The organism is Mycobacterium asiaticum (genome assembly GCF_001673635.1).
Lineage (GTDB): Bacteria > Actinomycetota > Actinomycetes > Mycobacteriales > Mycobacteriaceae > Mycobacterium > Mycobacterium asiaticum_C.
Genome location: NZ_LZMH01000074.1, coordinates 57,486 through 107,329, shown reverse-complemented (window position 1 = coordinate 107,329; position 49,844 = coordinate 57,486). Strand labels below are relative to the sequence as shown.

General features: G+C 68.1%; 47 protein-coding genes and 1 tRNA gene (1 of these 48 only partly in view). 17 read left to right on the top strand and 31 right to left on the bottom strand.

What is annotated here, in order from left to right; translation table 11 throughout:
• Positions 1 to 105 (bottom strand): PE domain-containing protein (locus tag A5645_RS27350; RefSeq protein WP_155768130.1); only part of this gene is annotated, 105 nt, incomplete at its 3' end.
• Between the two features lie 187 nt (positions 106 to 292).
• A complete protein-coding gene (locus A5645_RS22835) occupies positions 293 to 2,392 on the bottom strand; it encodes a serine/threonine-protein kinase (RefSeq protein ID WP_065131126.1) in 2,100 nt (699 codons plus the stop codon).
• Positions 2,393 to 2,657: 265 nt separating this feature from the next.
• Here A5645_RS22835 and A5645_RS22830 point away from each other — a divergent pair, with 265 nt between their 5' ends.
• Positions 2,658 to 5,240 (top strand): FHA domain-containing protein, encoded by a 2,583-nt coding sequence (locus tag A5645_RS22830; protein ID WP_081288510.1) that lies wholly within the window; start codon positions 2,658 to 2,660, stop codon positions 5,238 to 5,240.
• Positions 5,241 to 5,315: 75 nt separating this feature from the next.
• A complete protein-coding gene (locus tag A5645_RS22825; protein WP_065131124.1) occupies positions 5,316 to 5,756 on the top strand; it encodes a ribonuclease FAU-1 family protein in 441 nt (146 codons plus the stop codon).
• On the opposite strand, the gene A5645_RS22820 is transcribed toward A5645_RS22825, so the two are convergent.
• The gene (locus tag A5645_RS22820) at positions 5,737 to 6,207 is read right to left on the bottom strand and encodes an Rv1443c family protein (protein ID WP_065131123.1); all 471 of its coding nucleotides are present in this window, start codon (positions 6,205 to 6,207) and stop codon (positions 5,737 to 5,739) included. The two genes, A5645_RS22825 and A5645_RS22820, sit on opposite strands and share 20 nt — an antisense overlap.
• 62 nt (positions 6,208 to 6,269) lie before the next feature.
• Between A5645_RS22820 and A5645_RS22815 the strand changes: the two genes are divergently transcribed.
• Complete coding sequence (locus A5645_RS22815; RefSeq protein WP_172830593.1) at positions 6,270 to 6,944, top strand: TetR/AcrR family transcriptional regulator; 675 nt, start codon at positions 6,270 to 6,272, stop codon at positions 6,942 to 6,944.
• On the opposite strand, the gene A5645_RS22810 is transcribed toward A5645_RS22815, so the two are convergent.
• The 5 genes from A5645_RS22810 to polA form a co-directional block, all read right to left on the bottom strand.
• The gene (locus A5645_RS22810) at positions 6,889 to 7,839 is read right to left on the bottom strand and encodes a DUF2889 domain-containing protein (protein WP_065131121.1); all 951 of its coding nucleotides are present in this window, start codon (positions 7,837 to 7,839) and stop codon (positions 6,889 to 6,891) included. The genes A5645_RS22815 and A5645_RS22810 overlap by 56 nt on opposite strands.
• A 7-nt stretch (positions 7,840 to 7,846) precedes the next feature.
• Positions 7,847 to 9,061: a dephospho-CoA kinase gene (gene coaE, locus A5645_RS22805; RefSeq protein ID WP_065131120.1), complete on the bottom strand. Its 1,215-nt coding sequence runs from the start codon at positions 9,059 to 9,061 to the stop codon at positions 7,847 to 7,849.
• 9 nt (positions 9,062 to 9,070) lie between these two features.
• A complete protein-coding gene (gene rpsA, locus A5645_RS22800; RefSeq protein WP_036355980.1) occupies positions 9,071 to 10,516 on the bottom strand; it encodes a 30S ribosomal protein S1 in 1,446 nt (481 codons plus the stop codon).
• A 271-nt stretch (positions 10,517 to 10,787) separates the two neighbouring features.
• On the bottom strand, positions 10,788 to 11,789 hold the full coding sequence (locus A5645_RS22795) for a lysophospholipid acyltransferase family protein (RefSeq protein ID WP_065131119.1): 1,002 nt from the start codon (positions 11,787 to 11,789) through the stop codon (positions 10,788 to 10,790).
• Between the two features lie 66 nt (positions 11,790 to 11,855).
• Complete coding sequence (gene polA / locus A5645_RS22790; RefSeq protein WP_065131118.1) at positions 11,856 to 14,519, bottom strand: DNA polymerase I; 2,664 nt, start codon at positions 14,517 to 14,519, stop codon at positions 11,856 to 11,858.
• A gap of 141 nt (positions 14,520 to 14,660) precedes the next feature.
• Between polA and A5645_RS22785 the strand changes: the two genes are divergently transcribed.
• The gene (locus tag A5645_RS22785; RefSeq protein WP_065035996.1) at positions 14,661 to 15,107 is read left to right on the top strand and encodes a Zn-ribbon domain-containing OB-fold protein; all 447 of its coding nucleotides are present in this window, start codon (positions 14,661 to 14,663) and stop codon (positions 15,105 to 15,107) included.
• Positions 15,104 to 16,306 carry a lipid-transfer protein gene (locus A5645_RS22780; RefSeq protein WP_065035995.1) on the top strand — a complete coding sequence of 401 codons (1,203 nt, stop codon included), beginning with the start codon at positions 15,104 to 15,106 and terminating at the stop codon, positions 16,304 to 16,306. Before A5645_RS22785 ends, A5645_RS22780 begins: the two co-directional genes overlap by 4 nt.
• A gap of 81 nt (positions 16,307 to 16,387) precedes the next feature.
• On the opposite strand, the gene A5645_RS22775 is transcribed toward A5645_RS22780, so the two are convergent.
• A complete protein-coding gene (locus tag A5645_RS22775) occupies positions 16,388 to 16,999 on the bottom strand; it encodes an ANTAR domain-containing response regulator (protein WP_065035994.1) in 612 nt (203 codons plus the stop codon).
• 70 nt (positions 17,000 to 17,069) lie between these two features.
• On the opposite strand from A5645_RS22775, the gene A5645_RS22770 reads away from it, so the two are divergent.
• The 8 genes from A5645_RS22770 to cydC all read left to right on the top strand — a co-directional run bounded on the left by A5645_RS22770 (position 17,070) and on the right by cydC (position 25,555).
• Positions 17,070 to 17,146, top strand: a tRNA-Leu gene (locus tag A5645_RS22770).
• Between the two features lie 295 nt (positions 17,147 to 17,441).
• Positions 17,442 to 17,567 (top strand): ANTAR domain-containing protein, encoded by a 126-nt coding sequence (locus A5645_RS27345; protein WP_216638335.1) that lies wholly within the window; start codon positions 17,442 to 17,444, stop codon positions 17,565 to 17,567.
• Between the two features lie 94 nt (positions 17,568 to 17,661).
• Positions 17,662 to 18,993: an adenylate/guanylate cyclase domain-containing protein gene (locus A5645_RS22765; RefSeq protein WP_065131117.1), complete on the top strand. Its 1,332-nt coding sequence runs from the start codon at positions 17,662 to 17,664 to the stop codon at positions 18,991 to 18,993.
• Between the two features lie 30 nt (positions 18,994 to 19,023).
• Positions 19,024 to 19,623 (top strand): HdeD family acid-resistance protein, encoded by a 600-nt coding sequence (locus tag A5645_RS22760; protein ID WP_155768128.1) that lies wholly within the window; start codon positions 19,024 to 19,026, stop codon positions 19,621 to 19,623.
• A gap of 71 nt (positions 19,624 to 19,694) precedes the next feature.
• A complete protein-coding gene (locus A5645_RS22755; RefSeq protein WP_065131134.1) occupies positions 19,695 to 21,161 on the top strand; it encodes a cytochrome ubiquinol oxidase subunit I in 1,467 nt (488 codons plus the stop codon).
• 47 nt (positions 21,162 to 21,208) lie between these two features.
• Positions 21,209 to 22,249, top strand: coding sequence for a cytochrome d ubiquinol oxidase subunit II (cydB, locus tag A5645_RS22750; RefSeq protein ID WP_065131116.1), 1,041 nt, complete (start codon positions 21,209 to 21,211; stop codon positions 22,247 to 22,249).
• Between the two features lie 74 nt (positions 22,250 to 22,323).
• A complete protein-coding gene (gene cydD, locus A5645_RS22745; RefSeq protein ID WP_065131133.1) occupies positions 22,324 to 23,913 on the top strand; it encodes a thiol reductant ABC exporter subunit CydD in 1,590 nt (529 codons plus the stop codon).
• Entirely contained in the window at positions 23,900 to 25,555 is a 1,656-nt protein-coding gene (gene cydC / locus A5645_RS22740; protein WP_065131115.1) for a thiol reductant ABC exporter subunit CydC, read from the top strand. The genes cydD and cydC overlap by 14 nt, the downstream gene beginning before the upstream one ends.
• Here the strand turns inward: cydC and A5645_RS22735 are convergent.
• From A5645_RS22735 to A5645_RS22685, 11 genes are all read right to left on the bottom strand, one after another.
• Entirely contained in the window at positions 25,530 to 26,912 is a 1,383-nt protein-coding gene (locus tag A5645_RS22735) for a bifunctional lysylphosphatidylglycerol flippase/synthetase MprF (protein ID WP_436405517.1), read from the bottom strand. The genes cydC and A5645_RS22735 overlap by 26 nt on opposite strands.
• A gap of 116 nt (positions 26,913 to 27,028) precedes the next feature.
• A complete protein-coding gene (locus A5645_RS22730; RefSeq protein WP_065131113.1) occupies positions 27,029 to 27,892 on the bottom strand; it encodes an acyl-CoA thioesterase II in 864 nt (287 codons plus the stop codon).
• Positions 27,893 to 29,311 (bottom strand): pyruvate kinase, encoded by a 1,419-nt coding sequence (pyk, locus tag A5645_RS22725; RefSeq protein ID WP_065035988.1) that lies wholly within the window; start codon positions 29,309 to 29,311, stop codon positions 27,893 to 27,895.
• 74 nt (positions 29,312 to 29,385) lie between these two features.
• Positions 29,386 to 29,811 carry a DUF2752 domain-containing protein gene (locus A5645_RS22720; RefSeq protein WP_065131112.1) on the bottom strand — a complete coding sequence of 142 codons (426 nt, stop codon included), beginning with the start codon at positions 29,809 to 29,811 and terminating at the stop codon, positions 29,386 to 29,388.
• Positions 29,801 to 30,199 carry an NINE protein gene (locus A5645_RS28235; protein WP_081288504.1) on the bottom strand — a complete coding sequence of 133 codons (399 nt, stop codon included), beginning with the start codon at positions 30,197 to 30,199 and terminating at the stop codon, positions 29,801 to 29,803. The genes A5645_RS22720 and A5645_RS28235 overlap by 11 nt, the downstream gene beginning before the upstream one ends.
• 82 nt (positions 30,200 to 30,281) lie before the next feature.
• Entirely contained in the window at positions 30,282 to 32,231 is a 1,950-nt protein-coding gene (locus A5645_RS22710) for a prolipoprotein diacylglyceryl transferase (protein ID WP_065131111.1), read from the bottom strand.
• Positions 32,228 to 33,040, bottom strand: coding sequence for a tryptophan synthase subunit alpha (gene trpA, locus A5645_RS22705; protein ID WP_155768126.1), 813 nt, complete (start codon positions 33,038 to 33,040; stop codon positions 32,228 to 32,230). Before trpA ends, A5645_RS22710 begins: the two co-directional genes overlap by 4 nt.
• Positions 33,037 to 34,287 (bottom strand): tryptophan synthase subunit beta, encoded by a 1,251-nt coding sequence (gene trpB / locus A5645_RS22700; RefSeq protein ID WP_065131110.1) that lies wholly within the window; start codon positions 34,285 to 34,287, stop codon positions 33,037 to 33,039. Before trpB ends, trpA begins: the two co-directional genes overlap by 4 nt.
• A 35-nt stretch (positions 34,288 to 34,322) precedes the next feature.
• The gene (gene trpC, locus A5645_RS22695) at positions 34,323 to 35,141 is read right to left on the bottom strand and encodes an indole-3-glycerol phosphate synthase TrpC (RefSeq protein ID WP_065035982.1); all 819 of its coding nucleotides are present in this window, start codon (positions 35,139 to 35,141) and stop codon (positions 34,323 to 34,325) included.
• 120 nt (positions 35,142 to 35,261) lie between these two features.
• Complete coding sequence (locus tag A5645_RS22690) at positions 35,262 to 35,915, bottom strand: TIGR02234 family membrane protein (protein ID WP_065131131.1); 654 nt, start codon at positions 35,913 to 35,915, stop codon at positions 35,262 to 35,264.
• Complete coding sequence (locus A5645_RS22685; protein WP_065036011.1) at positions 35,902 to 37,476, bottom strand: anthranilate synthase component I; 1,575 nt, start codon at positions 37,474 to 37,476, stop codon at positions 35,902 to 35,904. Before A5645_RS22685 ends, A5645_RS22690 begins: the two co-directional genes overlap by 14 nt.
• 50 nt (positions 37,477 to 37,526) lie before the next feature.
• Here A5645_RS22685 and A5645_RS22680 point away from each other — a divergent pair, with 50 nt between their 5' ends.
• Positions 37,527 to 37,982 (top strand): peroxiredoxin, encoded by a 456-nt coding sequence (locus A5645_RS22680; protein ID WP_065035981.1) that lies wholly within the window; start codon positions 37,527 to 37,529, stop codon positions 37,980 to 37,982.
• Positions 37,983 to 38,015: 33 nt separating this feature from the next.
• The gene (locus A5645_RS22675) at positions 38,016 to 39,518 is read left to right on the top strand and encodes a serine/threonine-protein kinase (protein WP_065035980.1); all 1,503 of its coding nucleotides are present in this window, start codon (positions 38,016 to 38,018) and stop codon (positions 39,516 to 39,518) included.
• On the opposite strand, the gene hisI is transcribed toward A5645_RS22675, so the two are convergent.
• The 8 genes from hisI to hisD all read right to left on the bottom strand — a co-directional run bounded on the left by hisI (position 39,515) and on the right by hisD (position 45,991).
• A complete protein-coding gene (gene hisI, locus A5645_RS22670; protein WP_065035979.1) occupies positions 39,515 to 39,865 on the bottom strand; it encodes a phosphoribosyl-AMP cyclohydrolase in 351 nt (116 codons plus the stop codon). The two genes, A5645_RS22675 and hisI, sit on opposite strands and share 4 nt — an antisense overlap.
• Positions 39,862 to 40,671, bottom strand: coding sequence for an imidazole glycerol phosphate synthase subunit HisF (gene hisF / locus A5645_RS22665; RefSeq protein ID WP_065035978.1), 810 nt, complete (start codon positions 40,669 to 40,671; stop codon positions 39,862 to 39,864). Before hisF ends, hisI begins: the two co-directional genes overlap by 4 nt.
• 71 nt (positions 40,672 to 40,742) lie before the next feature.
• Complete coding sequence (locus tag A5645_RS22660; RefSeq protein ID WP_065035977.1) at positions 40,743 to 41,543, bottom strand: inositol monophosphatase family protein; 801 nt, start codon at positions 41,541 to 41,543, stop codon at positions 40,743 to 40,745.
• Between the two features lie 7 nt (positions 41,544 to 41,550).
• Positions 41,551 to 42,285, bottom strand: coding sequence for a bifunctional 1-(5-phosphoribosyl)-5-((5-phosphoribosylamino)methylideneamino)imidazole-4-carboxamide isomerase/phosphoribosylanthranilate isomerase PriA (priA, locus tag A5645_RS22655; RefSeq protein WP_065035976.1), 735 nt, complete (start codon positions 42,283 to 42,285; stop codon positions 41,551 to 41,553).
• Between the two features lie 2 nt (positions 42,286 to 42,287).
• A complete protein-coding gene (gene hisH, locus A5645_RS22650; protein ID WP_065035975.1) occupies positions 42,288 to 42,908 on the bottom strand; it encodes an imidazole glycerol phosphate synthase subunit HisH in 621 nt (206 codons plus the stop codon).
• The gene (hisB, locus tag A5645_RS22645; protein WP_036355907.1) at positions 42,905 to 43,531 is read right to left on the bottom strand and encodes an imidazoleglycerol-phosphate dehydratase HisB; all 627 of its coding nucleotides are present in this window, start codon (positions 43,529 to 43,531) and stop codon (positions 42,905 to 42,907) included. Before hisB ends, hisH begins: the two co-directional genes overlap by 4 nt.
• 7 nt (positions 43,532 to 43,538) lie before the next feature.
• Entirely contained in the window at positions 43,539 to 44,678 is a 1,140-nt protein-coding gene (locus A5645_RS22640) for a histidinol-phosphate transaminase (protein ID WP_065131109.1), read from the bottom strand.
• Complete coding sequence (gene hisD, locus A5645_RS22635) at positions 44,675 to 45,991, bottom strand: histidinol dehydrogenase (RefSeq protein ID WP_155768132.1); 1,317 nt, start codon at positions 45,989 to 45,991, stop codon at positions 44,675 to 44,677. The genes A5645_RS22640 and hisD overlap by 4 nt, the downstream gene beginning before the upstream one ends.
• A gap of 108 nt (positions 45,992 to 46,099) precedes the next feature.
• On the opposite strand from hisD, the gene A5645_RS22630 reads away from it, so the two are divergent.
• Complete coding sequence (locus tag A5645_RS22630) at positions 46,100 to 46,513, top strand: nitroreductase family deazaflavin-dependent oxidoreductase (RefSeq protein WP_065035971.1); 414 nt, start codon at positions 46,100 to 46,102, stop codon at positions 46,511 to 46,513.
• A 12-nt stretch (positions 46,514 to 46,525) separates the two neighbouring features.
• Here the strand turns inward: A5645_RS22630 and A5645_RS22625 are convergent, their stop codons facing one another.
• Positions 46,526 to 47,551 carry a zinc-dependent alcohol dehydrogenase gene (locus A5645_RS22625; protein ID WP_065131107.1) on the bottom strand — a complete coding sequence of 342 codons (1,026 nt, stop codon included), beginning with the start codon at positions 47,549 to 47,551 and terminating at the stop codon, positions 46,526 to 46,528.
• Positions 47,552 to 47,600: 49 nt separating this feature from the next.
• On the opposite strand from A5645_RS22625, the gene A5645_RS22620 reads away from it, so the two are divergent.
• Complete coding sequence (locus tag A5645_RS22620) at positions 47,601 to 48,167, top strand: TetR/AcrR family transcriptional regulator (RefSeq protein ID WP_065036010.1); 567 nt, start codon at positions 47,601 to 47,603, stop codon at positions 48,165 to 48,167.
• On the opposite strand, the gene nadC is transcribed toward A5645_RS22620, so the two are convergent.
• Together nadC and A5645_RS22610 are read right to left on the bottom strand one after the other, a co-directional pair.
• Complete coding sequence (gene nadC, locus A5645_RS22615) at positions 48,168 to 49,025, bottom strand: carboxylating nicotinate-nucleotide diphosphorylase (protein WP_065035969.1); 858 nt, start codon at positions 49,023 to 49,025, stop codon at positions 48,168 to 48,170. It abuts the gene before it with no gap.
• A protein-coding gene (locus A5645_RS22610; RefSeq protein WP_065131106.1) for an L-aspartate oxidase crosses the window boundary here: on the bottom strand, positions 49,025 to 49,844 show its 3' portion. The gene runs 761 nt beyond the window's last position; only the last 820 of its 1,581 coding nucleotides appear in the window; the start codon falls outside the window, past its right edge; it ends in the stop codon at positions 49,025 to 49,027. Before A5645_RS22610 ends, nadC begins: the two co-directional genes overlap by 1 nt.

Below are 49,844 nucleotides of genomic sequence, written 5' to 3'. Positions count from 1 at the left end.
GGTGGCGACGGCGCTGCTGTTGGCCGCATTCAGGGACGAGCCGATCCCGGCCAATTGTGCGGCTGTGGCCGAAACCAACTGGGGCGCAGCGACCACAAACGACATCCAAGCCTCCTCAGGCCGATGACCCCCGTTGGGGACGCAACTTATCAACGCAAGCGTCAACGACGTGGGCAAATGGCAAAACTCACCACGCGAAAAACGCCTTGGGCGCTGAGCGTGCGAAGAATGCCGCTCTCAGCGGCGTGTCGCTGTCCATCCGCGCACCCTCGCGCGGTCCGGGCTGACCGAGTCAGCCGTGTCGCGCCCAGACCCGGGTCGACGGGTTGCACTCGATCAGGTAACCGTCGTTCGATGCAGACATGGCGAATACCGGGATGTCCGGGCGGTTACACGAGCTACCGACGGCGTGGACCCCAGTGGTGATCGGCGCTTTCCCCCACGTACCGCCCTCGCACACCACCTGCTCGTTGCTGGTCTGGTCGTAGGCCAGCTTGTCGACGTCGCTGCATGCGCCGCCGAGCACGGGTGGCGCCGGCTTGCTGGCCGGCGAGGCGGGCGCCGCGAGCGTCTGCGCCGGATCTGCCAACCTCAGCCCAGACGGCGGGTCCCCGACCCGGGTGGCCACCACCGGCACTCGCAGCACCGCCCCCTGCGCCCCACACTCGTTGCTGAGCACAGTCTCGGTTTCTATGCCGCGCAGTGTGCCGTCGGCCTGCGGCGCCAACGACCAGGCCACGGTTTCCTGCTGGGTGGCTCCGGCGGGACCGTTGGGCTGACGGCAGGCCACCCGCTCCTGCTGAGGCGCGCCCTGCCAGTACCCCGCGACGAACCGCAGGGTGTCGTTCTGGCCGCCGCCGGCCGTGGCGGCTATCTGGTGGTTTGTGTTGTCCAACTGCACGCCGGTCGCCGCGCACCCGTTGGTGGTGCACACGGAGTGGAACGCCCACCAGTCGGTAGTGGACCCGTCGTGCCGGATGCCCAGCCCGTTGCTGGTCTTCTTGGACCGGTCATAGTCCAGCCGATAGGTGCCGTCGAGGACACGCATGCCGGTAGCGGCGACCGGCGCCGGAGCTGGAGCGGGCGGCGCCTCCGGGGCGGCGGGCCGGGCAGCCAGCGCGGGCTTCGGCTGCGGGGTGCTCGAAGGGTCGGGTTCGAACGAGTACAGGATCGACCAGGTTGCTGCCACCGCGATCAGCACCGCGCAGACCAGCGCGGCCGCCATCCGGGTCCGGGCCGACAACCTGCGGCCCAACGCCGCCACCACGCCCCGTTGCCCGAGCTCCCCCGCCGAATCGGTCTCGCTGTCCTCGTCGCAACCGTCGGGCAGTTGGGCGCGGAAGTCGGCGGCGAAGGCCCGGCACCGCTCGTATCTTTCGGCCGGGTCCTTGGCCAGGGCCCGGATGAACACCTCGTCGAGGTAGGCCAGATCGGGTCGGCGCTCGCTCAGCCGGGGCGGCTCGTCGTTAAGGTGCTGGCTGATCACCGCGATCGAGTTGGGGTGCAGAAACGGCGGTGCGCCGGTCAACAGGTGAAATGCCGTGGCCGCCAACGCGTATTGATCGGCGCGACCGTCGATGTTGGATCCCGTCAGCTGCTCCGGCGCCGCGTAAGCGACGGTGCCGACCGCGACGTTCGTCTGGGTGATCCCGCTGATATCCCCCAGGTGCCGGGCAACACCGAAGTCGGCCAACAGGATTCGCCGCTCGTCGTCCTCGGGATGGGTGAGCAGGATGTTCGCGGGCTTGACGTCGCGGTGCAGCAGGCCGCGGTCGTGCGCGTAGTCGAGCGCGCCCGCCACGGCGCTGAGGATGGCGCACACCTCATCCGCGGGCATGCCGTCGGGATACTGCTCCTTGACGAGCCGGGACGCGTCGGTGCCTTCGACGTAGTCCATCGAGATCCACAGCTTGCCGTTGTATTCGCCGCGGTCGTGCACGCCCACGATGTGGGGGTGCCAGAGCGTGGCGGCCAGGTCGGCTTCCCGGTTGAAGCGTTCGCGAAACTCGGTGTCCGCCGTGATCGCTTCGGCCAGAACCTTGATCACGTCGCGGCGGGGCAGCCGGGGATGTAGGGCCAGATACACCTCGGCCATGCCGCCGGCGCCCAGCTGACGAAGGATGGTGTAGCCGGCGAAGGCGGCGCCGCGGGACAGCCCGACGCGAGCGCCGGCTTCCTCGACGACGGCGACGTCCTGCCGTTCCTGCTTGGGGGGCGGCGGCTGGTTCGCGGGCGCGCTCGGCGGCGGTACCGCGCGACGGCGCAGGTGCGCAACTGTCGCCGACGGCAAGGCCTGGAAACCCGCCCGCAGCGCCGCGCGCGCCTGACGCGGATTGGTCAGCAGCCGTCGACCCGCGTGCAAGCGCCGGGTGGCGCCGCTCTGGTCGTCCATAGCTGTTCCCCTCTGATGCTTGCTGGCTGTCGCGGCCTCGGCTCAGGCTCGGGCTCGGGCTCGGCGACATCGCAGTACGCCGAGGACCTTGAGTTGTCCGCTCGGCCGTACAGACATTTCCCCTACCGTCGAATCATGCCGGAAGTTGGCCCGCCACTGGGGAAATACCAGTTATGTAGCAGCTGTGAGTGATCGAACCGAAACATAGCTGATTCACAGCTGCGTCACACAGAGCTCACTCAGACTTTCCGCCGATACTGGTCTGGTGAGTCGACCAGCCCCACCCGCGCTGACCATCCGACACGACGGTACCCAACTTTCGTTCGCTCCCGGGTACGAGGTGATCATCGGACGGGACCTGCACGCCGATCTGCGCATCCCGGACCCGCGCATCTCGCGGGCACACCTGGTGCTGCGATTCGACCAGGGCCGATGGCTGGCGATCGACAACGGTTCGCTGAACGGGACGTACGTCAACGGCTACCGGATGCCTGTGGTCGACATCCACGACGGCCAGAGCATCAATGTCGGGAATCCGGCCGGGCCGCGGCTGACCTTCGAGATCGGGCAACAGCACGGATCGGCGACCCGCCCGCCCGTCGCCAAGCCCAGAACCGCCCACGACAGCGGCCCGCCCACCCTGGCATGGACGACCACGCCGCCGCCACCACGCCCGCCGGTCGGGCCCCCACGCGGACCGGTGCATCCGGCGCCGCCCCGACCGACACCGCGCCGTCCGCAGCGGCAGCCGGTACCGCCGTTGCCGCCGGCCGACGAAGTCACCTCGGTCAACATCCAGCCGGAACGGGCCGAGATGACCGAGATCGACATCAAGTCGGCCGACGTGTCGAGCCTGGCCACCCGGATGGTCCGGATCTTGGCGCCCCGGGTAGCCGGCGCGTCCGGGTCCACGAAGGCGGCCGGCACCCTGACAATCGGCCGGGCCAACGACAACGACATCGTCGTCTCCGACGTGCTGGCATCCCGACAGCACGCCGTCCTGCGTGACACGCCGTTGGGCACCGAGATCCAGGACCGCAGCATCAACGGAACCTTCGTCAACGGCACCCGGGTCGGATCGGCGATCCTGTCCAAGGGTGACGTCGTCACCATCGGCAACGTCGACCTGGAGTTCCGTGACGACACCCTCGTTCCGCGCCGCGAAACCGCCACCCGCACAGGCGGTTTGGAAGTGCGAAGCGTCAACTACACCGTCGACAACGGCAAACGGCTGCTGGACGGAATCTCCCTGGTGGCCCGGCCGGGGACCCTGACCGCGGTGATCGGCGGGTCCGGTGCCGGAAAGAGCACCCTGGCCCGGCTGATCGCCGGCTATGCCCGTCCGAGTTCAGGCTCGGTCACCTTCGAGGGCCACGACATTCACGCCGAGTACGCGTCGCTGCGCAGCCGGATCGGGATCGTCCCGCAGGACGACGTGGTGCACCGCCAGCTCACCGTCAACCAGGCGTTGGGCTACGCCGCCGAACTCCGGCTGCCCCCCGACACCAGCAAGTCCGACCGGGGCCGGGTGGTCACCCAGGTGCTCAAGGAACTCGATCTGACCAAGCACGCCGAAACCCGGGTGGACAAGTTGTCCGGCGGGCAGCGTAAGCGGGCCTCGGTCGCGCTGGAGCTGCTCACCGGGCCGTCGCTGCTAATCCTGGACGAACCGACGTCGGGCCTGGATCCCGCGCTCGACCACCAGGTGATGACGATGCTGCGTCAGCTCGCCGACGCCGGTCGGGTGGTCATCGTGGTCACGCACATGCTCTCCTACCTGGACACCTGCGACCAGTTGCTGCTGGTGGCGCCGGGCGGCAAGACCGCGTACTGCGGTCCGCCGGACCAGATTGGCGAGGCGATGGGCACCACCAACTGGGCCAAGATCTTCAGCCAGGTGGGAGCCGACCCGGACGAGGCCAATCGCCGCTTCCTGGCCCAGAACGAAGCGCAGAGCCTGCGGCAGCCCGCGGCCGGGGCCGCCGAGCCGGCCGACCTGGGTGAACCGGTGCACACCAGCGTGCGACGGCAGATCTCGACCATCGCCCGGCGGCAGGTCCGCCTGGTCGTCGCCGACCGGGCGTACTTCATATTCTTGGCCGTGTTGCCGTTCATCCTGGGCTCGCTGTCGCTGACGGTGCCGGGCAGCAACGGTTTTCGGGTCCCCGGCCCCAACGCGGGCACGCCCGACGAAGCCGCGCAGATTCTGGCGCTGCTGCTGCCGGCCGCCGCCTTCATGGGGACCGCGCTGACGATCCGGGACCTGGTCGGCGAGCGGGCCATCTTCCAGCGCGAGCAGGCTGTTGGGCTCTCGACGACGGCTTATCTGCTGGCCAAGACGGTGGTGTTCTGCGGCTTCGCCGTCGTGCAGTCGGCGATCATCACCGCGATCGTGGTGTTGGGCAAGAGCGCGCCCACGCGCGGTGGGGTCCTGATGGGCCACTCGACGTTCGGGGCTTCGGTGGAACTGTTCACCACCGTCGCCGCGACCTGTGTCGCCTCGGCCATTCTGGGTCTGGCCATCTCGTCGCTGGTGCGGTCCAGCGAGCAGATCATGCCCCTGTTCGTGGTGACGGTCATGGCGCAGCTCGTGCTGTGCGGCGGGATGGTCCCGGTGACCGGCCGACTCGGGCTCAATCAGCTGTCCTTCGCCACGCCCGCGCGGTGGGGCTATGCGGCGGCGGCTTCGACGGTCGATCTGCGCCACCTGGTGCCGGGTTCGCTGGTGTCCCAGGACCGGTTCTGGGAGCACACGTCAAAGAGCTGGCTGACCGACATGGGCATGCTGGCCGGACTCTCGCTGTTCTACGCCTGCTTCGTGCGGTGGCGGATCCGGTTACGTCGTTAGAGTGAGACCATCCACCCGCCCAAGCACGAGACGTTCGACCTCGCTGCCCGCACCAACACGGACCCCAAGGGAATCGTGCGGGCGGTCGACGAGTACGTCCTGCAGCCCTGGGGCCTCTACCTGGCCCGGCCGACGCCCGGCCGCGCTCAGTTCCACTACCTCGAATCGTGGTTGCTGCCGTCTTTGGGCTTGCGCGCCACGATATTTCACTTCAATCCGGGCCACGAGCGCGACCACGATCACTACCTGGATATCGGCGAGTACACCCCCGGCCCGACGGTGTGGCGCTCGGAGGACCATTACCTCGACATCGAGGTGCGCACCGGCCGCAACGCCGAACTAGCCGACGTCGACGAGCTTTTCACCGCCGTGCGGCAGGGGCTGCTGGCGCCCGACGTGGCCGAGCTGGCGGTGCGGCGCGCCGTGGCGGCGATCGACGGACTGGCCCGCAACGGGTACGACTTGTCCCGCTGGCTCGGCTCGCACGACATACAGCTCACGTGGCGGCGGGCGTAACCGGCGACATGTGCCGGCGCACCAGCTTGCGCCAGCGGCGCTGCCGGTATCGGTAGATCCCGTGTGCGACCGCCACAACCACTCCTGTCATCCTTCCGGCGTCGATGTCGACGGTGTCGCTGTAGCGGCAGGAATGCGCGTCGATCGGTTCGACGTGCAGGGTGTGGTTCCAGGCCTTGAGCAGGCCGCCGTATTCGTTGGTACGGATGCTTCCTGTAGCTTCGTCGACCTCGACGACGTTGATGGTGTGCCGGTAGGCCGGGATGACGTGGAAGGCGAACAGCCAACCGGTGCCGGACTCGCCGAGCCGCAATGCCTCCGTACGTCCCGCCAGCGACGGGAACCCGAACAGACCCTTGCAGACGTAGAGAAAGGTGGCAGGCGACAGCATCGCCGACCAGACGCGGTCGGCGCTGGTGGGCAGGACGGTTTCGACGTGAACAGTGCGCATCGCGGACTCCTTCTTAGGGCAACCTAATTTTGCTAGGGTCGGCGTCGGATGACTACTCGCTTTTGCCCGGGAGTTTCGCGATCGCACCCACAGACCGATTTCGGCAACGTAAGCAGCCCAAACAGCAGCGGGCCGCCGAGACCAGGCAGCGTGTCCTGGATGCGGCGGCTCAGGTTTTCGCCGAGCACGGCTATGCGGCGGGCACCACGAACCGCATCGCCGAGCGGGCCGGGGTGTCGATCGGCTCGGTTTACCAATACTTTCCCAACAAGGACGCCGTCCTGCGCGCGTTGATGGACGCGCACGTGGACGCCGGCGCGCGGCTGCTCACCGAGCGGTTGTCGGGTGGCTTGCCGGAACGACTCGACGACATGCTGCGCTTGTTCGTCCGGGCGGCCATCGACAACCACCGGGACAACCCGCGCCTGCACCGGGTGCTGTTCGAGGAGGCACCACGGGCGCCGGAGTTTCTGAACCGCTTGCACGATCTGGAACAGTTCAGCGTGGACACGGCCGCGCGGTTGCTCGACCAGCACCCCGAAGTTCGCGCCGACAGCCGACTGAACGCGCAGTTGGTGGTGGCGACGATCGACTCATTGGTGCACCGGCTGGTCACTAGGCCCGATGTCGGGACCGATCCGGTGGACTTCGGCGAGGTCGAAGACGAGATCGTCGCGCTGCTTACCGGCTATCTATCAGCGCATCCAGGTCGGCGAGCGCGCGGAGAGTGTCGTTGAGGTGCGTGCAGGTGCTGGTGCCGACGAATTCGCCGCGGATACGGTCCCGTAGCTCGGTCAGCGCCATGCCCTGGATTCGCGCGGCACTGCCGATTGCGGCGGGGCATTCCCGCCAGGGCAGCACTCGCACCTCGGCATCTACCGCGGTGATGGTCCGCGTCGACGCGTCGACCGTGCCGACCACGGTGTATTCGTGCACGATCGTCTCGACCAGCTCGTCGTCCATGTGCGAGTCGCGGAAGTGGGCGTCGAAGCCCACCGACTCGGCGCTCACCGGCCACACGTCGAGCCGCCGGAACCGGCGCATCCCCCGCTCCCGCAGCGGATCGACGTCGTGCAGCCCGTGCAGCCCCGGCGCCACCGGCCCGCGGCCGGTCGGGATGACGTCGTGTCGCCGGGTGTAGGCGATCAACGACGCGTCCGGCGCGAAGCCGGCGCAGATCCCGGCCATCCGGTCGGCGACACCCACCGGCATCTTTGCCTCGACGCCGTCGACGATCGACGCGTGCTGCGCCGCGTATCCGGATACCAGCGCGGCACCGACCCAATCGTCGAGCAACAGGTGAAGCAGGGTGGCCCGCCGCAACTCCTCGGGAAACAAGTGGGTCATCTTCGCCCGGAAACCCGCACCCACCCGGCAGCCCAGTAGCGCGTCCAGATCGGCGTTGTCCGAACGGATGTCGTCGATGACGTGATCGGTCAGGTGCGCGGTGACCCGGACCTCTGCCGCGCTCTCGGCCGACGCGTCGCGGGCCCGCAGGTCGACCAGCTTGCCGCGCGTTCCGTCCGGATGGGTGTCGATGGTGCTGGTGCGTCGCCGGCGGCCGTCCGTCAGCGGCGGCGCCTCGTCGAGGACCGGCCGCCGCGGACCCAGGATGTCGCTGACGAACGGCATGGCCGACTCAGGGCTTCCAGCCGGTGGCGTCGGCCCACTCCCAGGCCTGCCGGTAGGCCTCGCGGAACCAGGGTTCCTTGGCCGTCACGTAGCGCACGGTGTCGCCACGGGCGCTCCCGTCGGCCGCCCGCTTGACCCCCAGATATTTCTCCCGCACCTCGGCATTGGCCTTGAGCCAGTCCACGAACAGCAGTGCGAACTGCTGATTCGGCCAGCCGGCGACGCGGATGTGCACGTTGGTCGGTCGTCCCGGGTCGGCGGAGGCGTGAATGCGTTTGTGCCACAATGCCGGATCGTCACTGTGGTCGAGGCCCGGTACGGTGCTGCGGGCATCGGATTTCGCCGCGTCCTGAGTGATGTGCTCGAGACGCGGATAGCCCGCGGACAGCAACGGTTCGACGAGTTCGTCAGCGACGTCCAGGGATTCGACGGTGACCTGGATGTCGATGACGTCCTTGGCGTCGAGGTCCGGCACGGCTGTCGATCCGATGTGGTCCACCCGCACCGCCCGGTGGCCGCAGGTGGTCTGCAGCCGGTTGACGATGCGTCGGGCCTGATCCGCCCAACTCGGGTCGGCGGGCACCACCCGCGCCGGCGCGTGGGCATGAGCGCGCTCGCTGAGGTTGTGCGCGAACGGGACGATCCGGTTGCGCCACACGTCGCGGGCTCGTTCGGTCAGCGCCTCCGGGGTGCCCGAGTTGTCTAACCAGATATCGGCCACGGCCCGCCGCTGCTCGTCGGTGGCCTGCGCGGCGATCCTGGCCCGCGCGTCTTCTTCGGACATGCCGCGTTGGTCGACCAGTCGGCGCAACCGGAGTTCGACGTCGGCGTGCACGATGACCACCAGCGGGAACAGCGGAGCCATGCCGGACTCCACCAGTAGCGGAATGTCTTCCACCACAACGGCATCCGGAGACACCGCGGCGATGATCTCCGCACGCCGCTGGGCAACCAGCGGATGCACGATGCCGTTGAGCTTCTTGCGCTCGTCCTCGCTGGCGAAGGCCTTGGCCGCCAACGCCGGGCGGTCCAGGGACCCGTCGGGCTGCAGGATGTCCTCGCCGAACGTTTCGACGAGCGACTTCAACCCCTCGGTGCCCCGCTCGACGACCTCGCGCGCGATGACATCACCGTCGACGATGATGCCACCGCACTCCGAGAACGTCTTGGACAGCGCCGACTTCCCGGCGCCGATACCGCCGGTCAGCCCGATGCGCAGCATCCGTGCGTGTTATGCGCTGCCGGCGAGCTTCTCCCGCAGAGCCGCCAGCTGGGCGTCGCTGGCCAGCGATCCGCCCGCGGACTTCTCCGAGGAGCTGCTGCTCGAGGACGACTGGCCGCCGGCACCGTGGTCGGCAGCCTCCGCCGCGGCGAACTTCTCCATCTGCGCGGTGTGCATCTTGTGCCGGCGCTCCGCCTCGGCGTAGCGGGCCTCCCACTCGTTGCGCTGGGCGTCGAAACCTTCCATCCACTCGTTGGTCTCGGCGTCGAAGCCCTCGGGGAAGATGTAGTTGCCCTGCTCGTCGTAGCTGTCGGCCATGCCGTACTTCGCCGGGTCGAATTCGTCGGTGTAGTCCTCGTTGGCCTGCTTGAGCGACAGCGAGATCCGGCGGCGCTCCAGGTCGATGTCGATGACCTTGACCATCGCGTCGTCGCCGACGGCAACCACCTGGTCGGGCACCTCGACGTGGCGCTCGGCCAGCTCGGAGATGTGCACCAGACCCTCGATGCCCTCCTCGACGCGAACGAACGCACCGAACGGAACCAGCTTGGTGACCTTGCCCGGCACGATCTGCCCGATGGCATGCGTGCGGGCGAAGTGACGCCACGGGTCTTCCTGAGTCGCCTTGAGCGACAACGAAACCCGCTCGCGATCCATGTCGACGTCGAGCACCTCGACGGTGACCTCGTCGCCCACCTGAACCACCTCGGACGGGTGGTCGATGTGCTTCCAGGACAGCTCGGACACGTGCACCAGACCGTCCACCCCGCCCAGGTCGACGAACGCGCCGAAGTTGACGATGGAGGAGACAACACCCTTGCGGATGGTGCCCTTCTGCAGCTGGTTGAGGAACTCGCTGCGCACCTCGGACTGGGTCTGCTCCAGCCAGGCACGGCGGGACAGCACCACGTTGTTGCGGTTCTTGTCCAGCTCGATGATCTTGGCTTCGATCTCCTTGCCGATGTAGGGCTGCAGATCACGCACGCGGCGCATCTCGACCAGCGAGGCGGGCAGGAAGCCGCGCAACCCGATGTCGAGGATCAGGCCGCCCTTGACGACCTCGATGACGGTGCCCTTGACGGCCTCGTCCTTCTCCTTGAGCTCTTCGATGGTGCCCCAGGCGCGCTCGTACTGGGCGCGCTTCTTGGACAGGATCAGTCGGCCTTCTTTGTCCTCTTTGGTGAGAACCAGGGCCTCGACCTCATCACCGACGGAAACGACCTCGTTGGGGTCGACGTCGTGCTTGATGGAGAGCTCGCGGGCGGGGATGACCCCTTCGGTCTTGTAGCCGATGTCGAGGAGCACCTCGTCCCGGTCAACTTTGACGATGGTGCCTTCGACGATGTCGCCATCGTTGAAGTACTTGATCGTTTTATCTATTGCGGCAAGAAAATCCTCGCTGGTGCCTATGTCGTTGACGGCTACTTGCGGCGAGGTGACGGCGGGACTCGGCATATTGTTGGGTTGCTCCGGACAGGGTTCATCGTAGGGACTTGGGACTTGAGTTATTGGTGTGACCCGCGATCGAGCGCAAACGGGTACCAGTCGAGGCTACTCGACTGCCTACACGCTGGACAAACTCGGTCGAAATCATGATCAGACTACCGTGTGCGTATCCGCACCGACGCGCGGCCCATTTCTCTGGCTAGTTGGCCGCCCGCCGTAAGCCTTCGGTACGTGATCCACGCTGCTGACGTGCATAAACCCCACGCTCGACGATTCGGATCTACCGCCGTCGGCGGCCGACCGAGTCCGACACCAGCCCGCCGGGCATCAGCCACTGATCCGGCTCACGCCGGATGAACTCGGCGAGGGCGTCGGCGACGCGCTGCGACGTCTGCTGCACGGCGTCGCGCACGCTGTGGTCGTCCCCGCCCAGGGGCACCTCGGCGGCGATCGGCTCGCCGAACACCGGTTCCCGCTGGTGTCTGCGCTGGAAGACCGCGCCGGGGACGATCAGCGCTCCGGTGCGCAGAGCCAGCAGCGCCGGTCCCGGACCGACCGGTCGCTTGATGCCGGCGAGGTCGACGTGGATGCCGGCGCTTGCCCCGCCGTGGGCGCCCTCGCGGGCCCGGAAATAGTCGCCGGCGATCGCGACGATCCGGCCACGGCGCAGCGCGTCCGCCATGGCCGCGGTGATGCTGGCGCCGCCGGTGCGCTCGACCACGATGAGTTCCAGACCGGCCTTCTGCGCGCCACGGTGGATCACCCACTGCATCAAGGCCCGCTGCCGGTTGGCGACCACCGTCGTGGGCAGCCCGTTGAGCGCGAGCACGATCGGCAGCGCTGCATAGGAGCCCAGATGCGGGAAGGCGACGATGACGCCGACACCGGCCGCTCGGCCGGCTTCGAGGGCGGCGTGGATGGGCGCCGGGTCAGCGATGCGGAACCGGCGAAGTGCGGCGTCGTGCGGTGCGGCGAGGAACCAGATCGCGTCGTTGGCGTTGCGCACCAGCGCCCGGTACATCGCCTGGACCGGCCGCCACTTGCGGGACGAGAACTGTGCCGTCGGGTCCACGTTGTCGCGAAAGTCCTGCAGTACGTGCAGGTGCTGGGCGCGGCCGCGCCAGTACACCAGCCGCGCGACGACGGCTAACAGCGCGTCGGCGACCGGCGCCGGCAGTAGGCCGAACAGCTTCGAGGCGACAACCAGCGGATAACGCAGCAGCGGCGGTCGCTGGTCATTTGCGTCGCTCTTCCCCGCAGGCGGGAGGTGCCGCCACCTCATCGCTGCGCTCTGCATTGTCGCGGTCGCGGGGCCGGTTCCGACACCCGTGCAGTTTAAGTTCGCCGCCTAGTGCGCCGCAGCATCCCAACTCGGGCCGTAACCCACCGACACCTCAAGCGGGACGTCCAGCGGGTACGCGCCGCCCATCTTGTCGCGGACCAGCGCCTCGAGCTGGTCGCGCTCCCCCGGCGCAATCTCGAACAGCAGCTCGTCGTGCACCTGCAGCAGCATGCGAGAGGTCAGCCCGGCCTCTTTGATCGCCTTGTCCACTTCGATCATGGCCACTTTGATGAGGTCGGCCGCGCTGCCCTGGATCGGAGCGTTCAGCGCCGCCCGCTCCGCGGCTTCCCGCACCTGCCGGTTGCTGCTGTCCAGCTCGGGCAGGTACCGCCGGCGGCCCAGCACCGTCGAGGTATAGCCGTCCTTGCGGGCCTGCTCGACCACCGCGAACAGGTAGTCCCGCACACCGCCGAACCGGTTGAAGTACTGGTCCATCTGGACCTTGGCTTCCTCGGTGGAGATTTTCAGCTGCGCGGCCAGCCCGTAAGCGCTGAGCCCGTAGGCCAGACCGTATGACATGGCCTTGACCCGCCGCCGCAGCTCGCCGGTGACTTCCTCGATCGGCACGCCGAAAGCGCGGGACGCTACGAACGAGTGCAGGTCCTCGCCGGTGTTGAACGCCTCGATCAGGCCTTCGTCGCGGGACAGGTGCGCCATGATCCGCATCTCGATCTGGCTGTAGTCCGCGGTCATCAGCTCCTCGTAGCCGCGTCCCACGACGAACGCGTCGCGGATCTGGCGGCCGGCGTCGGTGCGGATCGGGATGTTCTGCAGGTTCGGTTCGGTCGAGGACAACCGGCCGGTGGCCGCGATGGTCTGGTTGAAGGTGGTGTGGATGCGGCCGTCACCGGCCACCGAGTTCAGCAAGCCATCGACGGTGACCTTGAGCCGGGTGACGTCGCGGTGGGTCAGCAGGTGCTGCAGGAACGGGTGGCCGGTCTTGTCGAACAACGACTGCAGGGCGTCCGCATCCGTGGTGTAGCCGGTCTTGGTGCGCTTGGTCTTGGGCATGCCGAGTTCGTCGAACAGCACGACCTGCAGCTGCTTGGGTGAGCCGAGGTTGATCTGTTTGCCGATCACGGCATAGGCGGCCTCGGCCGCGTCGCGGATCTGGTCAGCGAACTGGGTCTGTAGCTCGGTGAGCTTGGCCAGGTCGACCGCGATGCCGGCATGTTCCATCTCGGCCAGCACCTGCTGCACCGGCAGCTCCATCTCGCCCAGCAGGGCGGTGGAATCGATGCGGGTCAGCTCGGCGTCCAGGGCGTCGGCGAGGTCGACGACGGCCCGGGCCCGCAGAATGCTGGTCTGTACCGCCTGCTCGTCCACCCCGTCGATATCGTCGAGCAGCGAAAGTTGTTGCTGCTCAGGGTTATCCGCGCGCAACTCGCGACGCAGGTAACGCAGCGAGAGGTCGTCGAGGGTGAAGCTGCGCTGCCCGGGCCGCACCAGGTAGGCGGCCAGCGCGGTGTCGGAGGTGACGCCGGCCAGGGTCCAGCCCCGGCCGATCAGGTCGTGGATGGCCAGCTTCGCCTCGTGCAGGGCCTTGGGCTTGTCCGGGTCGGTCAGCCACGCGGCCAGCGCGGCGTCGTCCTCGGGTGTCAGCGTGGCGGTGTCGAGGTAGGCGCCGTCCCCGTCGGCGGCGGCGATGGCCAGCGCGGTGGCATCACCGCCGTGCGGCAGGTGGGTGCCTACCACCGTCAGCCCGGACCGGCGGCCGTCACCGGCGTGATCGGTCAGCCACTGCCCGACGGTGCCCGGATCCAGCGCCCCGCCGCGCACGTCGAACCCCTCGTCGACCTCGGGTTCGACGGCGGCGAGCGTGTCGAAGAGCCTGTCCCGCAGGACGCGGAATTCGAGGTCGTCGAAGAGCCGGTGGATGTGGTCGCGGTCCCAGGGCTGCAAGCGCAGGGTATCGGGGGTTTGCGCCAACGGCACATCCCGGACCAGCTCGGTGAGGTCCCGGTTCAGCACGACGTTGGCGACGTGTGCACGCAACGCGTCGCCGACCTTGCCGCGCACCGAGTCGACGTTGTCGACCAGGGATTGCAGCGACCCGTATTCGATGATCCATTTCGAGGCGGTCTTCTCCCCCACCCCGGGGATGCCGGGCAGGTTGTCACTCGGGTCGCCGCGCAGCGCGGCGAAGTCCGGGTACTGCTTGGGAGTCAGGCCGTATTTCTCGACGACGGCCTCCGGGGTGAAGCGGGTGAGCTCACTGACGCCCTTCCGGGGATAGAGGACCGTCACGTCGTCGCTGACCAATTGCAGCGAGTCGCGGTCGCCGGTGACCACCAGCACCCGGTAGCCCTCGCCCTCGGCTTGGGTGGCCAGCGTCGCGATGATGTCGTCAGCCTCGAAACCCGGCTCGGCCAGCACGGTAATGCCAAGTGCGCCAAGGACTTCCTTGGTGATGTCGATCTGGCCGTGGAACTCATCAGGCGTCGAGGACCGGTTGGCCTTGTACTCCGGGTAGCGCTCGGAACGAAACGTCTGCCGGGACACGTCGAACGCCGCCGCGATGTGCGTGGGCGCCTCGTCGCGCAGCAGGTTGATCAGCATGGCGGTGAACCCATAGACCGCGTTGGTGGTCAGCCCGCCGCGAGTCTTGAAGTTCTCCGCGGGCAGCGCATAGAACGCCCGGAACGCCAGCGAGTTGCCATCCAGCAGCATCAGCGTCGGTTTCGTGGATTCTGCGCTCTTCGAAGGCGGGGCACTCACGGCTCACACTCTAGGCACCCGGTACGACGCTCCTCGCGGCGCCAGAACTGGAACACGTTTCAGTTTTGCGCCGGTGCTGGGTACGCTGAGCCGGTGCCAGAGGTCACCTACCAGCAGCCGGCGATCGACGGGTGGTTCGCCACCGACGATGCCGGAAACCCTTACCTGATCGGCAGCAAGTGCCCGGCGTGCGGCACCTATGTGTTCCCGCCGCGGGAGAACAACTGCCCCAACCCGGCATGCGCGAGCGACTCACTAGAGTCCGTCGCCTTATCGCGTCGCGGCAAGCTGTGGAGCTACACCGAGAACCGCTATCCCCCGCCCGCGCCCTACCCCGCGCAGGAGCCGTTCGAACCGTTCGCCATCGCCGCCGTGGAGCTGGCCGACGAGGGAATCATCGTGCTCGGCAAGGTGGTCGAGGGGACGCTGGCTGCGGATCTGAAGGTGGGCATGGAGATGGAGTTGACGATTATGCCGCTGTTCACCGACGCCGACGGTGTTGAACGCCTGGTGCACGCCTGGAAGGTGTCGTCGTCATGAGTACTCCCGAGCCGCTCTACATCCTCGGCGCGGGCATGCACCCGTGGGGCAAATGGGGCCGGGACTTCACCGAATACGGCGTGGTCGCCGCGCGGGCGGCGCTGGCCGAGGCTGGTCTGGACTGGCGGCAAATACAGCTGGTCGCCGGGGCCGACACGATCAGGAACGGCTACCCCGGTTTTATCGCCGGGTCGACGTTCGCGCAGAAGCTCGGGTGGAACGGCGTACCGGTCAGCTCCAGCTACGCCGCGTGCGCCAGCGGTTCGCAAGCGCTGCAGAGCGCCCGGGCCCACATCCTGGCCGGCTTCTGCGACGTCGCGCTGGTGATCGGCGCCGACACCACACCCAAGGGCGCCTTCGCGCCCGTCGGCGGTGAACGCAAGAACGACCCCGACTGGCAGCGCTTCCACCTGATCGGCGCGATGAACCCGGTGTACTTCGCGCTGCTCGCGCGGCGCCGGATGGATCTGTACGGCGCGACGTCGGAGGACTTCGCACAGGTGAAGGTGAAGAACTCCCAGCACGGCCTGCAGAACCCGAATGCTCGCTATCGCAAGGAGTCCTCCATCGAGGACGTGCTGGCCAGCCCGGTGGTCAGCGACCCGTTGCGGCAGCTGGACATCTGTGCGACCTCTGACGGTGCCGCGGCGCTGATCGTGGCCAGCGCGGAGTTCGCCCGCAAGCACCTGGGTTCCCTCGACGGGGTCCCGTCGGTGCGCGCGGTCAGCACCGTCACCCCGCAATACCCGCAGCACTTGCCCGAATTGCCCGACATTGCAACGGATTCCACCGCAGCGGTGGCCGCGCCCGAGCGAGTGTTCAAGGACCAGATCCTCGACGCCGCCTATGCCGAGGCCGGCATCGGACCCGAGGATGTCAGCCTGGCCGAGGTCTACGACCTGTCCACCGCGCTGGAACTCGACTGGTACGAGCACCTGGGCCTGTGCCCGAAGGGTGAGGCCGAGCAGTTACTGCGCAGTGGCGCGACGGCGCTCGGCGGCAAGGTGCCGGTCAACCCGTCCGGCGGGCTGGCCTGCTTCGGCGAGGCGATCCCGGCGCAGGCGATCGCGCAGGTCTGCGAGTTGACCTGGCAGCTGCGTGGCCAGGCCACCGGACGGCAGGTGGAGAACGCAAAGGTTGGCGTCACCGCGAACCAGGGTCTGTTTGGGCACGGCTCGTCGGTGATCGTCGCGCGCTAAAGGGTGCGGTAGGGGTGCCGAGCAGACGCGAAAGCCCCCCACACGCCGGGCGGGGGGGGGCTTTCGCGTCTGCTCGCCCAGCTACTCGGGCTTGTCGAGGGTCTCCAGTACGACCTCGGCGACCCGCTTCATCGACGTCCGCCGATCCATCGCCGCCCGCTGAATCCACTTGAAGGCTTCCGGCTCGGTCATGCCCTGCTTGACCTGCAGCAGCCCTTTGGCGCGTTCGACCAGCTTGCGTGTCTCCAGCCGATCCGACAGCGTCGCCACCTCGCGTTCGAGCTCTGTGAGCTCGCTGAAGCGGCTGACGGCCAATTCGATGGCAGGCACCAGATCGCTGGCCGTGAAGGGCTTGACCAAATAGGCCATCGCGCCGGCGTCGCGGGCGCGCTCGACGAGATCGCGCTGGCTGAACGCGGTCAGCACCACGATCGGCGCGATGCGCTTGCTGGCGATCTCGGACGCCGCGTCGATGCCGTCACGGCGGGGCATCTTCACGTCCATGATCACCAGATCCGGCTGATGCTGTTCGGCCAGCTCGACGGCTTCCTGTCCGTCGCCGGCCTCGCCGACGATCTCGTACCCCTCCTCTCGCAGCATCTCGGCAAGGTCCATGCGGATGAGCGCTTCGTCTTCAGCGATCAGGACCCGCCGCTTCGGGGCGGCGTCAGCGTCGGTGGTGGGGCCGGTCATGACGGACATTGTGTCGTGACGGCTGTGACGGGCGCTCGGGGGGTTCCTCTAAGGTAGGTAGCCGGACCCAGCCCTCGTATCCCAACTGGCAGAGGAAACGGATTCAAAACCCGTACAGTGTGAGTTCGAATCTCACCGAGGGCACCAACGCCGCAGGTCGGCCGGCCGCAAGACAGCATCCGCGCAGCCTTGTAACGCCGTTTGGGCGACGGGCGGCAAGGCAGAGCTGTCTGCTCAACAACGGGGTTGACCCCGCCGACCGCCTCGCAGGCGACACCAGCTCAACCCTTGCCGGTCGCCGCCCACTGTGCAACACGTGCCCCTACGGTCCCAGCCGTAAACGAAAATGATCGCGCTAGCCACGAAACGCACACTGCGAGGGCTCATCCGCATCAAGCGATCGACAGCCGTGACCTAATCGGCCAGAACCCACGGCATCCTGTTGGGTAGGCGGAACATCTCGGCCGAAGAAGCCTTCGACATCCTGCGGTCGTCGTCGCAAAAACTGAACGTAAAGCTGTGCGAGATCGCAAGAGTGGTGGCGGCCCAGTCCGACATCTTCGACTAGTCCCCTCTTCCGTGGGTGCCAGCAAAATCCCGCGGCCGAACCGTCCCTGTCGGCACGCGAGGTAAACGCCGAGTTCGGCGGTTACTCTTGACACGTGGCCGCGAAAAATTGCGGTGCCCTTTCAGCTGGCGATGATCACTCGGCAAGCCGGCCAGACTGCGTCGCCGCCGTACGCACGCAGACGCGCGACATCCGTCAGCACTACGCGGCCAGCGCTGCGCGCCGCGCCCGGATCCTCAACATCACCTCCTGGCTGGCGGTGATCGTCAGCGCCAGCTTCGTCCTCATGCAGTTGCTGCTGGGCACCTGGCTGTGGCAGGTCGTCTCAATCAACATCTGCGCGGCGCTGATCTTCGCGATCGTGCCGACCCTGCACCGCTTCGGTGACCTGGTGGCCCCACTGACGTTCATCACCGCGGCCTATGTCACGGTGTTCGCCAGCTGCTGGGACGTGGGGACCAGCTCGGGCGCGCAGCTGTTCTTCATCGTGGGCGCCTGCCTGGTGGTGCTCGTGCTGGGCACCGAACACATCGTCTTGGCCAGTTTCCTGGCGGCGGTGGCCGCCGCGCTGGTCATCACGACCGAATTCGTCATCCCCCGCGACACCGGCCTGCAGCCGCCCTGGGCCCAATCGGCGGGTTTCATCATCACCACGATCTCTGCGTGCGTCATGGTGGTCGTCACGATGTGGTTCGCCCTGCGTGACACCGAACGCGCGGAGGCGGTCATGGAGGAGCAGTACGACCGCTCCGAGGCGCTGCTGGCGAACATGCTGCCGGCCAGCATTGCCGAGCGGCTCAAGGAACCCGAACGGCAGGTCATCGCCGACAAGTACGACGAGGCTTCGGTGCTGTTCGCCGACATCGTCGGTTTCACCGAACGCGCCAGCAGCACCGCGCCGGCCGACCTCGTCCGCTTCCTGGACCGTCTCTACGGCGCCTTCGACGAACTGGTCGACAAACACGACCTGGAGAAGATCAAGGTCACCGGCGACTGCTACATGGTGGTCAGCGGTGTGCCGCGGCCACGCCCCGACCACGTGCACGCGCTGGCCGACTTCGCTCTCGAAATGGTTGACGTCGCAACATCTCTCAAGGACCCGCACGGGCGGGCGGTCCCGCTGCGAGTGGGTCTGGCCAGCGGTCCGGTGGTGGCCGGCGTGGTGGGTTCGCGCCGCTTCTTCTACGACGTGTGGGGCGACGCCGTCAACGTCGCCTCCCGGATGGAGACCACCGACTCCGTCGGCCAGATCCAGGTGCCCGACGAAGTCTACGAACGGCTCAAGGACGACTTCGTGCTGCGCGAACGGGGCCTCATCGACGTCAAGGGCAAAGGCCTGATGCGCACCTGGTATCTGGTCGGCCGCAAGCCGGTGGACGAGCCCGCTGACATGCGTACCGAGGACGTGCGCGCGGCGCGTGTGTAGGACCGAAAGACCCTATACCGAAACCGCCACATGCGTCACACTGGTGCGATGGAATCAAGTCCTGCAACAACCCCCGCACCGCAGTCGCCGCCCAGTCTGTTGCCCCACCTGTGGAAGTCGACTCTGGTGTCGGGAATCCTGTCGGTCGTTTTGGGTGTCGTCGTGCTGGCATGGCCGCAGATATCGGTGCTCGCGGCGGCCATTGCCTTCGGCGTCTACCTGCTGATCACCGGCGCCGCCCAAGTCGTGTTCGCGTTCTCGCTGCACGTCTCGGCCGGTAGCCGCATCCTGCTGTTCATCAGCGGTGCCGCATCACTGATCCTGGCAGTGCTGGCATTCCGGCATTTTGGCAACGCCGTGCTGCTGTTGGCGATCTGGATCGGGGTCGGGTTCATCTTCCGTGGCGTCGCGACGACGGTGTCGGCGATCAGCGATCCGCACCTGCCCGGTCGGGGCTGGCAGATCTTCATCGGCGTGATCAGCCTGCTCGCGGGGATCGTGGTGATGGCTTCGCCATTCGAGTCGATCATCACGCTGGCCCTGGTGGTCGGCATCTGGCTGGTGGTGATCGGCGTGTTCGAGGTCGTCTCCGCGTTCGGCATCCGCAAGGCATCACACACCTTGCGCTAGCGCGCGCTCCGGCTAACTACTACACTCTGTCGTAGTTACTACGCTTATCCCCGCGGCCCCGGGAGATGACAATGAATGTCGTCGACATATCGCGGTGGCAGTTCGGTATCACCACCGTCTACCACTTCATTTTCGTGCCGCTGACCATCGGTCTGGCGCCGCTGCTGGCGGTCATGCAGACCGCCTGGGTGGCCACCGACAATGTCGCGTGGTACCGGCTGACCAAGTTCTTCGGGAAGTTATTCCTGATCAACTTCGCCATCGGGGTGGCCACCGGCATCGTCCAGGAATTCCAATTCGGGATGAACTGGAGCGAGTATTCGCGCTTCGTCGGCGACGTCTTCGGCGCACCGCTGGCGATGGAGGGTCTGCTCGCGTTCTTCTTCGAATCGACGTTCATCGGCTTGTGGATCTTCGGGTGGGGGCGGCTGCCCAAACTGGTGCACCTGGCCTGCATTTGGATCGTCGCCATCGGCGTCAACGTGTCCGCCTTCTTCATCATCTCGGCGAACTCGTTCATGCAGCACCCGGTGGGTGTGCATTACAACCCGGAGACCCGCCGGGCCGAGTTGACCAACATCCTGACGTTGCTCACCAACAACACCGGCCTTACCGCCTTCGCGCACACCGTCGCCGGCGCGCTATTGACCGCGGGCACCTTCGTCGCCGCCGTCAGCGCATGGTGGTTGGTCCGGTCGCAGACGAGCCCTGTGGACCCGGGCACCCGAGCGATGTATCGCCCGGCCACCGTGCTGGGGTGCTGGGTGGTGTTGCTCGCCGCCGTCGGGTTGTTCTTCACCGGCGACTTCCAGGGCAAGCTGATGTTCCAACAGCAGCCGATGAAGATGGCGTCGGCAGAATCGTTGTGCGACACCGCGGTTGATCCGGACTTCTCGATCCTGACGGTCGGTCGGCAGAACAATTGCGACGCCCTCACCCGCGTGATCGAAGTTCCCTACGTGCTGCCGTTCCTGGCCGAGGGCAAGTTCGACGGCGTCAAGCTGCAGGGCGTGCGCGACATCCAGCGGGACTACCAACAGCGGTTCGGGCCGAATGACTACCGCCCCAACCTGTTTGTCACCTATTGGTCGTTCCGCATGATGATCGGCCTGCTGGCGGTTCCGGTGCTGTTCGCTTTGGTGGCGTTGTGGCTGACCCGCCGTGGCCGGATCCCTGGTCAGCGCTGGTTCGCGTGGTTCGCGCTGCTGACCATTCCCACCCCGTTCCTGGCCAACAGTGCCGGCTGGGTGTTCACCGAAATGGGCCGCCAGCCTTGGCTTGTCGTGCCCAATCCCACCGGCGACCAGAGTGTGCACCTCAACGTCGCTGCCGGGGTCTCCCACCACGCGCCCGGCATGGTGATCACCTCGCTCACCACCTTCACGCTGATCTATGCCGTGCTCGCGGTCATCTGGTTCTGGCTGCTCAAGCGCTACATCGTGGAAGGCCCCCAGGAACACGACGCCGAACCCGCGGCGCCGCCATCAAACCAGGAATCGGATGCGGAGCAGGTGAAACCCCTGTCGTTCGCGTACTGAGCGCTACTGAGCCGTCCGGCGGGCCGTCCCGCGAAAGGAGCTGACCGATGAATCTGCAGGAGTTGTGGTTCGGCCTCATCGCAGCGCTGTTTCTCGGTTTCTTCATCCTCGAGGGTTTCGACTTCGGTGTCGGCATGCTGATGGCGCCCTTTGCGTTAGTCGGCAAGGGCGACAAGGAGTCTCATCGACGTGCGGCGCTGAACACGATCGGCCCGGTGTGGGACGCGAACGAAGTGTGGCTGATCACCGCGGGTGCGGCCATGTTCGCCGCCTTCCCGGGCTGGTATGCCACCATGTTCTCGGCCCTGTTCTTACCACTGCTGGCCATCCTGTTCGGCATGATCGTCCGCGTCGTGGCCATCGAATGGCGCGGCAAGGTGGACGACCCGAAATGGCGGGGCTGGGCCGACCTGGCGATCGCCGCCGGGTCGTGGCTGCCAGCCGTGTTGTGGGGCACGGCATTCGCGATCCTGCTGCGCGGCCTGCCGGTGGACGCCGACGGACAGGTGCATTTGTCGATCGGTGACGTGCTGAACCCGTACACGCTGCTGGGCGGTCTGGCCACGGCCGGCTTGTTCCTGTTCTACGGTGCGGTGTTCGTGTCGCTGAAAACCGAGGGCCCCATCCGCGACGACGCTCACCGGTTCGCGCTGTGGCTGACGCTCCCGGCGACGGGTTTGGTCGCCGGGTTTGGCATTTGGACGCAGCTGGCGCACGGAAAGAACTGGACCTGGGCACCGTTGGGCGCGGCCGTGGTCGCCATGTCGGCGGCGGTGCTGCTGGTGTGGCGACGCGTGTCCGACGGGTGGGCTTTCTTCTGCACGCTGCTGGTGGTCGCCAGCGTGGTGGTATTGCTGTTCGGCTCGCTGTATCCCAACCTGGTGCCCTCGACCCTGAACAGCCAATGGAATGTCACCATCTACAACGCCTCGTCGACGCCCTACACGCTCAAGATCATGACCTGGGTGACCGCGATCATGGTGCCACTGACGGTGGTCTATCAGGGGTGGACGTATTGGGTGTTCCGGCAACGCATCTCCGCTGACCGGATCCCGGCCTCGATCGGGCTCAGAAGGCGTCCGTCCTGAGTAGCTCTCGAGCGCCACTGGACCCACGGCTGTTGCGGGCATCCGCGGCGTTACGTGGCTACTTGCTGGCCGCGGTGGGCTGCGGGGTGGTGATCTCGGGCTGCGCGATCGCGGCGGCGATCGTGCTGGGCGGCATGGTGGCGCGGGTGGCGACCGACCCGTCGGCGCGCTGCCTGCGCTGCTGGGCGGTCCCGATGTCGATTGTGTTCGGACTGTGGGCTATTCGCACGATTGCCCACTGGCTGCAGGCACGGTTGGGGCAGCGCGGGGCCAGCGCGGTGATCGCCGACCTCAGCGGCCAGGTGCTGACCGCGGTGACCGGCCGCCAGCCCCACGAGCTGGCCGAGCAGCGTGACTCCGCCGCGGTGGTGGTCACCCGCGGGCTGGACGGGCTGCGGCCCTATTTCACCGGGTATCTGCCCACCCTGCTGCTCGCGGCGATCCTGACCCCGGCCACCGTGCTGGTGATCGCGCTGTACGACCTGACGTCGATGGTCATCGTGGTGGTGACGCTGCCGCTGATACCGATCTTCATGGTGTTGATCGGGTTGGCCACGGCCCAACGGTCGGCCGCCGCCCTGACGGCCATGACGACTCTGCAGTCGCGGCTGCTGGATCTGATCGCCGGCATCCCCACGTTGCGGGCGTTGGGCCGGGCGTCCGGTCCGGAGCGACGCATCAGCGAACTCAGTGCGGCGCATCGACGTTCGGCGATGGCGACGTTGCGGATCGCGTTCCTGTCGGCGCTGGTGCTGGAGTTATTGGCCACGCTAGGGGTGGCGCTGGTCGCGGTCAGTATCGGGCTGCGCCTGGTGTTCGGCGAAATGAGCCTCACGGTCGGGTTGACAGTGCTGCTGCTGGCGCCGGACGTGTACTGGCCGCTGCGCCGCATCGGAGCCGAATTTCACGCCGCCCAGGACGGGCGGGCGGCGGCCGACCGGGCGTTCGCGCTCATCGGAGAACCGGAACCGGCGGCGTCCGCGCAACGCACGATTACCGCCCGCGGCGCGCGGATCCGCTTGGAAAACCTCACTGTTGCAACCCGAAAGGGCTACGCGCCGGACGGTCTGAGCGCGGTCGTCGAACCCGGCCAGGTGACGGTGCTGACCGGCCGGAACGGCGCGGGCAAAAGCACCACATTGCAGGTGATCGCCGGACTCACCACGCCGGCGTCGGGCCGGGTCACCGTCGACGGCGTCGACCTCGCCGAACTGGCCCCCGCGCGGTGGTGGCGCCAGTTGTCTTGGTTACCACAGCGTCCGGTGCTGGTTCCGGGAACGGTGCGCGAAAACCTGCTGCTGCTCGGCAATCTCGATGATATCGACACCGCTTGTGCTGCAGCGGGATTCGATGATGTGCTGGCCACCCTGCCCGACGGGTTGGACACGATGCTTGGCCGCGGCGGGGTCGGACTGTCACTGGGCCAGCGGCAACGGCTGGGTCTGGCCCGGGCACTGGGATCGTCGGCACCGGTGCTGCTGCTCGACGAACCGACCGCGCACCTGGACGCCGCCACCGAGGAGCGGGTGCTGCGGGCGATTGTCGCGCGCGCCCGCGCCGGTGCCACGGTCGTGGTGGTCGGACACCGCGGGCCGGTTGTGGCCATCGGTGACCAGGTTGTCGAGGTATTCGCCGGCAGCGAGGCGCGGTATGCGCCGGTCTGAGCTTCGGACAGCCGTCGCTGAGCTGCTGCGGCCACGTGTCCCCCGCCTCCTGGCAGCCATCGCGCTCGGGGTGCTGTCGTTGGGCAGCGCGCTGGCCCTGGCGGGGGTTTCGGCATGGCTGATCACCCGGGCCGCACAAATGCCGCCGGTGCTCGATCTGTCGGTGGCCGTGGTCGCGGTGCGGACGTTCGCGATTTCGCGTGGCCTGCTGCGTTATTGCGAGCGCCTGGCCACCCACGACGCCGCGTTGCGGGCCGCTGGCAGCGCCCGTGCACAGATTTATCGCCGCCTGGCGACGGGGCCGGCGGCCGGCGCCGTCCGGCTGCACAGCGGCGAGCTGGTGGCCCGGGTGGGCGCTGACGTGGATGCCCTGGCCGACGTGCTGGTGCGCGCGCTGGTCCCGATCGGCGTTGCGGCGGTGCTCTCGGTGGCAGGCGTCGTGGCCGTCGGGCTGATCTCGCCGCCGGCGGCAGTGGTGCTGGCGGTCTGTTTGGCCATGGCCGGGGTGCTGGCGCCGGGCCTGGCCGGCCGCGCCGCCGCCGCGCAGGAAGCGGTCGCCGACCAGCACCACACCGAGCGCGACACCGCGGCGATCCTGGCGCTGCAGCACGCGCCCGAACTGCGGGTCGCGGGTGCGCTGCCCGGCGTCATCGCCGAATCGCAACGCCAGCAACGGGCCTGGGGCGCCGCGGCCGACACCGCCGCCCGGCCGGCCGCGCTCGCCGAAGCCATTCCGACCGCCGCCATCGGCGTCAGCGTGCTCGGCGCGGTGGTGGCCGCTATCGGCATGGGCCCCGGGGTTGCACCGACGACCCTGGCGGTCCTGATGTTGTTGCCGCTGGCCGCCTTTGAGGCCACCAGTGTGTTGCCGGCGGCCGCGGTGCAGTTGACGAGGTCCAGGATCGCCGCTCACCGCCTGCTGACGCTGGCCCCGCCCGTCACCAAGGGTCCGGCCGAGGCCGCGGTGTCACCCGGCCGGCCCGTCGGGCGGCTGTCGGCTGACGTGGTGGCCGGTCACTCCGCGGCCGTCAGCAACCGCGTCACGGTCGACCTCGCGCCGGGCGCCCGGCTGGCCGTGACGGGACCCAGCGGATCCGGTAAGACGACGCTGCTGATGACGCTGGCCGGCCTGCTGCCGCCGGTGGATGGCGCGGTGACGTTGGACGGAGTCGACCTGCAGCGAATCCGTGAATCCGAACTGCGTTCGGCGGTCTGCTTTTTCGCCGAGGACGCACACATCTTCGCCACCACGGTGCGAGACAATCTGCTGGTGGTCCGCGGTGACTGCGACGACGAGGAGTTGACCGACGCACTGGAAGCGGTGGGGCTGGGTGCCTGGCTGGCCGGTCTGCCCGACGGGTTGTCCACCGTGTTGACCGGTGGCGCGCAAGCCGTCTCGGCCGGCCAGCGCCGGCGGTTGCTGTTGGCCCGAGCGATCCTGTCCCCCGCAGGCGTCGTGCTGCTCGACGAACCCACCGAGCATCTCGACGCTTCCGACTCCGAACGGGTGCTGCGCCGGCTGCTGGTTCCGGGTGCCGGGTTGATCGGCGACGGCAAAACCGTGGTGGTGGCGACTCACCACTTACCCAAAGACGTTCGGTGTGCGGAGCTTGTGATCAAAGCCGTCGTCGACGCGGCATGAACTCCAGCGTCAGCAGGACGAAAGCCAGCGGCACCGTCTGGGCAAGAGTGACCAAGGCGTAGCGCCGCGTGTCCATGGCGTGGAACTTGCGGACATACCGATCCAGCGACTCGAGCGCGATCAACGGGTCCAACTGATGGAGCAGCAGATAACAGCACCGCGCTACCAGGCCACGTCGCTCGTCCCCGAAGAGATCGGTGAACGCCGCGAAGGCCAGTGAGACCCGTTGAGCCCCAGCTTCTCTGGCGGCGACGATCATATCGACGGCAAGCCGTTCGTCGATGCCGTTGGGCGCTCCCCGGCGGCGCCACGGCACGTCGAGCGTCAGGTCACTGCCGCCGCCCGCCGTCGCGTATCGGTGGAAGCCCTGCACAGTGCCCGACGCATCCCTGGCAATGATCAGCTGCGTCCCGGGATAGCGGCCCTCCAGTACGCCGTCCAGGTTCATGCAGAAACCGCGATCGGTGTGCGCTCCCTTCCGCGAGTCCAGCAGCACTGACCTCAACTCCGCGCGCAGACGATCGTCGACTTCGCGCTCGGCGACGATTTCGGTGCTGATTCCGAAGTTGTGGGTGCGTTTCACCGCCTGACGCAGATTTCGAAACCTCCGCCCAGCCAGCTCGAAATGGGTCGCGTCAACGACGACATCCCGACCGATCGGTATGGGGCGCAACGATTGTCCGATGGCGGCGGGAGTCCACAACCAGAGCCAACGCTCACCGCAGCCGACGACCACGATCCGCCAGCCGCGGGTGTGACACAGTAGGGCGAAGTCGGTCACCAGGTCCGCGAACCGCGTTTCGTCACCGATGGGGTCCCCGCTGACCACCGCGAATCCCAATCGGGTCCGGTAGGCCAGCGCCGCGGTGCCGGTGACGTCGAAGTGATAGCACTTGCCCGTCTGCATGGCGAACGGTGACAAGGGATCGTTCTTGGTGGCATCGATCAGCGCCCAGACCCGCGGCAGATCGGCAGGTTTCGGACGCGCGACCGTCGGCCACATCAGGGCCAAGCCGCATCCGGCGATTATGGTCTGACCGAGCACATCCAGCGACAGCACGTGCGCCCCCATCCCCGCTACCAGCAAAGCAGCGGCGGCCCCCGCATGCATCGCCGTGACCGGGCGCCCCAGGAAAATCCCGCGCGTGATCAGCATCGCCGCCGCCAAAATGGTCAAGCACCACCCCAGTCGACCGGAGTGGGCAAGCACGGCGAACAGCAGGCATGCCGCGAGCAGCAGAGCAACCGCACTGGTGTAGCGGGCGCGCAGCGAATCGGCGTGCAGGACAACACGTTCGCGCGCACGCAATGCGTGCAGGCCGGGTAGGAAATGGACCGTCGGCTGTTTCACCCGCACCTCCTCGTCGAGCTGCGCCTACCACGACGTTACGCCTCCCGTTCCCAGCGCGAGCAGACGCGAAAGTCCCCGACACGCCGGGGGATTTGGGGCTTTAGCGTCTGCTCGCGCGGGGACTAGCGGACGGCGGGGAAGTATTTCAGGACGCCTTCCTGCACCACCGAGGCGACGACCTGCCCCGAGCGATCGAAGAAGTGCCCGGTGCCCAGTCCGCGCGAGTCCGCGGCGACCGGTGAGCTCGTCGAATACAACACCCAGTCATTGAAGTCGACCTGCCGGTGAAACCACACCGAATGATTGGCCGAGGCAGCGAAAATCCGGTCGAACCCCCACGACAGCCCATGTCGGGTGATGACCGAATCCAGCACGGTGGTGTCCGAGGAATACAGCAGCGTCGCGGTGTGCAGCACCGGATCCTCGGGCACCGTGCCCAGCGCCTTGAGCCAAACCCGGTTGTAGTCCAGTCGATTGCCTTTGTCCCGCATCACCCAGGCCGGGTCGTTGGTGTAGCGCCAGTCCACGGGTTGCAGCGCGTTGACGAACAGCGGGACGGTCGTCTCGTAGCCGCGCAGCAACTCCTTGATGGGCGGCAGGGTTTCCGGCTCCGCGACGGCGGGCGGGTCGACGGCGTGCTCGAGGCCGCGGCCACCCGACATGTACGAAACCATCGCCGAGGACAACAACATTCCGTCCTGCACGGCATCGACGCGCCGGTTGGCGAAACGGCGTTCGTCGCGCAGCGGCACGACGTGGAACTCGATGTCCTTCGACGTGTCGCCGCCGTTGACGAAATGCGCGGACAACGCGCTCGGCGGCAGGTCGCCGCGGGTCAGGGTACGGCTGGCGGCAACGAACGACTGCGCCATGAGCTGCCCGCCGAACGTCCGCATCGGGGTCTTGCTGGGATGGGAGCCGCTGAATAGATGCTCGTCAATTCTGTTGAGGCTCAATACATCCAGCAGTTCCTGGAAATCAGACAATCAGACGTCGTCCTCGCCGATCCGGTGCACGTGGATCAGGTTCGTGGAGCCGACGGTGCCCGGCGGCGCACCGGCGACGATGACCACCAGGTCACCTCGCTTGTACCGCCCCAATGCCAGCAGCGACTTGTCCACCTCGCGGATCATGCCGTCCGTCGTCTTCATGTGCGGGACGATGAACGTTTCGGTGCCCCACGTCATCGCGAGCTGGCTGCGTACCTCGGGCAGGTCGGTGAAAGCCAGCAGCGGCAGCGGTGTATGCAAGCGAGCCAGCCGGCGCACGGTGTCGCCGGACTGCGTGAACGCGACCAACGCCTTGGCGTCGAGCCGCTCGCCGATGTCGCGTGCGGCGTAGGAGATCACCCCCCGCTTGGTGCGGGGCACGTGCGTCAGCGGCGGCGCCGCCGTGGAATTCTCCTCGACCGCGCACACGATCCGAGACATCGTCTTCACGGCCTGCAGCGGATACTTGCCCACCGAGGTTTCGCCGGACAGCATCAAGGCGTCCGCGCCGTCGAGAACGGCGTTGGCCACGTCCGAAGCCTCCGCGCGGGTGGGCCGCGAGTTCTCGATCATCGAATCGAGCATCTGCGTCGCCACGATTACCGGCTTGGCGTTCTCCCGGGCCATCTGGATGGCCCGTTTCTGCACCAGCGGGACCTCTTCCAGCGGCAGTTCGACACCCAGATCGCCGCGGGCCACCATGACGGCGTCGAACGCCAACACGATCGCTTCGAGGTTGTCAATGGCTTCGGGCTTCTCCAGCTTGGCGATCACCGGAACCCGCCGCCCCACCCGGTCCATCACCTCGTGAACGAGTTCGACGTCCGAAGGCGAGCGCACGAAAGACAGCGCCACCATGTCGACACCCAGGTTCAGCGCGAACGTGAGGTCCTCGATGTCCTTCTCCGACAGGGCGGGCGCCGACACGTTCATCCCCGGCAGCGAGATTCCTTTGTTGTTGCTGACCGGTCCGCCCTCGACGACCTTGCAGACCACGTCGTCCCCGTCGACGTGGTCGACGATGAGGCCGACCTTGCCGTCGTCGACCAGCACCCGGTCACCGGCCGAAGCGTCTTGGGCCAATCTCTTGTACGTCGTGGACACGCGGTCGTGACTGCCTTCGCAGTCCGCGACGGTGATCCGGATGGTCTCGCCGTCCCGCCAATGCGTCGGCCCGTCGGCGAACCGCCCCAACCGGATTTTCGGCCCCTGCAGGTCACAGAGCACCCCGACCGCGCGTCCGGTGGCGTCCGAAGCGGCGCGAACCCGCTTGTAGGCGGCCTCGTGATCGCTGTAATCGCCGTGGCTGAAGTTCATTCGGGCGACGTCCATACCGGCTTCGACCAGCGCTTTGACGAGGTCATCCTGTTGGGTGGCAGGCCCGAGAGTGCAGACGATCTTTCCGCGTCTAGTCACGACGTCAAAGCATAGTCGCGCTTTGTGTGATGGGTGCCGGGAACGCACAGCGCGGCGGAATCATCCGTGCGTCGTCAGCCGCTGAGGACGGTGGGCACCAATGGAAAGCCAGGCAAATTGCGGACGACCGTCCAAGCGGTCATCAGGACCACGACTACGGCGACGGTGGGCACGGGTAACCAGGACTGGCCGCGCAACCGGCGCACCAGGACCCACGCCGCCAGCAACGGGACGGCGACGAGCAGGAACGCGTTGTCGTTGATGCTGGCCGCAAGATCACCGTGCAGGAGATCGTGGGTCATCCTCAGACCGCCGCAGGCCGGGCAGTTCCAGCCGGTGAGCCACTTGAACGGGCACTGCGGGTAGACGGCGTGGGGACTGTGCGGGTCGGCGAGCCCGATGTAGAGCAGGGCGCCGGAGAGCGCCGCGGCGGCGCCGACGACGGCAGGGCCGCGACGCCGATCCCGGGTCGTACCGGTGTTATTCCGATCAGGTGCCATCGCGCATCGGGCGACCCAGCGGGTCAGTGACCTTGTCGGTCAGAATCAGCAGCGCGTCGATGGTGCCCCAGACAACCGCACCCAGCCCGCACGTCAGCCAGCCGACGAGCAGTTGCGCAACGCCAAGCCCGACGTAGCCCGCGTACATGCGCCCGATGCCCGCTAGGCCGAACAGCCCGAGTAGCTGCAGCAGGCCGGCGACAGTCTTCGATTTGTCCGAATAGGGTTGGCCGGTAATGGGATGCCGACCGTACGGCGCCGACGGGTCGTAGCCCGCTGCGTATTGCGGGTACGACGGGTATGGCGGCGGGAAGGGCGGTGGCGGATATCCCTGCCCCTCGTAGGAGGGGCCGGGCTGCGGAGCACCGGACCAGGGCTGTTCAGTCACGGATTCAGCATGCCAGATCTTCGCCGAGGTTGGCTGGACCTGCGTTGCCGTCGCTGAAGGGTCGGCCGCTGGCCGGTGGGCGTTACGGCCGCTGCCGTCTGCGCCGCAATGACCAGCGCCGCCGTTCTGGTTCGGCGGTTTGCTGCGGAGCCGGGGCGGGGGTGGGTTCGGGTTCGTCGGCAGCGGCGTCGTCGGCGTCTGAGGTCGTTTGCTCGGTCGCCGGCTCCTCGGTAGCGCTCTCCGGCTGATCGGCGGCCGATTCGCTTTCGGCATCCCCGGACTCGTCGGGCTCGTCGGGCTCGTCGGCCACTGCTTCGTCTTCAGCGTCGGCTTCAGCAGAGTCCTCGACGTCCTCATCCTGTTCGACATCTTCGGCGGTTGCATCGTCGATAGCTTCGGCCTGCTCGGACTTCGGCTCCTCCGGCAACACCTCGGCCTCGGCTTCGGCGGCGTCGGCCGGGTCGGCTTCGGGCTCCTCGAGTTCCGGCTCGTCGGCTGCCGCTACTTCGGCTGCTTCCTCGATGGCTTCGGCCCGCTCGGGCTCGTCTTCCTCGGCTGCTTCCTCGATAGCCTCGACCTGCTCGGACTTGGGCTCCTCGGCCGCTAGCTCGAGCTTCCCAGCTGCGGCCTCCTCGACCGCTTCCTCGACAGCGTCAGCCTCGGCGGGTTCGGGCTCGACTTCCTCAGGTTCGTCCAGCACCGCCTCGGCATCGGCCTCATCGGCGTCGGACTCTTCAGCTTGCTCGGCTGCCGCTTCGATAGCCTCGGCCTGCTCGGACTTGGGCTCCCCGGCCGCTACCTCGGGCTCGGCAGCTTCGGCCTCCTCGATCGCTTCCTCGACAGCGTCAGCCTCGGCGGATTCGGCCTCGGCTTCCTCCAGCACCGCCTCACCATCAGCCTCGTCGGCGTCCGATGCTTCGGCCGCATCGACGATTGCCTCGGCCTGCTCAGACGTGGGCTCCTCGGCCTCCGGCTCGGCCTCCCCGTCCTGCTCCGCCTCGGCCAGCGCCGCCTCGACTTCCGCGATCTCCAGCTCCGGCTCGCCTTCGGAGGACGCAGAGACGGACCCAGTGCTCTCTGCCGAGTCAGCACCCTCAGCGGCTGCGGCCGCCGCGTTCCCCGCACCGACGGTCGCCAATTCCGGCTCCCGCTCGTCGGCGCCGGATCGGCCCCGCAGCGACGCCGGATCCTCGCGACCCTTCGGCGCCAGGATGGCGTACACGACCGCGCCGATGAACACGAACGTCGACGTGAATGTGTTGATGCGGATGCCGGCGATATGCGTGGCGGTGTCGTCGCGCAGCAACTCCACGCCGAAACGCCCGACGCAGTACAGCGCCACGTACGACGCGAACAGTCGTCCATGGCCGAGCGCAAATCGGCGATCGAGGTAGAGCAGGGCAGCGAATACCAGCAGGTTCCACAGCAACTCGTAAAGGAAGGTCGGTTGCACGACGAGCGCGACCTGACCAGTGGACACCCCGTCCAACGAATGCACGTCGACAAACCCGGCTGGGTCGCGGCGGTAGAAGATCTCCAGACCCCACGGCAGCGTCGTCTCGCGGCCGTACAGCTCTTGGTTGAAGTAATTCCCGAGCCGGCCGATGGCCTGGGCCAACACCACCCCGGGAGCGACGGCGTCGATGAACGCCGGCAACGGGATATCGCGACGCCGACAACCGATCCAGGCGCCCACCACGCCCAGCGCGACGGCGCCCCAAATGCCAAGGCCGCCGTCCCAGATCCGAATCGCCGCACCGATACCGGCGCCGCCGGGTCCCCAGTAGGTCTGCCAATCGGTAGCCAGGTGATACAGCCGGCCGCCGATCAGACCGAACGGCACTATCCACAGCGCGATGTCATAGACCACTCCGCGCTCGCCGCCGCGGGCCGCCCAGCGTCGGTCCCCGATCAACAGCGCGATCAGGATCCCCAGAATGATGAAGAACGCGTAGGCCCGGATGGGCAGCGGCCCAAGGTGCCAGACCCCGCGCGGCGGGCTGGGAATGTAAGCAAGCAAAGTCGTTCTCATGCTGAGGCCTTCCGGCGCACACCAGCCGCGAGTTCCTCGGTCAACGCCTGCAGCGCTGGCAGACCCTCGCCGAGCGCGGACACCAACGCCGACCCAACGATCACGCCGTCGGCGTAGCTGCCGATCTGGGCGGCCTGCTGTCCTGATCGCACGCCCAGGCCCACGCCAACGGGTATGTCGGACACCGCCTTCACCCTCCCCACCAACTCAGGCGCGGCGTGCGACACCGCATCGCGCGCACCGGTCACTCCCATCGTCGAGGCCGCGTAGACGAACCCGCGGGACGCCTCGACCGTGGCGACCAATCGTTCGGGCGTCGACGACGGCGCCACCAAAAAGATGCGATCCAGGCCGTGGTCCTCGGAGGCCGCCAGCCATTGCTGTGCCTCGTCCGGAATCAGGTCGGGCGTGATCAAACCCCGCCCGCCTGCCGCGGCCAGGTCCCGGGCAAAGGCGTCAACTCCGTAGCGCAGCACCGGATTCCAGTAGGTCATGACCACCGCATGTCCGCCGGCCTTGCTGATCGCCTCGACCGCGGCCAGGGTGTCACGCACCCGCACTCCCCCGCTCAACGCCTGCTCGGTGGCCCGCTGGATGGTCGGACCGTCCATGCCCGGATCCGAATACGGCACGCCGACTTCGACGATGTCGCAACCGGATTCGACCAACGTCGTCATCGCCTGCACCGACGTCGGCACGTCGGGGAAGCCGGTCGGCAGATAACCGATCAACGCCGCGCGGTTGTCCGCCGCGCACGCCTCGAACAACGACCCCAGTCTGCTTACTGCGCTGTGCTCCACTGTCATCACTCGTCCAGCAGGCCGAACCACTTCGCGGCGGTCTCGACGTCCTTGTCACCGCGACCGGACAGGTTCACCACGATGACGGCACCCCTGCCCAATTCGGCGCCCAGCTTCAGCGCGCCCGCGACGGCGTGTGCGGATTCGATTGCCGGGATGATGCCTTCGGACCGTGACAGCAGACCGAACGCCTCCATGGCCTCGGTGTCGGTGATCGGCGCGTACTGCACCCGCCCGATGTCTTTGAGATAGGCGTGCTCGGGCCCGACCCCGGGATAGTCCAAACCCGCTGAGATGGAGTGCGATTCGATGGTTTGGCCGTCCTCGTCCTGCAGCAGGTAGGAGAACGACCCCTGGAACGCACCCGGCGATCCACCGGTGAAAGTCGCCGCGTGCCTGCCGGTTTCGACGCCGTCGCCGGCGGCCTCGTAACCGACCAGCCGCACGCCGGGGTCGTCGAGGAACGCATGGAAGATGCCGATCGCGTTGGATCCGCCGCCGACACACGCCACGACCGCATCGGGCAGCCGGCCCGCCTGCTGCTGGATCTGCACACGGGCCTCCAGCCCGATGATGCGCTGGAAGTCACGCACCATGGTGGGAAACGGGTGCGGGCCCGCCGCGGTCCCGAAGCAGTAGTAGGTGTTGTCGGCGTTGGTCACCCAGTCCCGGAACGCCTCGTTGATGGCATCCTTGAGCGTCCTGGACCCGGTCTCCACCGACACAACCTTCGCCCCGAGCAGTCGCATCCGCGCCACGTTGAGCGCCTGGCGCGCCGTGTCGACCGCACCCATGTAGATGATGCAGTCCAAACCCAGCAGCGCGCAGGCGGTGGCGGTGGCGACGCCGTGCTGTCCTGCCCCAGTCTCGGCGATCACCCGGGTCTTACCCATCCGGCGAGCCAGCAATGCCTGGCCGAGCACGTTGTTGATCTTGTGAGAACCGGTGTGGTTCAGGTCTTCTCGTTTCAGGAAGATCCGCGCTCCCCCGGCGTGGTCACCGAGGCGGGTGGTCTCGTACAACGGCGACGGGCGACCCGCGTAGTGCTTCTGCAGCTTGTCCAGGGTGTCCAGGAAATCCTGGTTGACGCGTTCTTTCTCGTAGGCGGTGGTGACCTCGTCGATCACTGCCATGAGCGCCTCGGGAACGTAGCGGCCGCCGTAGACGCCGAAATGCCCACCCTGGTCAGGGTCGTGGTGGGTGCGTTCGACGACGGCGGCGCTGGTACGCGGAATATCCGGGGATAGATCTGCCATCAGAAAGACTCAACGCGCGCGCGGCACATCAACAACTAGCGAGCCGGCTTCGGACAGGACGGGTGGGTACCGGCAGTGACCAGATCGGCGACCGCGGCCCGCGGGTCCCCGCTCTTCACCAGACCCTCACCCACCAGGACGGCGTCGGCGCCCGCACCGGCGTAGGCCAACAGGTCACCTGTGTGCCGCACACCGGATTCGGCGATCCGTATCACGTTGCTGGGCAGGCCGGGTGCAATCCGCGCGAAGCAGTCCCGGTCGACCTCGAGCGTGGTGAGATCGCGGGCGTTGACGCCGATTACGTTGGCTCCGGCCTTCAGCGCGCGGTCGGCTTCCTCCTCGGTGTGCACCTCGACGAGCGCTGTCATGCCGAGCGACTCGGTGCGGTCCAGCATGGACACCAGTGCCGACTGGTCCAGCGCGGCGACGATCAACAGCAGCATGTCCGCGCCATGCGCGCGCGCCTCGTGGATCTGATACGGCTGCACCACAAAGTCCTTGCGCAACACCGGGATTGACACCGCTGCGCGCACCGCGTCCAGATCGTCCAGTGACCCCTGGAAACGTCGTTCCTCGGTCAGCACACTGATGATCCGGGCACCGCCGTCTTCGTAGGCGCGGGCCAGCTTCGCTGGATCGGAGATGGTGGCCAGGGGCCCCTTCGACGGGCTGGCTCGCTTGACCTCGGCGATGACGCCGATGCCGGGTTCACGCAGTGCGGCCATCACGTCGCGCGGCGGCGGAGCCGCGGCGGCGCGGGCCTTGATTTCCGAAAGACTCACGCGGGCTTCGCGCGCGGCAACGTCGGCCCGGACTCCCTCAAGAATGGAGTCAAGCACGTTGGCCGGACTCATACCTGCGGTTTCCCTTCCCTCTGTGGCCTTTAGTGGCCCTGTTGCGAACCACCACCACCCCACGCGCCGACCGATTGCGACGACGTGCAAGAAGGGTAGCGACCCTCTTCACAGGGTCCGTCACCGCCCCTCGGTGTCCGTCTCGGGTGGCCGGTCGGTAGGGTCACGGCCCTCGTCGAGAGCATCCCACATCATCCGTTCAGATAACTCCGGTTCGGCGCCTTCGTGCTGCGCGTCGGCCTCGCCCCCGCGCGCTGCCGAGCGACGGGCGGCGGGCGCCAGGTACTTGGTGCTGCCGGATCCAGCCCCCGACGCCGCGCGCAGCAATAGCGCGGCGGCGACCAGCGTGCAGAGCGCCGCCGCCACCGAGACACCGGCTCCCCAGTAGTGGCGCGCGCTGCCGACCAGCGTCGCCACCGGGACGTGCGCGAGGTCGGCGCCCCGCGCGGCCACATCCGGCACCGCCCACAGGCTGACGCCCAGATAGCCGGTGGCAAAGCTCGCGGCCGCCAGCAGGGCGGCGAGGGCGCGCAACTGCCAGCCCCGCACGGCCAGCGCCGCCACCGCTGCGGCCAGGTCGACGATCGCCAACGGAAGCAGCGCGCTCGACCAGGTGGTGCCCGACAGCGCCACCTCTTTGGGTGGCCCCAGGCCGTCGAAGGACCGGATCAGCACCCATGTCAGCCGCGAAGCGCCCCACAGCAGGCCGGCGGCCACCACCAGGAGCACCTGGGCGACCCCGATCGGGAGGCGCCGCCGATCAGCCACCGCCAGGCACCGCGCTGAAGTCGGAGTTGCCGATATCGGGGCTGGCGAGTGTCTCGGCAGCGGCGATCGCATTCAGCACCGCCCGCGCCTTGTTTCTGGCCTCGTTGTATTCGTAGGGCCCGTTGGAGTCGGCGACAACGCCGCCACCGGCCTGGACGTAGGCCTTGCCGCGGCGCATCAGCGCCGTACGGATGGCGATCGCGAAGTCGGCGTTACCGGCGAAGTCCAGGTAGCCCACCACGCCGCCATACAAGCCGCGACGCGTCTTCTCGACCTCTTCGATCAGCTCCATCGCCCGCACCTTCGGCGCACCGGACAGGGTTCCGGCCGGGAAACAGGCGGTGACGGCGTCCAGCGCGGTCTGCCCCTGGGCCAGCAGCCCGGTCACCGTCGACACCAGGTGCATCACGTGGCTATAGCGTTCGATGTGGCTGTAATCCTCGACGCGGACGGTGCCCGGCGCGCAGACCCGGCCGAGGTCGTTGCGGCCCAGATCCACCAGCATCAGATGCTCAGCGAGTTCCTTCTCGTCGGCCAGCAGCTCCTTTTCCAGCAGGAGGTCTTCCTCGTCGGTGGCTCCGCGCCAGCGGGTCCCGGCGATCGGATGGGTGGTCGCGCGCCCGTCGTGCACGGTCACCAGCGCCTCGGGACTGGATCCGACGATCGAAAAGTCAACAGCGCCTTGGCTATCCGGTATCTGCAGCAAATACATGTACGGGCTGGGGTTGGTCACCCGCAACATGCGGTAGACGTCGATCGGGTCGACGTCGGTGTCCATCTCGAAACGCTGCGACGGCACCACCTGAAACGCTTCACCGGCCGCGATCTGCTCCACCAGATACTCGACGATCGCGCCGTACTCGTCCTCCGTGCGCTGCGCACGGTGGCGCGGCTCGGGCCGGGCGAACGTCGCCACCGTCGACGGCACCGGCAGGCTGAGCGCCGCGGTCATCACATTCAGCCGGGCGACGGCGTCGTCGTAGGCCCAGTCGACCCGCTCGTCGGTGCCGTTCCAATTCACCGCGTTGGCGATCAGGGTGATGGTGCCCTCGTGGTGGTCGACGGCGGCCAGGTCGGTCGCCAGCAGCAGCAGCATGTCGGGCAGTTGCAGATCGTCGACGGCGAGTTCGGGCAGCCGCTCCAGGCGGCGCACCATGTCGTAGGCGAAGAACCCGACCATGCCCCCGGACAGCGGCGGCAATCCCGGGCGCGATTCCTGGGGAGCCGCGGTCGCCAGCACCTCCAACGTGGCGCGCAGCGCGTCCAGCGGGTCGCCCCCGGCGGGGGCATCCTTGGGTACGGCGCCCAGCCACACGGCCTGCCCGTCGCGAACGCTCAGCGCCGTCGGGGCGCCGGCCCCGATGAAGGACCAGCGCGACCATGACCGCCCGTTCTCGGCCGACTCGAGCAGGAAAGTCCCGGGACGGTTGGCGGCCAGCTTCCGGTAGGCCGAGAGCGGAGTTTCGCTGTCGGCCAAGACCTTGCGGGTCACCGGGACCACCCGGTGCTCGGCCGCCAGCGCGCGGAATTCTTCCCGCGTGATCGTGGCTGCGAGGTTGGCGTGCACCGAACCATCCAACCAGATTGCTGGGCGGCAGCCCGCGTAGCGTGTCGACCATGAAACCTGGTGACACCGTGGCCGACTTCGAGCTTCCCGATCAGACCGGCACGCCGCGCAGACTCAGCGAGTTGTTGTCCGACGGGCCCGTGGTGCTCTTTTTCTACCCGGCGGCCATGACCCCCGGCTGCACCAAGGAGGCCTGCCACTTCCGCGACCTGGCCGCCGAGTTCGCCGCCGTCGGCGCCAACCGGGTCGGCATCAGCACCGACCCCGTGCAGAAGCAGGCCAAGTTCGCCGACACGCAGAAATTCGACTACCCGCTGCTCTCGGACGCCGACGGCACGGTCGCCACCCAGTTCGGCGTCAAGCGCGGGTTGCTCGGCAAACTGCTGCCGGTGAAACGGACCACGTTCGTCATCGACACCGACCGCAAGGTGCTCGAGGTGATCTCCAGCGAGATCAGCATGGACACCCACGCCGACAAGGCTTTGGCGACGCTGCGCAATCGTTGAGCTTTGCCGGGGACGGCTCGTTAGCATGCATCCATGCCAACAAGCGCCGGCGAAGGCGGAGGCCTCAAAGAAGGCGAGCTGTTCGCCGGCTTCACCATCGTCCGCCGGCTCGGGGCCGGCGGGATGGGCGAGGTCTATCTCGCGCAGCACCCACGGCTGCCGCGCCGGGACGCGCTGAAGATCCTGCCGCGGGAGTTCACCGCGAATTCCGAGTTCCGCCAGCGCTTCAACCGCGAGGCCGATCTGGCTGGGAGCCTGTACAACGAACACATCGTCGGCATCCACGACCGCGGCGAGTATCACGGCCAACTGTGGATCTCGATGGACTACGTCGAGGGCACCGACGCCAACGAATTGCTGCGCACCCGGTACCCGTCCGGGATGCCGCTGCCCGAGGTCGTCGAAATCGTCTCGGCGGTGGCCGACGCGCTCGACTACGCGCACTCGCGGGGTTTGCTGCACCGCGACGTCAAACCGGCCAACATCCTGCTCGGCGACGGCCAGCCGAAGCGCCGGATTCTGTTGGCCGATTTCGGCATTGCCCGCGAACTGGGCCAGAGCAGCGGTCTGACCGCCACGAATATGACGATGGGCACCAGCGCCTACTGCGCGCCCGAGCAACTGCAGGGGTTCGACCTGGACGGTCGGGCCGACCAGTACGCGCTGGGCTGCACGGCGTTCCAGTTGCTCACCGGTGCGGCCCCGTTCCAGGACTCCAACCTGGCGGTGGTGATCGCCCAGCAACTGTCCGCGCCGCCGCCGCTGCTCAGCACCCGACGTCCGGATCTGGCCCACCTCGACGCCGTCATCACCAGGGCGCTCGCGAAGGAGCCGGCTGGCCGGTTCGCGTCCTGTGCAGAGTTCGCGGCCGCGTTGGCGGCACCCCCGGGCACTCTGTACCCGCCGGTCGGGGTTGTCCCGCCCCCGCCCATAGCCCCGCTGCCGCCGCCTCCGCACCACCGCGGACACGGCACGTTGATCGCGTCGCTGGTGGCCGTGGCGCTGGTGGTGGCCGCGGCGGTGCTCGGCCTGGTGGCGCTGCACGGTCCGTCCGGCGACCCGGCCGCCGCTCCGGCCGGCAAGCCCAGCGGCGGCGGCACCAGCACCCACTCGGCGCCGCCGCCCGGCAACAACTCGGCGCCACCGACGCTGCATCTGACCGAACAGGTAACGGACGAGGCCCGGGTGCTGCGGCCCGCCGAACGTGCCGTGATCGAGCGCGACCTCAGAAGACTCGAGGACACCCGCGGCATCAAGCTGTGGGTCGTCTACGTCAACGATTTCGGTGAGTTCAAGCCGACGCGCTGGGCCGAGCGCACCCTACGCGCCAACGATTTCACCGACCACGACGCGCTGCTGGCCATCGCCACCGACCGGCCCTCATTCGCCTTCCACGTGCCGGTGGCGGCCACCGTGGGCAAGCCGATCGACGTCGAGGAGATCCGTCGCGAGCGCATCGCGCCGGCCGTCGAGCGCCGCGAATGGACCCGCGCCGCCCTGGTGGCCGCCAACGGGCTGGACGTCGCGGCCGGCTAATCCGTGCCCGGCTCCAACAGCACCGCGGCATCGAAGCAACTGTGATCGCCGGTGTGGCACGCCCCGCCGACCTGGTCGACGGTCAGCAGCACGGTGTCGCCGTCGCAGTCCAAGCGCACCTCGTGCACGCGCTGGGTGTGCCCACTGGTGGCGCCTTTGATCCACTGTTCGCCGCGGGACCGCGAAAAGTACGTGGCTTCACGGGTTTCCAGCGTGCGGGCCAGCGCGTCGTCGTCCATCCAGGCGACCATCAACACGTCGCCGCTGCCGCGCTCCTGCACGACGGCGGTGATCAGGCCGTCGGCGTTGCGCTTCAACCGCCCGGCGATGTCCGGGTGCAGCGTCATGGCGCGGCCATCCGCACGGTGATCTTTTCCGCGGCCATCGCGGCCTTGACCTCGCCGATGGTCAGCTCGCGGAAGTGGAACACACTGGCGGCCAACACGGCGTCGGCTCCCGCGGCGACGGCCGGCGCGAAGTGCCCGACGGCGCCCGCGCCGCCGCTGGCGATGACCGGCACCGTGACAGCCGCGCGGACCGCGCGCAACATGGCCAGATCGAAGCCCGCCTTGGTGCCGTCGGCGTCCATCGAATTGAGCAGGATCTCCCCCACCCCCAGCTCGGCGCCGCGCGCGGCCCACTCGACGGCGTCGATGCCGGTGCCCCGACGACCGCCGTGAGTGGTGACCTCCCACCCCGACGTGGTGGGCGGCGAGCCGGCGGGGACCGTGCGGGCGTCGACGGACAGCACGATGCACTGGGAGCCGAATTGTCTTGCCATTTCGGCGAGCAACTCGGGGCGGGCGATGGCGGCGGTGTTGACCGATACCTTGTCCGCGCCGGCGCGCAGCAGCACGTCGACGTCGGCGACGGTGCGCACGCCGCCCCCGACCGTCAGCGGGATGAACACCTGCTCGGCGGTGCGGCGCACCACGTCCAGCATGGTGGCCCGGCCCGAGGAGGACGCGGTCACGTCGAGGAAGGTGAGTTCGTCGGCGCCCTCGGCGTCATAGGCGGCCGCGAGTTCGACCGGATCGCCGGCGTCGCGCAGGTTTTCGAAATTGACCCCCTTGACCACGCGCCCGCCGTCGACGTCCAGGCACGGGATCACCCGCACCGCCAGGCCGTCCCCATCCGTGTGCGCGGGGTGCACCTCTCCCCCGCGAGCAGACGCTAAAGCGCCTTTTTCGTCGGCGTGTCGGGGACTTAAGTGTCTGCTCGGCATTAGTAGTCCTCGGGTTGGCCGGTGCTGCGCAGGATCTCCAGGATCTCGGCGTGCACACCGGGCGCCGCGGCCAGAGCGGACTTCGACGCCGGAACCCACGGCTCGCCGGCCAGATCGGTGACGATGCCGCCGGCCGCCCGGACCAACGCCACCCCGGCCGCGTGATCCCACACGTGGCTGCCGAAACTGATTGCGCCACCCAGGATTCCGTCGGCCACATAGGCCAGGTCGAGGCCGGTGGAGCCGTGCATACGCAACCGCGAGGACAGCCGGCTGAGATTTTCCAGCACCGCCACCCGGTACCGGCCGGGAAAGCGGCCGCGCGAGTCCGCGCTGAACGAGCCGGCGCCGATCAGCGCGTCAGCCAACGACGCGGGCTCCAGGGCCGGCTGCGGTTCGCCGTCCTTCATCAACGGTCCCCCGACCACGGCGGTATACCGCGTACCGATGAACGGCAGCCAGGTCAGCCCGGCCACCGGCTCACCGTCGCGCAACAGGCCGAGCAGGATCCCGGCCATCGGCGACCCGGCCGCGTAGTTGAAGGTGCCGTCTACCGGGTCGAGCACCCAGACCCACGGCGAGTCGACGTCCGCGCCGCCGAATTCCTCGCCGTGCACCTCGATTCCGGTGGCCTTGACGAGCGCGTCGACCACCTGGCGCTCGATGGCGAGGTCGACTTCGGTGGCGAAGTCGTTGCCCTTCTTGCTCACTGCCGACTCCGCGCGGTGTCCGGCCAGGAACGGTTCAACCGCGTCGTCCAGGACGGCCGACGCCTCGGCCACCAATGCATCCAAATCCATTGCGCGGCTACCCCCGCACCGCGTCCAGTGCCTGCGGCAACGTGAACCGCCCGGCGTACAGCGCCTTACCCACGATCGCTCCCTCGATGCCGCGGTCGGTCAGGGTCGCGATGGCGCGCAGGTCGTCCAGGCTGGACACGCCGCCCGAGGCGATTATCGGCGCATCGGTACGCGCGGCGACCTGGGCCAGCAGGTCCAGGTTGGGGCCGGCCAGCGTGCCGTCCTTGGTGACGTCGGTGACGACGTAGCGCGAGCACCCCTCGGCGTCGAGGCGGTCCAACACCTCCCACAGGTCGCCGCCGTCGGTCTCCCAACCGCGGCCGCGCAGCCGGTGTTGTCCGTCGACGATCTGCACGTCGAGTCCCACCGCGACGCGGTCACCGTGCTCGGCGATCGCCCGGGCACACCACTGCGGGTTTTCCAGTGCCGCCGTGCCCACGTTGACCCGCGCGCACCCGGTGGCCAGCGCAGCGGCCAGGGATTCGTCGTCGCGGATACCCCCGGACAGCTCGACCTGCACGTCCAGCTTGCCCACCACCTCGGCGAGCAGTTCCCGGTTGGACCCGCGCCCGAACGCGGCGTCCAGGTCGACCAGGTGAATCCAGTCGGTGCCGTCACGCTGCCAGCCCAGCGCGGCGTCCAGCGCCGAGCCGTACTCGGTTTCACTGCCGGCCTTGCCCTGCACCAGGCGCACGGCGCGGCCGTCGACGACATCGACCGCCGGCAACAGAATCAGCGACATCCCTACAGCCCCTCGACCCAGTTGCGCAGAATCAGCGCGCCGGCATCGCCGCTCTTCTCGGGGTGGAATTGCGTCGCCGACAGGGGCCCGTCCTCGACCGCCGCCAGAAACGGCACCTGATGTGTCGCCCACGTCAACATCGCCTCGGGAGAACCTTCCCACCGCTGCGCGGCGTAGGAGTGTACGAAGTAGAACCGGGTGTCGGTGTCCACCCCGTTGAACAGCACGCTGTCCAACGCGGGACTGACCACGTTCCATCCCATGTGCGGGATCACCGGGGCGTCCAGCAGGGTCACCGCGCCGGGCCACTGGCCGCAACCCGTTGTCTCCACGCCGAACTCGACGCCGCGGGCGAACAGGATCTGCATGCCCACGCAGACACCCAGCACCGGGCGGCCGGACGCGACGCGCTCGGCGATGATCCGCTCGCCGCCGATCTTGCGCAACCCGGTCATGCACGCCTCGAACGCGCCGACGCCGGGCACCACCAGCCCGTCGGCTGCCAGCGCCGCCTCGCCGTCCGCAGTGACCTCGACGTCGGCACCGACGCGCTCCAGCGCGCGCTGCGCCGACCGCAGGTTGCCTGAGCCATAGTCCAGCACTACGACGGATTTACTACTCACAGAACACCTTTGGTGGATGGCACACCCGAGACACGCGGATCGGGCTCGACGGCCTGGCGCAGGGCCCGGGCGACGGCTTTGTACTGCGCTTCGGTGATGTGGTGCGGGTCGCGCCCGTAGAGGACGCGCACGTGCAGCGCGATGCGGGCGTTCATGGCCAGCGATTCGAACACGTGCCGGTTGATCACGGTGTGATAGGGCACCGAGCTGCCGGCGATCGTGGTGTGCTGCAGGTGATCCGGTTCCCCGCTGTGTACACAGTAGGGACGGCCGGAAACGTCCACGGCGGCATGCGCCAGTGTCTCGTCCATCGGAATGAACGCGTCGCCGAAGCGCCGAATGCCCTTCTTGTCACCGAGCGCCTGCGCGAGCGCCTGACCCAGCGCGATCGCGGTGTCCTCGACGGTGTGGTGGGCTTCGATCTCCACGTCACCCTTGGTGCGCACCATCAGGTCAAAGCTGGCGTGGCTGCCCAGCGCCGTCAGCATGTGGTCGTAGAACGGGACTCCGGTGTCGATGTCGACCTGCCCGGTGCCGTCCAGGTCGAGTTCGATGACGATGTCGGATTCGCGGGTACGGCGTTCGATGCGCGCCCAACGCGTCCGGGTGTCGGTGGTGGTCATGGTGGTCCTAACGGAGTGGGGCTGGTATCGGAGTGGGGCTGGCCAGTTCGGTGACGGCGATCTGGGCACTCGCCCGCAGGAAGGCGTCGTTTTCCTCGGCCAGTCCGGTGGTGGCGCGCAGATAACCGGGGATGCCGATGTCGCGGATCAGCACACCGGCATCCAGGTAGTGTTGCCAGGCGCCCGGCGCATCGGCGAACTCGCCGAACAAAACGAAGTTCGCGTCGCTCGGAATCACCCGAAAACCCATGCCGCGCAAGGCTGTCGATACCCGTTCCCGTTCGGCGATCAGGGTCGCGACGCTGCCCAGCGTGTCATCGGCGTGCCGCAGCGCCGCCCGCGCGGCGGCCTGAGTGACCGACGACAGGTGGTAGGGCAACCGCACCAGCAGCATGGCGTCGACGAGCGCGGGGGTGGCGATCAGGTAGCCCAGCCGGCCGCCGGCGAACGCGAAGGCCTTGCTCATGGTGCGGGTGACGATCAGCTTGGTCGGGTACTCCTCGACCAGCGTCACGGCACTGGGCTGCGAGGAGAACTCGCCGTACGCCTCGTCAACGATCAGGATGCCCGGCACCACGTCCAGTAGCTTGCGCAGCTCGTCGAGCGAAACACTCTGTCCGGATGGGTTATTCGGGCTGGCGATGAACACCACGTCGGGTCTGCGCTCGACGACCGCGGCCACCGCCCGCTCGATATCCAGGCCGAAGTCCTCGGCGCGGACCGTTTCCAACCACTCAGTGCGGGTGGCGTCGGAGATGATCGGGTGCATCGAGTATGACGGCACGAAACCGATCGCGCTACGCCCGGGACCGCCGAACGCCTGCAGCAGTTGTTGCAGAATCTCATTGGAACCATTTGCAGCCCAGACGTTTTCGACCCCGATCCGAACACCGGTCTGCAGGGTCAGGTAGGCGGCGAGGTCGGTGCGCAGGGCCACCGCGTCCCGGTCGGGGTACCGGTGCAGGTCCGCCGCCGCCTCCCGCACCGATCGGACCACGTCGTCGACCAGCGCCTGGGTGGGCGGGTGCGGGTTCTCGTTGGTGTTCAACCGCACCGACACATCTAGTTGTGGTGCGCCGTATGGGGATTTGCCGCGCAGGTCATCGCGCAGCGGAAGGTCGTCGAGGCTCGGTTTGACGGTGCTCACCGCTCGAACCTCCGGCGTACCGCCTCGCCGTGCGACGGCAAATCCTCGGCCTTTGCCAGCGCGACGACGTGACCAGAGACGTCTTTGAGGGCGGCCTCGGTGTAATCGACGACGTGAATGCCGCGCAGGAAGGTCTGCACCGACAGACCGCTGGAGTAGCGGGCGCTGCCCGCGGTGGGCAGCACGTGGTTGGAGCCCGCGCAGTAGTCACCGAGGCTGACCGGCGCATAGGGGCCGACGAAAATGGCTCCGGCGGCGCGGACCCGGCCGGCGATTTGCGACGCGTCGGCGGTCTGGATCTCCAGGTGTTCGGCGGCGTAGGCATTGACCACCTGCACGCCGGCATCGAGATCGTCGACCAGGATGATCTTGGACTGCGGGCCAGACAGCGCGGCGGTCACCCGTTCGCGGTGCACCGTGGTCTGCAGCTGGGCGGCCACTTCGGCCTCGGTGGCCTCGACGAGCGCGAGGCTCGGGGTGACCAGGACGCTGGCGGCCATCTCGTCGTGTTCGGCCTGGCTGATCAGGTCGGCGGCCACGTGCGCGGGATCGGCGGTCTCATCGGCAAGGATGGCGATCTCGGTGGGCCCGGCTTCGGCGTCGATGCCGACCAGCGAGCGGCAGAGTCGTTTGGCTGCGGTGACGTAGATGTTGCCGGGGCCGGTGATCATGTCGACCGGTGCCAGCGTCGCACCACCGGTGTCTGTGCCGCCATAGGCCAGCAGAGCGACCGCCTGCGCCCCGCCGACCGCCCAGACCTCGTCGACTCCCAGCAGCGCCGCCGCGGCCAGGATGGTCGGGTGCGGGAGCCCGCCGAAGTTCGCCTGCGGTGGGCTGGCCACTACCAGCGAGCCGACACCGGCCGCCTGGGCCGGCACCACGTTCATCACCACACTCGACGGATAGACCGCGTTTCCGCCCGGCACGTAGAGACCCACGCGTTCGACCGGCAGCCAGCGTTCGGTGACAGTCGCGCCGGGGCCGAGCGTGGTGGTGGTGTTACTGCGGCGCTGGTCAGCGTGCACCGCCCGGGTCCGCTCGATCATCACCTGCAGCGCGTCGCGGACGTCCCCGTCAAGGCCGCTCAGCGCGGCGTCCATCGCGGCCTGCGGGACCAGCACCGCCGAGGGCCGGACCCCGTCGAACTTCGCGCCGTATTCCAGCGCCGCCGCGACCCCGTGCTCGGCGACGGCCGCCACGATCGGTCGCACCGTCGGTAACACCGACTCCACGTCGACGCCGCCGCGCGGCAACGCCGTCCGCAGCCGCGCAGCCGTCAACTCCTGGCCCCGCAAATCCATCCGGGCCGGCAGCGCGGTCGAAGTGGTCATATAAGCCATTGTCCCAGAGCAGCTCAAGTCGTTATCCGACCGGTAGTCTGCCGTTTGAACAGCGCAAGCCGGAGAAAAGGTGGAGCCGCCATGTCGGCAAAGAATCAGCACCCCAACAACGCACCAGGCGTTCCGATGGTCTACCCGGTGTGGTTCGAGAACCTGCAAGTCAAATACCTCAACCCGGCGCTCAAACCGATCGTGCGTTATCTGCCCGGCACCGCCACCATCTCCCACCGCGGCCGCAAGTCCGGAAAGCAGTACCAGACGATTGTGTCCACCTTCCGCAAAGGCAACCTGCTTGCCATCGCATTGGGCCATGGCAAGACGGACTGGGTCAAGAACGTGCTGGCCGCTGGGGAAGCCGACGTCAACTACACCCGCCGCACGGTGCACATCACCAACCCGCGGATCCTGGAGGCCGGCTCCAGCGCCGACGGGCTGCCCTTCCTGGCGCGAGTGCAGCTGCGCCGGATGGCGATCTTCGTCGCCGACATCGCCTGACGGGCGACCGCATCAGGCCCTGGTGTAGACGGTCTTGCCGGTCATCGCGGGCCACACCGACGGCGCGTCCTCCCAGGGGACCACGCGATCGAGCACCGGTGACAGGTCGGCTCCCCCCGCCAGCAAATCCAGCACTGCCGGGATGGCGGCGCGGGCGTTCACCCGGCCGGTGACAAACCTCACACCGCGGGTGTACAGCGGCAGCAAACCCAGGTCGACGGGCTGGTAGTAGATCCCGGTGTCGGTGCACACGCCGTCGGGCCAGGTGGCCCGCAACGTCGCGACCAGCGCCGCCGGATCGGCCGACGTGTTCACCGTCACCGGATACGGATCCCATTCCTTGGCCGGCTTGTGCCGGTCGTGCACCGTGGCGCCGAGCTTCTCGGCCGCCGAGAGGCGCCCGGCGTCGGTGTCGACGTAGTCGACCTGCGCGCCGAGGGCAGCGGCAAACGCGGTGGCGTACAACCCGATCGACAGCCGGCCGACGACCAGCACCCGGCGGTCAGCGGCGTCGAGGCCGGCCAGCTCGTCGGCGAACGGCGCCACCGTGCGCCAGCCGTCGGGGATGTTGTCCGACAGGGAGGCGATGGCCACCGGGTCGACCCCGTCGGGCACCGGGATCAGCATCGCGTAGGCGTAGGGCACCGACACCAAATCGGACATGAATCCGCCGCCGTCCAGCCCCGCGATCGGCCCCATGCCGTACATCGCCAGCAACGGCAGCGAGCCGCACGAGCCGGTGACGCCGCGGCGGCACTCGCGGCACGTACCGCAGTTGATCTGGAATGGCACGACCACCCGATCGCCGACCCGCACGCTGGTCACGCCGTCACCCACCGCGACGACCTCGGCCACGCCCTCGTGACCCACGGCGTATCCCGGCGGCAGCGGCAACCGACCCTGCGAGACCGCGACGTCCAGGTCGCAGCACGCCACCGCCAGGGGGCGGACCAGGGCCTGCCCGGAGTTCTCGATTGTCGGATCCGCGACCTCCCGCCATTCGTAGCGGCCGGGTTCGGTGTGTCGTAACTGCCTCATGTCAGCATTGTTGAGTAATCACTCAAGTAAAGCAAGTATCGTGTGGAATGTGCCCCGCCCCGATCGCAGCCGTGCAGCCCTCATCGACACCGCCGCCACCCTGTTCCGGCGCCAGGGCTACGCCGCGACGGGCCTCAACCAAATCCTCGAGGCGGCCGGCGTCAAACCCGGATCCCTGTATCACCACTTCCCCCAGGGCAAGCAGGGGTTGGCCGCCGCGGTCGTTGACCACGTCGGAACCGGCATCGAACAACTGCTGCGCCAGTTCCTCGCCAGCGAGCATCCGGTAGCCGACGTCGTTGATCGCTGGATCGACGTGCTGGCGGCGGGACTGGCCAACGATCACCGCGACGGCTGCCCGGTCGAACCGCTGGCCACCGAGGCGGTCCATTCCAGCCCCGAGGTTCGCGCCGCCTCGGCGCGGGTGTTCGGCTCCTGGTGCGCGGCGATCCAGGAGCGGCTGCGGTCCGACGGCTGGTCGCCGGAACGTGCGGAACAGGTTGGCCTGGCGGTGATTTCGCTGATCGAGGGAGCGCTGATCCTGTCCCGTACTACCGGTGACGCGGCCGCTTTGCATGCCGCCAAGGCAGCTGCGCGCGTGTTGCTGACCGGTTAGCTACATGTCCAGGCCGATATCCAAGACCCGCACCGAATGCGTCAAGGCGCCCACGGCCAAATAGTCCACCCCGGTTCCGGCGTAGGTCTTGGCGGTCTCGAGGCTCAGCCCGCCCGACGACTCGAGGAGCACCTCCGGCGCGCGCGCATCCCGGCGCTGCACGGCCATCTGGGTCTGCCAGACCGGGAAGTTGTCCAGCAGGATCAGCTCGGGCTTCTCCACCAGCACCTCGTCCAGTTGCTCCAGCGAGTCGACCTCGACTTCGCAGGACAGGCTGGGGGCCGCGGCCCGCACCGCGCGCAGTGCCTCGACCACCGACCCCGCCGCCGCGACGTGGTTGTCCTTGATCAACGCCGCATCGCCGAGCCCGAGCCGATGATTGACGCCGCCGCCGACCCGAACCGCGTACTTCTGCAGCGCGCGTAGCCCGGGCAGGGTCTTGCGCGTGTCGCGGACCTTCGCCTTGGTCCCCTGCACCGCTTCCACCCAAGCGGCGGTCACGGTGGCGATGCCGGACAGATGGCACACCAGGTTCAGCATGGTGCGTTCCGCGGTCAAAAGGCCGCGCGTTTCGGCCTGCACGGTCAGCAGCGGCTCCCCGGCCTTGAGCCGCTCACCGTCTTCGACCCGGTGCAGCACCTGGTACCCGTCGCGGCCGATCACCTCGTCGAGCACCAGCAACGCAACATCGACCCCGGCAACCACCCCGCACTCCCTGGGCACCATCGACGCCGTGGCCACCGCGCCGGCCGACACCGTCGCGAGCGTGGTGGCGTCCGGGCCGTAGCGCAGGTCCTCGTTGAGTCCGCGCCGAATGGTCTCGCGGGCGTCGGCCCGCTCGGCGTCGTCGAGGAACATCAGCCGACCGCCGCCAGCGCTTCCAGTTGCACCTCGTTGCCGTCGGGGGCCAGCCGGATCAGCGCGCTGCGTCCCGGCTCGGCGCCGGGCGACGGATACTCGGCGCGGTGGTGACAGCCGCGGCTTTCGGTACGCGCCAGGGCCGCGGCGGTGACCGCGCGGGCGGCCAGCGTCAGGGCCACGTCCTCGACGTCGCGCCGACCCAACTCGGTGCGAACCGGTGCGGCACTGAGCATTTCGGTCAGGCGTCGCAATCCGGCGGCGTCCCGCTCGACCGAGGCGTCGCGGCTCATGGCCTGTTGCAGCTCGCCGCGCTGCAGCGCGGTGTGGACGGCCAGGTCGGGCCGCACCGACCCATTCGGGCGCCCCGCCAAAACGGCATGCGCGGCCGCGGCCTTACCGGCGCGGCCACCGACCACCAAACCCTCCAGCAGGCTGTTGGAGGCCAGCCGGTTGGCGCCGTGCATGCCGGTCCGCGCGACCTCGCCCGCGGCGTAGAGCCCGGGCAGCTCGGTTTGGCCGTACACGTCGGTCACGACGCCGCCGCAGCTGTAGTGCGCCCCGGGCGCGATAGGGATGGGCTGCCGCACCGGGTCGATGCCGGCACTGCGGCATGCGGCCGTCACGGTCGGGAACCGCGCCTCGAGGCCGGGGATGCCTCGCGCGTCCAGGTAAGCGCATCGGTCGCCGGTCGCCTTCAACCTGGCATCGATGGCCGCCGCCACGACGTCGCGGGGGGCCAGGTCACCCATCGGATGCACCCCGGCGGTGATCGAATTACCTTGACTGTCAAGCAGTGTCGCGCCCTCGCCGCGGAGC

Excerpts from the sequence above, each read along its gene's own strand:
- A5645_RS22835 (WP_065131126.1), bottom strand. The coding sequence starts at position 2,392 with ATGGACGACCAGAGCGGCGCCACCCGGCGCTTGCACGCGGGTCGACGG.
- A5645_RS22820 (WP_065131123.1), bottom strand. The coding sequence starts at position 6,207 with ATGCGCACTGTTCACGTCGAAACCGTCCTGCCCACCAGCGCCGACCGC.
- A5645_RS22810 (WP_065131121.1), bottom strand. The coding sequence starts at position 7,839 with ATGCCGTTCGTCAGCGACATCCTGGGTCCGCGGCGGCCGGTCCTCGAC.
- coaE (WP_065131120.1), bottom strand. The coding sequence starts at position 9,061 with ATGCTGCGCATCGGGCTGACCGGCGGTATCGGCGCCGGGAAGTCGGCG.
- rpsA (WP_036355980.1), bottom strand. The coding sequence starts at position 10,516 with ATGCCGAGTCCCGCCGTCACCTCGCCGCAAGTAGCCGTCAACGACATA.
- A5645_RS22795 (WP_065131119.1), bottom strand. The coding sequence starts at position 11,789 with ATGAGGTGGCGGCACCTCCCGCCTGCGGGGAAGAGCGACGCAAATGAC.
- polA (WP_065131118.1), bottom strand. The coding sequence starts at position 14,519 with ATGCTGCTGGATGGCAACTCGCTGGCGTTCCGGGCGTTCTATGCGCTG.
- A5645_RS22780 (WP_065035995.1), top strand. The coding sequence starts at position 15,104 with ATGAGTACTCCCGAGCCGCTCTACATCCTCGGCGCGGGCATGCACCCG.
- A5645_RS22775 (WP_065035994.1), bottom strand. The coding sequence starts at position 16,999 with ATGACCGGCCCCACCACCGACGCTGACGCCGCCCCGAAGCGGCGGGTC.
- A5645_RS22760 (WP_155768128.1), top strand. The coding sequence starts at position 19,024 with ATGCGTCACACTGGTGCGATGGAATCAAGTCCTGCAACAACCCCCGCA.
- A5645_RS22755 (WP_065131134.1), top strand. The coding sequence starts at position 19,695 with ATGAATGTCGTCGACATATCGCGGTGGCAGTTCGGTATCACCACCGTC.
- cydB (WP_065131116.1), top strand. The coding sequence starts at position 21,209 with ATGAATCTGCAGGAGTTGTGGTTCGGCCTCATCGCAGCGCTGTTTCTC.
- cydC (WP_065131115.1), top strand. The coding sequence starts at position 23,900 with ATGCGCCGGTCTGAGCTTCGGACAGCCGTCGCTGAGCTGCTGCGGCCA.
- A5645_RS22720 (WP_065131112.1), bottom strand. The coding sequence starts at position 29,811 with ATGGCACCTGATCGGAATAACACCGGTACGACCCGGGATCGGCGTCGC.
- A5645_RS22710 (WP_065131111.1), bottom strand. The coding sequence starts at position 32,231 with ATGAGAACGACTTTGCTTGCTTACATTCCCAGCCCGCCGCGCGGGGTC.
- trpB (WP_065131110.1), bottom strand. The coding sequence starts at position 34,287 with ATGGCAGATCTATCCCCGGATATTCCGCGTACCAGCGCCGCCGTCGTC.
- trpC (WP_065035982.1), bottom strand. The coding sequence starts at position 35,141 with ATGAGTCCGGCCAACGTGCTTGACTCCATTCTTGAGGGAGTCCGGGCC.
- A5645_RS22680 (WP_065035981.1), top strand. The coding sequence starts at position 37,527 with ATGAAACCTGGTGACACCGTGGCCGACTTCGAGCTTCCCGATCAGACC.
- A5645_RS22675 (WP_065035980.1), top strand. The coding sequence starts at position 38,016 with ATGCCAACAAGCGCCGGCGAAGGCGGAGGCCTCAAAGAAGGCGAGCTG.
- hisI (WP_065035979.1), bottom strand. The coding sequence starts at position 39,865 with ATGACGCTGCACCCGGACATCGCCGGGCGGTTGAAGCGCAACGCCGAC.
- A5645_RS22660 (WP_065035977.1), bottom strand. The coding sequence starts at position 41,543 with ATGGATTTGGATGCATTGGTGGCCGAGGCGTCGGCCGTCCTGGACGAC.
- priA (WP_065035976.1), bottom strand. The coding sequence starts at position 42,285 with ATGTCGCTGATTCTGTTGCCGGCGGTCGATGTCGTCGACGGCCGCGCC.
- hisB (WP_036355907.1), bottom strand. The coding sequence starts at position 43,531 with ATGACCACCACCGACACCCGGACGCGTTGGGCGCGCATCGAACGCCGT.
- A5645_RS22630 (WP_065035971.1), top strand. The coding sequence starts at position 46,100 with ATGTCGGCAAAGAATCAGCACCCCAACAACGCACCAGGCGTTCCGATG.
- A5645_RS22625 (WP_065131107.1), bottom strand. The coding sequence starts at position 47,551 with ATGAGGCAGTTACGACACACCGAACCCGGCCGCTACGAATGGCGGGAG.
- nadC (WP_065035969.1), bottom strand. The coding sequence starts at position 49,025 with ATGTTCCTCGACGACGCCGAGCGGGCCGACGCCCGCGAGACCATTCGG.